General features: G+C 59.0%; 65 protein-coding genes, 2 tRNA genes and 2 pseudogenes (1 of these 69 only partly in view). 39 read left to right on the top strand and 30 right to left on the bottom strand.

Annotation, left to right across the window (positions count from 1 at the left end):
* On the bottom strand, positions 1–1,196 hold the 5' portion of the coding sequence (locus tag AACY02_RS20790) for a terminase large subunit domain-containing protein (protein WP_339433574.1). 859 nt of this gene lie to the left of the window's left edge; the window shows 1,196 of its 2,055 coding nt (coding positions 1–1,196); the start codon lies at positions 1,194–1,196; its stop codon lies off the left edge, out of view.
* Positions 1,197–1,359: 163 nt separating this feature from the next.
* Here AACY02_RS20790 and AACY02_RS20785 point away from each other — a divergent pair, with 163 nt between their 5' ends.
* The 24 genes from AACY02_RS20785 (at position 1,360) to AACY02_RS20670 (ending at position 18,590) form a co-directional block, all read left to right on the top strand.
* Complete coding sequence (locus tag AACY02_RS20785) at positions 1,360–2,274, top strand: GPO family capsid scaffolding protein (protein WP_339433573.1); 915 nt, start codon at positions 1,360–1,362, stop codon at positions 2,272–2,274.
* Position 2,275: 1 nt separating this feature from the next.
* Positions 2,276–3,295 (top strand): phage major capsid protein, P2 family, encoded by a 1,020-nt coding sequence (locus AACY02_RS20780; RefSeq protein WP_339433572.1) that lies wholly within the window; start codon positions 2,276–2,278, stop codon positions 3,293–3,295.
* Complete coding sequence (gene gpM / locus AACY02_RS20775; RefSeq protein ID WP_339433571.1) at positions 3,292–4,014, top strand: phage terminase small subunit; 723 nt, start codon at positions 3,292–3,294, stop codon at positions 4,012–4,014. The genes AACY02_RS20780 and gpM overlap by 4 nt, the downstream gene beginning before the upstream one ends.
* Positions 4,015–4,112: 98 nt before the next feature.
* Positions 4,113–4,574 (top strand): head completion/stabilization protein, encoded by a 462-nt coding sequence (locus AACY02_RS20770; RefSeq protein WP_339433587.1) that lies wholly within the window; start codon positions 4,113–4,115, stop codon positions 4,572–4,574.
* On the top strand, positions 4,571–5,017 hold the full coding sequence (locus AACY02_RS20765; RefSeq protein ID WP_339433570.1) for a phage tail protein: 447 nt from the start codon (positions 4,571–4,573) through the stop codon (positions 5,015–5,017). The genes AACY02_RS20770 and AACY02_RS20765 overlap by 4 nt, the downstream gene beginning before the upstream one ends.
* The gene (locus AACY02_RS20760) at positions 5,004–5,687 is read left to right on the top strand and encodes a phage virion morphogenesis protein (RefSeq protein ID WP_339433569.1); all 684 of its coding nucleotides are present in this window, start codon (positions 5,004–5,006) and stop codon (positions 5,685–5,687) included. The genes AACY02_RS20765 and AACY02_RS20760 overlap by 14 nt, the downstream gene beginning before the upstream one ends.
* 11 nt (positions 5,688–5,698) lie before the next feature.
* Positions 5,699–6,814: a DUF2586 domain-containing protein gene (locus AACY02_RS20755; protein WP_339433568.1), complete on the top strand. Its 1,116-nt coding sequence runs from the start codon at positions 5,699–5,701 to the stop codon at positions 6,812–6,814.
* Positions 6,815–6,819: 5 nt separating this feature from the next.
* A complete protein-coding gene (locus tag AACY02_RS20750; protein ID WP_064381012.1) occupies positions 6,820–7,269 on the top strand; it encodes a phage protein in 450 nt (149 codons plus the stop codon).
* Positions 7,269–7,481 (top strand): TraR/DksA family transcriptional regulator, encoded by a 213-nt coding sequence (locus tag AACY02_RS20745; RefSeq protein WP_339433567.1) that lies wholly within the window; start codon positions 7,269–7,271, stop codon positions 7,479–7,481. Before AACY02_RS20750 ends, AACY02_RS20745 begins: the two co-directional genes overlap by 1 nt.
* Positions 7,478–7,684 (top strand): hypothetical protein, encoded by a 207-nt coding sequence (locus AACY02_RS20740; RefSeq protein ID WP_122594882.1) that lies wholly within the window; start codon positions 7,478–7,480, stop codon positions 7,682–7,684. Before AACY02_RS20745 ends, AACY02_RS20740 begins: the two co-directional genes overlap by 4 nt.
* Entirely contained in the window at positions 7,681–8,214 is a 534-nt protein-coding gene (locus AACY02_RS20735; RefSeq protein WP_339433566.1) for a lysozyme, read from the top strand. The genes AACY02_RS20740 and AACY02_RS20735 overlap by 4 nt, the downstream gene beginning before the upstream one ends.
* The gene (locus AACY02_RS20730) at positions 8,214–8,669 is read left to right on the top strand and encodes a lysis protein (RefSeq protein ID WP_339433565.1); all 456 of its coding nucleotides are present in this window, start codon (positions 8,214–8,216) and stop codon (positions 8,667–8,669) included. Before AACY02_RS20735 ends, AACY02_RS20730 begins: the two co-directional genes overlap by 1 nt.
* 43 nt (positions 8,670–8,712) lie before the next feature.
* Positions 8,713–9,006, top strand: coding sequence for a putative phage tail assembly chaperone (locus AACY02_RS20725; protein WP_064392723.1), 294 nt, complete (start codon positions 8,713–8,715; stop codon positions 9,004–9,006).
* 23 nt (positions 9,007–9,029) lie between these two features.
* Positions 9,030–9,170 carry a DUF6890 family protein gene (locus tag AACY02_RS20720; protein ID WP_163005298.1) on the top strand — a complete coding sequence of 47 codons (141 nt, stop codon included), beginning with the start codon at positions 9,030–9,032 and terminating at the stop codon, positions 9,168–9,170.
* Positions 9,171–9,177: 7 nt separating this feature from the next.
* Positions 9,178–11,163 carry a phage tail tape measure protein gene (locus AACY02_RS20715; RefSeq protein ID WP_339433564.1) on the top strand — a complete coding sequence of 662 codons (1,986 nt, stop codon included), beginning with the start codon at positions 9,178–9,180 and terminating at the stop codon, positions 11,161–11,163.
* Complete coding sequence (locus tag AACY02_RS20710; RefSeq protein WP_123533180.1) at positions 11,160–11,477, top strand: DUF2590 family protein; 318 nt, start codon at positions 11,160–11,162, stop codon at positions 11,475–11,477. Before AACY02_RS20715 ends, AACY02_RS20710 begins: the two co-directional genes overlap by 4 nt.
* On the top strand, positions 11,474–12,649 hold the full coding sequence (locus tag AACY02_RS20705; protein WP_339433563.1) for a baseplate J/gp47 family protein: 1,176 nt from the start codon (positions 11,474–11,476) through the stop codon (positions 12,647–12,649). The genes AACY02_RS20710 and AACY02_RS20705 overlap by 4 nt, the downstream gene beginning before the upstream one ends.
* Positions 12,642–13,166 carry a phage tail protein gene (locus AACY02_RS20700; protein ID WP_123533176.1) on the top strand — a complete coding sequence of 175 codons (525 nt, stop codon included), beginning with the start codon at positions 12,642–12,644 and terminating at the stop codon, positions 13,164–13,166. The genes AACY02_RS20705 and AACY02_RS20700 overlap by 8 nt, the downstream gene beginning before the upstream one ends.
* Before the next feature lie 8 nt (positions 13,167–13,174).
* Entirely contained in the window at positions 13,175–14,764 is a 1,590-nt protein-coding gene (locus AACY02_RS20695) for a phage tail-collar fiber domain-containing protein (RefSeq protein ID WP_339433562.1), read from the top strand.
* 8 nt (positions 14,765–14,772) lie between these two features.
* Positions 14,773–15,480: a hypothetical protein gene (locus AACY02_RS20690; RefSeq protein WP_339433561.1), complete on the top strand. Its 708-nt coding sequence runs from the start codon at positions 14,773–14,775 to the stop codon at positions 15,478–15,480.
* Complete coding sequence (locus tag AACY02_RS20685) at positions 15,477–16,400, top strand: hypothetical protein (RefSeq protein WP_339433560.1); 924 nt, start codon at positions 15,477–15,479, stop codon at positions 16,398–16,400. The genes AACY02_RS20690 and AACY02_RS20685 overlap by 4 nt, the downstream gene beginning before the upstream one ends.
* Entirely contained in the window at positions 16,397–16,939 is a 543-nt protein-coding gene (locus AACY02_RS20680; protein WP_339433559.1) for a baseplate complex protein, read from the top strand. The genes AACY02_RS20685 and AACY02_RS20680 overlap by 4 nt, the downstream gene beginning before the upstream one ends.
* Positions 16,936–17,628, top strand: coding sequence for a hypothetical protein (locus tag AACY02_RS20675; protein WP_339433558.1), 693 nt, complete (start codon positions 16,936–16,938; stop codon positions 17,626–17,628). Before AACY02_RS20680 ends, AACY02_RS20675 begins: the two co-directional genes overlap by 4 nt.
* Positions 17,613–18,590 (top strand): hypothetical protein, encoded by a 978-nt coding sequence (locus AACY02_RS20670; protein ID WP_339433557.1) that lies wholly within the window; start codon positions 17,613–17,615, stop codon positions 18,588–18,590. Before AACY02_RS20675 ends, AACY02_RS20670 begins: the two co-directional genes overlap by 16 nt.
* Positions 18,591–19,605: 1,015 nt before the next feature.
* On the opposite strand, the gene AACY02_RS20665 is transcribed toward AACY02_RS20670, so the two are convergent.
* From AACY02_RS20665 to AACY02_RS20610, 13 genes and pseudogenes are all read right to left on the bottom strand, one after another.
* Entirely contained in the window at positions 19,606–19,854 is a 249-nt protein-coding gene (locus AACY02_RS20665) for a hypothetical protein (RefSeq protein ID WP_339433556.1), read from the bottom strand.
* Positions 19,855–20,151, bottom strand: a pseudogene (locus AACY02_RS26095) (DUF2335 domain-containing protein); the annotation flags it as partial.
* Positions 20,057–20,284 carry a hypothetical protein gene (locus tag AACY02_RS20660; protein WP_339433555.1) on the bottom strand — a complete coding sequence of 76 codons (228 nt, stop codon included), beginning with the start codon at positions 20,282–20,284 and terminating at the stop codon, positions 20,057–20,059. The gene AACY02_RS20660 and the pseudogene AACY02_RS26095, both read right to left, overlap by 95 nt.
* A 690-nt stretch (positions 20,285–20,974) precedes the next feature.
* A complete protein-coding gene (locus AACY02_RS20655) occupies positions 20,975–21,334 on the bottom strand; it encodes a hypothetical protein (RefSeq protein ID WP_339433554.1) in 360 nt (119 codons plus the stop codon).
* Between the two features lie 580 nt (positions 21,335–21,914).
* Positions 21,915–22,370 (bottom strand): hypothetical protein, encoded by a 456-nt coding sequence (locus AACY02_RS20650; RefSeq protein WP_339433553.1) that lies wholly within the window; start codon positions 22,368–22,370, stop codon positions 21,915–21,917.
* Positions 22,367–22,873: a hypothetical protein gene (locus AACY02_RS20645; RefSeq protein ID WP_339433552.1), complete on the bottom strand. Its 507-nt coding sequence runs from the start codon at positions 22,871–22,873 to the stop codon at positions 22,367–22,369. The genes AACY02_RS20650 and AACY02_RS20645 overlap by 4 nt, the downstream gene beginning before the upstream one ends.
* A gap of 136 nt (positions 22,874–23,009) precedes the next feature.
* Positions 23,010–23,085, bottom strand: a tRNA-Thr gene (locus tag AACY02_RS20640).
* Between the two features lie 75 nt (positions 23,086–23,160).
* Entirely contained in the window at positions 23,161–23,997 is an 837-nt protein-coding gene (locus AACY02_RS20635; protein ID WP_339433551.1) for an FkbM family methyltransferase, read from the bottom strand.
* A gap of 346 nt (positions 23,998–24,343) precedes the next feature.
* Positions 24,344–25,579 carry a methyltransferase gene (locus AACY02_RS20630; protein WP_339433550.1) on the bottom strand — a complete coding sequence of 412 codons (1,236 nt, stop codon included), beginning with the start codon at positions 25,577–25,579 and terminating at the stop codon, positions 24,344–24,346.
* On the bottom strand, positions 25,560–26,249 hold the full coding sequence (locus AACY02_RS20625) for an ABC transporter permease (RefSeq protein ID WP_339433549.1): 690 nt from the start codon (positions 26,247–26,249) through the stop codon (positions 25,560–25,562). Before AACY02_RS20625 ends, AACY02_RS20630 begins: the two co-directional genes overlap by 20 nt.
* Positions 26,246–26,941, bottom strand: a complete 696-nt coding sequence (locus AACY02_RS20620; RefSeq protein WP_221733169.1) for an ABC transporter permease — start codon at positions 26,939–26,941, stop codon at positions 26,246–26,248. The genes AACY02_RS20625 and AACY02_RS20620 overlap by 4 nt, the downstream gene beginning before the upstream one ends.
* Positions 26,942–27,019: 78 nt before the next feature.
* On the bottom strand, positions 27,020–27,766 hold the full coding sequence (locus tag AACY02_RS20615; RefSeq protein ID WP_339433548.1) for an ABC transporter substrate-binding protein: 747 nt from the start codon (positions 27,764–27,766) through the stop codon (positions 27,020–27,022).
* A 13-nt stretch (positions 27,767–27,779) separates the two neighbouring features.
* Complete coding sequence (locus AACY02_RS20610) at positions 27,780–28,553, bottom strand: ABC transporter ATP-binding protein (RefSeq protein WP_221733167.1); 774 nt, start codon at positions 28,551–28,553, stop codon at positions 27,780–27,782.
* 554 nt (positions 28,554–29,107) lie between these two features.
* On the opposite strand from AACY02_RS20610, the gene gabP reads away from it, so the two are divergent.
* Positions 29,108–30,499: a GABA permease gene (gene gabP, locus AACY02_RS20605; protein ID WP_339433547.1), complete on the top strand. Its 1,392-nt coding sequence runs from the start codon at positions 29,108–29,110 to the stop codon at positions 30,497–30,499.
* Between the two features lie 339 nt (positions 30,500–30,838).
* The gene (locus tag AACY02_RS20600) at positions 30,839–31,165 is read left to right on the top strand and encodes a hypothetical protein (protein ID WP_339433546.1); all 327 of its coding nucleotides are present in this window, start codon (positions 30,839–30,841) and stop codon (positions 31,163–31,165) included.
* A gap of 84 nt (positions 31,166–31,249) precedes the next feature.
* On the opposite strand, the gene AACY02_RS20595 is transcribed toward AACY02_RS20600, so the two are convergent.
* The 3 genes and pseudogenes from AACY02_RS20595 to AACY02_RS20585 all read right to left on the bottom strand — a co-directional run.
* Entirely contained in the window at positions 31,250–31,708 is a 459-nt protein-coding gene (locus AACY02_RS20595) for a hypothetical protein (protein WP_339433545.1), read from the bottom strand.
* A 6-nt stretch (positions 31,709–31,714) separates the two neighbouring features.
* On the bottom strand, positions 31,715–32,128 hold the full coding sequence (locus AACY02_RS20590) for a hypothetical protein (RefSeq protein ID WP_339433544.1): 414 nt from the start codon (positions 32,126–32,128) through the stop codon (positions 31,715–31,717).
* Between the two features lie 28 nt (positions 32,129–32,156).
* Positions 32,157–32,363: pseudogene (locus AACY02_RS20585) on the bottom strand (alpha/beta hydrolase); the annotation flags it as partial.
* Between the two features lie 92 nt (positions 32,364–32,455).
* Between AACY02_RS20585 and AACY02_RS20580 the strand changes: the two are divergent.
* Positions 32,456–32,737, top strand: a complete 282-nt coding sequence (locus AACY02_RS20580) for a YceK/YidQ family lipoprotein (protein ID WP_260456031.1) — start codon at positions 32,456–32,458, stop codon at positions 32,735–32,737.
* Between the two features lie 13 nt (positions 32,738–32,750).
* Here the strand turns inward: AACY02_RS20580 and AACY02_RS20575 are convergent, their stop codons facing one another.
* From AACY02_RS20575 to AACY02_RS20550, 6 genes are all read right to left on the bottom strand, one after another.
* Positions 32,751–33,095 carry a hypothetical protein gene (locus AACY02_RS20575; RefSeq protein WP_339433543.1) on the bottom strand — a complete coding sequence of 115 codons (345 nt, stop codon included), beginning with the start codon at positions 33,093–33,095 and terminating at the stop codon, positions 32,751–32,753.
* A 124-nt stretch (positions 33,096–33,219) separates the two neighbouring features.
* A tRNA-Phe gene (locus tag AACY02_RS20570) sits at positions 33,220–33,295 on the bottom strand.
* A 103-nt stretch (positions 33,296–33,398) separates the two neighbouring features.
* Entirely contained in the window at positions 33,399–33,671 is a 273-nt protein-coding gene (locus tag AACY02_RS20565) for an oxidative damage protection protein (RefSeq protein WP_339433542.1), read from the bottom strand.
* Entirely contained in the window at positions 33,668–34,735 is a 1,068-nt protein-coding gene (mutY, locus tag AACY02_RS20560) for an A/G-specific adenine glycosylase (RefSeq protein ID WP_339433541.1), read from the bottom strand. Before mutY ends, AACY02_RS20565 begins: the two co-directional genes overlap by 4 nt.
* Positions 34,732–36,957, bottom strand: a complete 2,226-nt coding sequence (locus AACY02_RS20555; protein WP_339433540.1) for an AsmA family protein — start codon at positions 36,955–36,957, stop codon at positions 34,732–34,734. Before AACY02_RS20555 ends, mutY begins: the two co-directional genes overlap by 4 nt.
* Before the next feature lie 78 nt (positions 36,958–37,035).
* Entirely contained in the window at positions 37,036–37,440 is a 405-nt protein-coding gene (locus tag AACY02_RS20550) for an acetyl-CoA sensor PanZ family protein (RefSeq protein WP_339433539.1), read from the bottom strand.
* Between the two features lie 233 nt (positions 37,441–37,673).
* Between AACY02_RS20550 and AACY02_RS20545 the strand changes: the two genes are divergently transcribed.
* The 7 genes from AACY02_RS20545 to AACY02_RS20515 all read left to right on the top strand — a co-directional run bounded on the left by AACY02_RS20545 (position 37,674) and on the right by AACY02_RS20515 (position 43,513).
* Positions 37,674–39,338 carry an OFA family MFS transporter gene (locus tag AACY02_RS20545; protein WP_339433538.1) on the top strand — a complete coding sequence of 555 codons (1,665 nt, stop codon included), beginning with the start codon at positions 37,674–37,676 and terminating at the stop codon, positions 39,336–39,338.
* A 284-nt stretch (positions 39,339–39,622) separates the two neighbouring features.
* The gene (hisB, locus tag AACY02_RS20540; protein ID WP_016772125.1) at positions 39,623–40,216 is read left to right on the top strand and encodes an imidazoleglycerol-phosphate dehydratase HisB; all 594 of its coding nucleotides are present in this window, start codon (positions 39,623–39,625) and stop codon (positions 40,214–40,216) included.
* Positions 40,216–40,854 carry an imidazole glycerol phosphate synthase subunit HisH gene (hisH, locus tag AACY02_RS20535; protein ID WP_025110934.1) on the top strand — a complete coding sequence of 213 codons (639 nt, stop codon included), beginning with the start codon at positions 40,216–40,218 and terminating at the stop codon, positions 40,852–40,854. The genes hisB and hisH overlap by 1 nt, the downstream gene beginning before the upstream one ends.
* Positions 40,855–41,115 (top strand): DUF2164 domain-containing protein, encoded by a 261-nt coding sequence (locus AACY02_RS20530; RefSeq protein ID WP_339433537.1) that lies wholly within the window; start codon positions 40,855–40,857, stop codon positions 41,113–41,115.
* Between the two features lie 42 nt (positions 41,116–41,157).
* Positions 41,158–41,895, top strand: a complete 738-nt coding sequence (gene hisA, locus AACY02_RS20525) for a 1-(5-phosphoribosyl)-5-[(5-phosphoribosylamino)methylideneamino]imidazole-4-carboxamide isomerase (protein ID WP_339433536.1) — start codon at positions 41,158–41,160, stop codon at positions 41,893–41,895.
* A 9-nt stretch (positions 41,896–41,904) separates the two neighbouring features.
* Positions 41,905–42,675 carry an imidazole glycerol phosphate synthase subunit HisF gene (gene hisF, locus AACY02_RS20520; RefSeq protein WP_095058287.1) on the top strand — a complete coding sequence of 257 codons (771 nt, stop codon included), beginning with the start codon at positions 41,905–41,907 and terminating at the stop codon, positions 42,673–42,675.
* A gap of 82 nt (positions 42,676–42,757) precedes the next feature.
* Entirely contained in the window at positions 42,758–43,513 is a 756-nt protein-coding gene (locus tag AACY02_RS20515; protein ID WP_339433535.1) for a substrate-binding periplasmic protein, read from the top strand.
* Here AACY02_RS20515 and AACY02_RS20510 read toward each other — a convergent pair.
* The 5 genes from AACY02_RS20510 to gpmI form a co-directional block, all read right to left on the bottom strand.
* Positions 43,494–44,867: a Vps62-related protein gene (locus tag AACY02_RS20510; RefSeq protein ID WP_339433534.1), complete on the bottom strand. Its 1,374-nt coding sequence runs from the start codon at positions 44,865–44,867 to the stop codon at positions 43,494–43,496. The genes AACY02_RS20515 and AACY02_RS20510 overlap by 20 nt on opposite strands.
* A gap of 118 nt (positions 44,868–44,985) precedes the next feature.
* Complete coding sequence (locus tag AACY02_RS20505) at positions 44,986–45,762, bottom strand: divergent polysaccharide deacetylase family protein (RefSeq protein WP_339433533.1); 777 nt, start codon at positions 45,760–45,762, stop codon at positions 44,986–44,988.
* A 2-nt stretch (positions 45,763–45,764) separates the two neighbouring features.
* Positions 45,765–47,084, bottom strand: coding sequence for a S41 family peptidase (locus AACY02_RS20500; RefSeq protein ID WP_339433532.1), 1,320 nt, complete (start codon positions 47,082–47,084; stop codon positions 45,765–45,767).
* A 34-nt stretch (positions 47,085–47,118) separates the two neighbouring features.
* Entirely contained in the window at positions 47,119–48,405 is a 1,287-nt protein-coding gene (locus AACY02_RS20495; protein ID WP_339433531.1) for a murein hydrolase activator EnvC family protein, read from the bottom strand.
* Positions 48,406–48,585: 180 nt separating this feature from the next.
* Positions 48,586–50,115: a 2,3-bisphosphoglycerate-independent phosphoglycerate mutase gene (gpmI, locus tag AACY02_RS20490; protein WP_339433530.1), complete on the bottom strand. Its 1,530-nt coding sequence runs from the start codon at positions 50,113–50,115 to the stop codon at positions 48,586–48,588.
* Positions 50,116–50,268: 153 nt separating this feature from the next.
* On the opposite strand from gpmI, the gene AACY02_RS20485 reads away from it, so the two are divergent.
* Genes AACY02_RS20485 through secB form a run of 3 tightly spaced genes read left to right on the top strand, consistent with a single transcriptional unit; the run spans position 50,269 to position 51,480 of the window.
* Complete coding sequence (locus AACY02_RS20485) at positions 50,269–50,682, top strand: rhodanese-like domain-containing protein (protein ID WP_339433529.1); 414 nt, start codon at positions 50,269–50,271, stop codon at positions 50,680–50,682.
* A 1-nt stretch (position 50,683) separates the two neighbouring features.
* Positions 50,684–50,938 (top strand): glutaredoxin 3, encoded by a 255-nt coding sequence (gene grxC / locus AACY02_RS20480; protein WP_339433528.1) that lies wholly within the window; start codon positions 50,684–50,686, stop codon positions 50,936–50,938.
* A 56-nt stretch (positions 50,939–50,994) separates the two neighbouring features.
* Positions 50,995–51,480, top strand: a complete 486-nt coding sequence (gene secB / locus AACY02_RS20475; protein ID WP_339433527.1) for a protein-export chaperone SecB — start codon at positions 50,995–50,997, stop codon at positions 51,478–51,480.
* A 122-nt stretch (positions 51,481–51,602) separates the two neighbouring features.
* Here secB and AACY02_RS20470 read toward each other — a convergent pair whose 3' ends face one another.
* A complete protein-coding gene (locus tag AACY02_RS20470) occupies positions 51,603–52,058 on the bottom strand; it encodes a tRNA (cytidine(34)-2'-O)-methyltransferase (protein WP_339433526.1) in 456 nt (151 codons plus the stop codon).
* On the opposite strand from AACY02_RS20470, the gene AACY02_RS20465 reads away from it, so the two are divergent.
* Both AACY02_RS20465 and AACY02_RS20460 read left to right on the top strand, forming a co-directional pair.
* A complete protein-coding gene (locus tag AACY02_RS20465; RefSeq protein WP_339433525.1) occupies positions 52,057–52,497 on the top strand; it encodes a hypothetical protein in 441 nt (146 codons plus the stop codon). The two genes, AACY02_RS20470 and AACY02_RS20465, sit on opposite strands and share 2 nt — an antisense overlap.
* A 403-nt stretch (positions 52,498–52,900) precedes the next feature.
* Entirely contained in the window at positions 52,901–53,461 is a 561-nt protein-coding gene (locus tag AACY02_RS20460; RefSeq protein WP_339433524.1) for a hypothetical protein, read from the top strand.
* Here the strand turns inward: AACY02_RS20460 and AACY02_RS20455 are convergent.
* The coding region (locus AACY02_RS20455) for a transposase domain-containing protein (RefSeq protein WP_221733679.1) at positions 53,443–53,538 on the bottom strand (96 nt) is incomplete at its 5' end. The genes AACY02_RS20460 and AACY02_RS20455 overlap by 19 nt on opposite strands.

The raw sequence follows: 53,538 nt of genomic DNA, 5'->3' as shown, positions 1-53,538 counted from the left end.
CGCTCCAGATCCTTGAGGCCGAACGCGCTCTGTGTGCTGTCGATGAACTTGCAGTAGAAGAGCTGCTGAAACTTGTCCTCGTCGTACTCCAGCTGCAGCTGCTCGAGGTCGAACAGATCGCAGCCGCCGTCGATCGCATCCTGAATAGTGATGGTCTTGCGCCATTGGCCGTCCGGACACAGCGCACCTTGGGTATACGCCGCCTCGATCGGCCAGGTGCCGCCGGCCTTTTTCCCGCGCTTGCTGTTGCGGAAGTCTTCGCCGGTCCAGAACGGGTAGGCCTGGTGCGACACCGCGCTGGGCGTCGAGAAATAGGTCTTGCGCCATTTTTTGTGGGTGCCCATGGCGCTGGCCACGGTGCTGAGCTTTTCGAAATCGCGGATCCAGAAATATTCGTCGACGTAGACGTGACCGTGGTAGCCCTGGGCGGTGCTGCTGTTGGTGCTGAGAAAGCGCAGTTCAGCGCCGTTGCTCAGCACGATCGGGTTGCCGGTCAGCTCGATGTCGAACCACTGTTTGGCGAACTGGATGATGTAGCTGCGAAAGATCTCGGACTGCGATCGGCTGGCCGACAGAAAGACCTGGTTGTCGCCACTCAACACCGCGTCCATGAACGCTTCGCCGGCGAAGTAGTAGGTCAGGCCGACCTGACGACTTTTTAGGATGTTGCGGATCCGGCAAGTCAGCGGGTTCTGTTTGGCCGCGAACAGCTCCTGCTGGTAGCGGTACATTTTGCTGATGAACTTATCCAGGAAATCGACTTCGGTCAGCCCGCTGATGTCGTTCTTGGCCTTTTTCTCTTTCTTCTTGCCGCCGCCTTCGCCACGCCCGGAACGTTCGCCACGGGGTCGCTGGCGAGGTTCCGGGGAATCGCCTGTCTCGTCTCCGATCAATGCCACCGGCGCCGGTTTCGCCGCTTGTTTGAGCAGCCGTTCGCGCACCACTGTCAGCCGGTCCAGCTCGTTCAAATCGTCCTTGGACAGACTGCCGACCCTGTCCAGTAGCAGCGTGATACGTCGGCCGACAGCGGTGAGCGGTTCTTCGTCCGACAGCATGTCTTCCCAGCTGCCCTGGCGGATCCAGTAATAGACGATCCGGATGTTGGGCAGGTTGAGTTGCGCCTGAATTTCCTTGGCCTTACAGCGGCGCAGAAACAGGCGTTTGGCGGCTTCTTTAACTTCGGTCGAGTAGTACATGCGCCGCAGTCTATGCGGCGAAAACGGTGAAAACGCGGGGTTAAATTCTGCGATCAACCTAGATCGTGAATCTAGGAGGAACGCGCAATTGAACCGTTTGTTAGGGGGCGTTTTGCTCCATATCTTGGCGGCTCAAACCACCGATTGAGCGCAGTTATCGCCCATGCCCCGTTCCCTTGTTTCGTTCTGGAAACGTGTCGCCACCAGCGGCACCACCGCCGATGGCCGCGAGATCCTTCCCCAGGAACTGCGCGATATCGCCGAGACCTACAAACCGTCCAAATACACGGCTGTGATCTGGTGCGACCACGAACGCTGGAGTGGTTCCCACGGCACCGTTTATGCGGTGCGCCTGGTGGAAGAGGGCGATGACCTGGAAGAGGGGCAAATTGCCCTGGAAGCCCAGCTCAAGCCCAACGATCGACTGCTGTACCTGAATGATCAGGGCCAGAAGCTATTTACCAGCATCGAGATCACCCCGAACTTCGCCGGCAGTGGCAAAGCCTACCTGTCCGGTCTGGCTGTCACTGACGAACCAGCCAGCCTGGGCACGCAGGAACTCTACTTTTCCAAGAAAACCAACCAGACCGCGTACTACGCCGCGTCAGTTGAATTGGGCTCCCTGCGTGACACCCAGCCACAAGGCGAACTGCAGAAGCTGATCACCGCGTTTACGGGGTTGTTCAAACGCTTCGGCATCGAAGAAATCCCCGCAAACCCGCAATCCCCCACAGAGAGCAAACCCCCAATGGATGAAGCTACAGCCAAGGCTATTCAGGCCCTGATTGAACAGCAGTTGATCGTGACTGCTGGTCTGCAGGCCCTGGTCGACGGTTTCGCTGAAGTAGTGCCAGAGATCGACGACGAGCCTGTCGACGACGTACAAAGCGCGGTCGACGTGATCATTGCCACCGCTGAGGAAGAAAAGAACCTCAGCCGTAATTCCGGCAACAAAGCTGTTCTTGCCGGTTTGGCGAAGCTGCAGAAGCAGTTCACCGCACTGCAGAACACCCCGAGCGGTCGCCAGTTGCCCCGCACCTCGGGTCCGGTAACTACCGCCAAAAAGCGGGTGCTCTGATATGGGCCAGCCACTGAGCGCCAATGGCGCCAAGCAATACGCAGAGCTGCAGGAGGCGATCGCCGAAAGTTACGGCATCGAGAGCGCCACCAAGACCTTCAGCGTCGAGCCGTCCATTGCTCAAGAGCTGAACGACTCGATCACCGCCAAGGCCGATTTCCTGGAGCGTATCAACGTCGTTCCGGTCAGCGAGATCAAGGGTGAAAAGGTGTTCATCGGTGTTAACGGTCCGGTCACTGGCCGCACCAACACCAAGACGACCGATCGGGAAGCCAAGGACGCTTCCGCGCTGGAAAACACCACCTACGAGCTGAGCGACACCCAGTCCGACGTGGGTTTGCCATACGCCAAGATCGACGCCTGGGCGAAGTTTCCGGACTTCAAAGATCGCTATTCCGCCGCTGTGCAGAAGCGCATTGCCCAGGATCGAATCGTCATCGGCTTCCACGGCACTCACGCGGCAACGCAAACCGATCTGGCTGCCAACCCCAAGCTGCAGGACGTGAACAAGGGCTGGTTGCAGCAACTGCGTGAGCAGGCCCCGCAGCAGGTTCTCAAAGAGGGCGCCACCGCTGACAAGGTCAAGCTGGGCGCCGGTGGCGACTATGCCAACCTCGATGCCCTGGTGCACGACACCAAGCAGATGGTTGACGAGATCCTGCGCGAAGACGGCGACCTTGTGGCGATCATCGGTTCCGACCTGTTGGCGGCTGACAAGGCCAAGCTGTACACCAAACAGGGCGACACCCCGACCGAGAAAGAGCGCATCGAAAACCTGCAGGTCATCGCGACCTATGGCGGTCTGCCTTCGTTCAGCGTGCCGAACTTCCCGGTCAACGCCGTGTTGGTCACCAGCTGGGACAACCTGTCGATCTACTTCCAGGATTCGAGCTGGCGTAAGCAGACGGTCGACAACCCTAAACGCTCCCGCGTCGAGGACTACAACAGCCGCAACGAAGGTTACGTGATCGAGCAACTGGAAAAGATCGCGCTGACCGAAAACGTGGAGCTGGTTGCGTGAGCCTCGCCCTTGCGCACAAGCGCCGCACCTTGGCCATGGGTGTAACTGCCGCTGCCGCTGCCCTCTCGGGTGCGGCCCTGGCGTACACCCCGGCTGATGCACTGAGCAGCCCCGCCAATGCGCGCAAGCATTTGATGCTGCAGGAAGCGGCGTTGGACCAGGATCTGGAGCGCATCAGCGCAATCAACGGCCTGGCCGGACGCCAGGCACTGAAGCGTGATGAGTTGCTGCCCAAGTACCAGGAATACGTGCAGCGCTACTGCGAATCGGGGCTGAATTTCCCTAACCGTGTTGCGGTGCAGGTCATGGTTTGGCTGTTCGACACCGTCCAGTTCGATGACGCCTTGGAACTGGCGGACTTCCTGATGGAGCAAGGCCAGCAGATGCCCGAGCGCTTCAAGCGCCGGGATATCCAGACCTTTGTTGCTGACGCCGTGTGTGAGTGGGCCTACGCCGAATACACCGCCCAGCGTAGCCCGGAGCCGTACCTGTCCAACCTGTTGCCTTTTGTCGACGGCAAATGGGAGCTGACGGAGCAGATCCCGAGCAAGTACCACAAGTTGATTGGGATGCTGGCCATGGAGGCCAAGCAGTGGGACGTCGCGCTCAAGCATCTGGAGCGTTCGACGGAGCTGTACGCACAGGCCGGCAATAACACACGCATCAAAGAGGTCCGCAGGGCCTTGGAAAAAGCGGCCGCTAACCCGGTCACCCAGTAACCGACTACCCCCCCCAGCGGGAACCTGTGGAAGTGAGCCGCCCATTTATGGACCGTCCCACTGAAAACAGGCTTCCCGCCCTATTCGAGTGGCCAGCAATGAGCTTTTCCGGGAAACCCACCACCTTTGTGGAACAAGCGATCGAGAACGACGGCTTCTGGCCGGACCTCTCCGTGACCGAGTTCCAGAAGGGCTACCGCCTGCCGGCGGAGCACCTGGTAGAGATGCTGGTCATCAACCTGGCTACGGCCATGACCGAGGTCAACCGTGACCTCGCCAAGTTAAAAGCGCGCTGGCAGGGCGCTGGAGTGTCACGCGTTGAATCTGCAGACACCACCGTCCTGCCGGAGCGCACCTATCAAGCCGAGACGTACAAGCGCGCCGTGTATTGCCGCGCTAAGGCCAGCTTGCTGCCGGAATTCGCCTCGATCATCCGCCGCGAAAGCGCGGAGAATCTGGGCAAGGAAGCCCCCGAGCGCAAAGAAACATTCCTTGAGTTCAGCCAGCAGGCCGTGCGATCGCTGCAGGGCCGTGGCCGCATCACGGCGGCACTCCTGTGATCAAGCTCCGCGCTTTGACCGCGTATCTGATCGAGCGCCGGCTGGTTCAGTCCGAGCAGCTCGACAGCTGGACCAACCAGGTGAATCTCGAACTGATCTGGAAGCCCGACGTCGGCGGCATGCGCATGGGTGACATGCGCTACAGCGCCACGATCGCCTTGGAACGTTTCGCCGATCACCCGGGGCGCCTGATGGCGTTGGTGGGCAGTTGGCTCGAGGGCAACGACCAGGAGCGCGACGAACTACCGGCGGCGAAGTTCGACATCACCATGCTCGACAGCGATTTGGCCGACGTCGACATCACCCTCGAATTCATCGAGCCGCAATACCTGGCCGAGGATCCGGATGGCGAAATCGAGGGTTTTGGTAAGACCTGGTCGTTCATCCCGTTTGACTTGTGGGTCGCTGAACACGGCGAGGTGTCGAGCCATGGCCGGTCGTAGCAACGTCGATCTCGACATCAGGGGCTATCTCGGGGCGCAGGAACAACTGGCCTTGCTCAGCCTGCCGCCAAAACTGCGCCGGCGTTTGCTGAACAACGTCTCCAAGCGTGTGCGATCGATGAGCCGCAAGCGCGTGCGCGACCAGCAGAACCTGGACGGCTCGCCGTTCGAGGCGCGCAAGGGGTCGAGCAAGGGCAAAAAGAAGATGGAAGCGGGTCTGGCCAAGCTGATGCAGGTCACCAGCGTCAATGCCGACGAAGCCGTGCTCGGTTGGAAAAATGCCCTGACCAGTTGGGTCGCGGCGCAGCAACACAATGGCGTCAGTGAGCGCCGTACGGCCGCTCAAATGAAGCGGTGGAATACCGTCCCCGCCGGCCTGGCTGCCACGGAAAAGCAAGCTAAGCGCCTGCGCAAGTTGGGTTTCAAGGTTCGCCAGGAGGGCAAGAAGTCTCTGACCAGACCGTCAGTGGCTTGGATTCAAGAACACGTCAACTACGCCAGGGCGGGACTACTGATCCGCATCCTGGACGACGAAAAAACCGAGAGCAGCGGCGCACAAAGCTGGGAGATCACCTTGCCCAAGCGCCAATTCATCGGCGTCGGCACCGAAGGCGATACCGCCTCGCTGCTGAACCAGGTGCTCCAACAAATCCTTAATTCACCCCGCTAGCGAGGCACTGCATGGCACTCGGCAAAGTCAGCGTTAACAACCTCAATCTCGGCCAGGGTGCCGTGACTGAGATCGAACGCTATTTCCTTTTCATCGGCACCGCCGCCAAAAACGTCGGCCAGTTGCTCGCCCTCAATACCGACAGCGACCTCGACGGTTCGCTGGGTATTCCGGCCAGTGACCTGAAAACTCAGATCACGGCCGCACGTCTCAACGGAGGCGATCGCTGGGCGTGCCTGGCTGCTCCGATCGCGGCCGATGGTAGCTGGTCCGAAGCACTGACCAACGCCCAGCAAAAAGGCTTTTCCGTCGAGGCGGTGGTGATTACTACCCCAGTGGATGCCGGCAATGAACTGTCAGTCATGCATGACGCGGCGATCGCGCTGAACAACACCTTTGGCCGTCGCACTTTTGTCATGGCGGCAAGTGCCGGCATCACTGTGCAGCAGACCTGGGCGGAATACCTGACCGAGCAGAAAGCGATCACCGCCGATCTGGCTGCGCCGCGTGTCCTGGTCGTGCCGCAGTTGCACGGCAATGACCTGGGCGTGCTGGCTGGCCGACTGGCCAACGCCGCCGTGAGCATTGCCGATAGTCCGATGCGCGTGGCGTCTGGTGCTCTGCTGGGCCTGGGCACCGTTCCCGTCGACAAGGAAGGCGTGCCGTTGCCGTCCGCCATTCGCGCCGAGCTGGACGCCGCACGTTTCTCCGTGTCGCAAACCTATGCCGATTACCCGGGCGTGTTCTGGGGCGACGGGAACATGCTCGATGCGCCGGCCAGTGACTTTCAGGTGGTCGAGTACCTGCGCCTGGCCGACAAGGCCGCTCGCCAAGTTCGCCCGCTGCTGATCCGCCGTGTCGGTGATCGTCGCTTGAACAACTCGCCCAACAGTATGGCTGCGGCTATCAGCGCATTCATGAAACCGCTGCGCCAGATGGCCAAGTCCACCACTTTCGCCGGTGAGGTGTTCCCGGGCGAGATCGAATCGCCGAAGGACGGCGACATCGTCCTGGTGTGGCACAGCAAAACCAAGGTTGAGATCTACATCAAGATCCGGCCGCTCAACTGCCCGAAAGACCTGACGGCCAACATTGCCCTCGACCTTTCCAGCGAAGATTCGGAGTAACCCTTATGTCCCGTATTGGCGGTAAAAACTTCGACATCAACCTGGGCGATCTGCAGATCCATGTCGAAAGCTGCACCCTGGATATCACTGACAACACCGCCGTGGCGCAAACCCGTGGCGTGCCCAACGGCACCGTTGACGGCGATGTGTCTGCCAGTGGCGAGTTCGAGTTCGACACCAACAACTTCAACCTGCTGATCGAGGCGGCACGCTCTGCCGGCAGCTTCCGCCAGTTGGAGCCTTTCGACTCGGTGTTCTTCGCCAAAGCAGGCGATGAAGAGCTGCGCATCGAGGCCTTCGGCTGCAAGTTGAAGGTGTCCAGCCTGCTCAGTGTCGACCCGAAAGGCGGCGAGAAAACCAAGCATAAGGTGCCGTTCGACGTTTCCAGTCCGGACTTCATCCGCATCAACGGCGTGCCGTACCTGGCTGCGGCCGAGATCGAGGGCCTGCGCTGATGGTCTGCCCGTTCGACCGCGCCCAGGCATTGGAGCAACGCCAGCGTGATCAGGCGATCGCCGCTCAGCTGGCCCGCACGCGGCCGATCGGGCCAAGCCTGACCCATTGCGAAGACTGTGATCAGCCGATCCCGGAAAAACGCCAGGCGCTGGGCGGTATGACCCGCTGCGTGCCGTGCCAAACCATTTTTGAGAAAGAGGTTCTGCGATGAGCGCGAATCAGGTCGCCCAGGACACCGCCGTTGCCTTGGCCAAGGCGTCGCCCGCAATTGGCGTGGCCGCTACAGGTGTAACGGGTACCGTCGATTGGTCGGCGGTCGCTTACATGCTGACCGCGCTCTACATGGTGCTGCAGATCCTTCTGCTGATTCCAAAGTATCGCCAGATGCTGCTCGATTGGAAGGGCAAGTCGTGAGCCTGCGCAACAAGATCGCCGCCGGCGCCATTGTGCTGGCCAGCGCGCCTTTGCTCGCGTTCCTGGGCAAGTGGGAAGGCAACGGCCAGAACGTGGTGTACGCCGATAAGTTGGCCCGTGGCCTGCCTACGGTGTGCAAGGGCATCACCCGTTACACCAGTCCGTATCCGCTGATCGTCGGTGACTACTGGTCGCCGGCACGCTGTGCCGAGATGGAGCAGCTGGTGATCGAGAAAGGCCAACTGGCTCTGGCTGACTGCCTGAACAATCAGGCGATCGGCCAGAAGACCTTCGACGCCCTGAGCAGCCACTCGCACAACTTCGGCGTGGCCAGTACCTGCGCCAGTCGGGCTGTCGGCCTGATCAATGCCGGTCGCATCGCCGAGGGCTGCAAGGCGTTGGCCTGGGCGCCCGATGGCAAAACACCGGTGTGGTCGTTTGTGACCGATGCCCAAGGCCGAAAACAATTTGTACCAGGGCTGCACGCTCGCCGGCGGGACGAAGCCACCGTTTGCGCTGAGGACTTGTGATGCTGCGCGAGCTTCTGTTTCCACTGCTGGCCTGCCTGGCGGCGTTCGTTGGGTTCGACATCCTGCAGGGACAGCGCGACACCGCGCGGGCCGAGCGTGATGCAGCCCAGTACGAAGCCAGCGGCTTGCGTGAAGCGGCCCGAATCAGCGGCGAGATGATCGCTGCCCGAGACGCGATCGACCGTAACCGTACCCAGGAACTGACCGATGCACGCACTGAAATTGATGCTTTGCGCCTTGACGTTGCCGATGGCCGTCAGCGGCTGCGCGTCAAAGCCACCTGCAGCAGCACCACGCCAGACACCACCGCCGCCGGCGGCGTGGCTGATGCAGGTACCGCCGAACTCGCAGCAGACGCTCGACCGGATTATTTCACCCTCAGAGATCAGCTTGCCCTCAGCAAGCAAATGATCCTGGGCCTTCAGGACTACGTCAGCCAGGTGTGCCTGCGCTGACCCGAATCACCCCTTTAACCCAACCACCAAAACGGACATGAACATGAGCCAGATCCAATCCCGCGAAATCACCCTGGAAATCGGCGAGAAAGAATTCGCCTTCAACCTGACGCCCCAGGACGTGACCAAGTACTTCAACGCCATGACCGCCAACAACAAGGTCGCGCCGTCCTTCAACTTGCTGAGCACCACTGTGCTGCCGGCGCAGAAGGCCGATCTGCGCGAGCTGATGGTTAACCCGGTTAACACCATGCAGATCGCCGGCGCACTGCTCGAGGAGTACGCCCCTGACATCGGGATCATCGTAAAAAAGCCCTTGAGCACGCTGACCGCCTGACCGAGGACGGGCTGGGCCAGCTGATGGCCCTGACCAACCGTTGGCTGCCTGGTGCCGAGCCCACCATTGAAAACATGGGCACGGCCAAGTGGCTGGAAGACGAACACTGGAAGCGCATGGAATTTGCCGTAGCCAACGGCATTGCCCATGCGCTGAACGGATAGGACACACATGGCCGACCGTAGCGCCCGCCTGGACTTCATCCTGGCCCTGACCGACAAGGTCACTGCACCGTTGGGCAAGGTGAAAACGGGTTTTTCCGACCTTGCTGAGCAAAGCGAAAAGAACATCAAAACGATGGGCATGGGCTTGGCCGGTGTGACGGGTGCTTTCGTCGGTATCAACGAATCGCTGCAGCCTGCGCTGGAAATGAACCGCGCCCTGGGCGAGGTCAAATCGTTGGGCGTGGCCGAGGACGCGCTGACGGCGCTGAATCAGAAATCCCTGGAGTTCTCGGTGAACTACGGCGAGAACGCCCGGGATTTTGTCGCGTCGGCGTACAGCATCGAAGGTGCGATTAAGGGCCTGACCGGCAGCCAGTTGGCCACCTTTACCAACACCAGCAACCTGCTGGCCAAGGCCACCAAATCCGACGCTGAAACCATGGGTGCCTACGTTGGCACCATGTACAACCTGTTCAAGGGCCAGGCCGACGCCATGGGCAAGGGCGAATGGGTTGAAAAACTCGGTGGCCAGACAGCTTTGGCGGTGCAGCTGTTTCGAACCGACGGCGCCCAACTCAAGGACGCCTTCAAGGAAGTGGGCTCGATCGCCTCTGCTGCCGGCGTGGATATTGCGGAGCAGTTCGCGGTGATCGGCTCGCTGAGCAGCACCATGGAAGGCGGCGATGCCGGCGGCCGCTACAAGGCGTTCTTCGAGAACCTGGGCGCCGCCTCCGAGAAGATGGGCATGACCTTCACCGACTCCAACGGCAAGGCGTTGCCCATGTTGCAGATCATGGAAAAGCTGCAGGGAAAACTGGGTGACCTGACGAGTGCTTCGGCCAACACCAAACTGACGGAGGCGTTTGGCGGGGAGGGTGCGCAGGTGATCACGTCCCTGGCCAAGGACACCGATCGGCTGCGCAACGGCATGGATAAGTTGGGCAAGGTGCGCGGCCTCGAGGACGCCGAGCACATGGCCAAAGCCATGGTGGACCCGTGGCAACAATTTGCAGCAGCGGTGGAAGCGCTGCGCATCGCCTTCGGCCAGGCACTGATCCCGATCCTGACGCCGCTGATGGCCAAGCTTTCCGGCATTGCCGGCACCATGACGCGCTGGACTCAGATCTTCCCCAACATCACGCGGGTGATCGGCATCGTCTCGCTGACGATCCTGGCGCTCATTGCCGCCATGTCCCTGCTGACGTTTGCCGTCGGTGCCGGCCGTATGGCGTGGATGGCCATGGTGACGGTCTGGAAAGTGGTGCAGCTGCTCAATCTGCGGGCCGTGGCCGGGTTCATTCTACAGGTGGCGGTGATCGCGCTGTACGTCGCGGGCCTGACGATTTTGTACACCACGATGGGGATCATTCGCACAGCCATGCTGCTGTGGCAGGGCGCGATCTGGCTGGTCAACGTTGCTCTGACGGCCAACCCTATCGGCGTAATCGTGATGGGGATCGCCGCTCTGATCGCGCTGGTCGCCGTCGCCATTTACTACTGGGATGACTGGACGTCTGCGCTGATGAACACCGAGGCGTTCAAATGGGTCAGCGCGCAGCTCAAAGCACTTTCCGACTGGTTCACGTCCATGGGCGGCTGGAGTGGCATGGCGAAGGCGGCGTGGGACGGCATCGTCGCGATCTTTCACAAGTCGATCAACAACCTGATCGAGCTGCTGAACAAGATCCCCGGCGTCGACATCGAGACCAAGTTCGGCGCAATGCCCGAGGTGCCCGGTACCGACATCGGCGTCAACACCGCAGACAGCGCTGCAGCGGCGCAAAAGGCCCAGCAGACGATCAACGCGGCCATTCCAACCCTGTCGCCGGTGCGTCCCAACGCCGTGCCACCGGGTGGCCTGCTGACCAGCATTCAGAACAACAACAGCAGCCAGAACAAGGGCACCCATGTGGAAACACTGAACATCAATACCGCCAAACCCATGACCCCGCTGGAGCTTGAAAACATGATGAGCATGGCGGTCCCGGGATGAGCGAATACATCGACCTGCTGATCCACGACAACGACCTGGTGCTCGATCCGTCCCGCCAGCCCGAGCTGATCGATGACCGGGCCAGCATCGCCCAGGACATCGCCCACATGATCCGCGACAGCGGACTGCTGGTGACGTTGGTGGCCGAGCGCAACCGCCTGAAACAGCGCGACTGCATTCAGCAACTGGAGCTGCTGGTCGAGGCGGACGAACGCCTGGTACCGGGTACGGCACTGATTACCCAGCTTGAGCCTGGGCAGTTCCTGGTGACGGCCACAACCCTGAAATTCGGCAGTATCGAGGTGACGTTGTGAGTGACGTGGATTTCAAACAGGCCCTGTCCGATGCCGGCATTCCGACCACTGAGGCTGGCCTGCGCCAGGCGTGGGAAGCGGAAGTACTCGCCCAGGGCAGCAAATTGAGCAACACCAGCACCTGGTCGCCATTCTGGCGGGTGGTCACCGCGTTGGTGACCAAACCCGTGCTGTGGATTCTCGACTTGTTTGTCGCCACGGTACTGCCGAATTTCTTCGTCAAAACCGCCGTAGATGCTTGGCTCGACATGCTGGCCTGGGGTGTGAATGTCGAGCGCAAGGGGGCTACCAAAGCCAGCGGCATGTTGCTGTTCACCCGTGTGGCCCCGGGCGGGGCGCTTGAGGTCGCGAAAGGCACGGTGGTGGAGTCCGCCGCGATCAATGGCCACGTTTACCAGTTGGTGACTACGGCGGTCGGCACCTTTACCGATGGCCTGATGCAGTTGCTGGTACCGGTTGAAGCGGTGGATGTCGGCAGCGGCTACAACTTGGCGCCCGGCTATTACGCCGTCTTGCCAGTGCCGATACCAGGCATCGCCCAGGTCGTCAACGCAGACGGCTGGTTGACCACACCAGGCGCGGACAGGGAGCCCAACGACGAGCTGCGTCTGCGCGTGCGCAATCAGTTCTCGGCGGTCAACCAATGGCACACCGACGCGGTGTATCGGGCGATGATTTCGGCGTTCCCGGGCGTGCGTCCGGATGGCGTGTATTTCGAGCATGGCGCCCCACGTGGCCCGGGCAGTGCCAACGCCTTTGTGCTGTTCGATGCCGACGTGCCGGCAGCGACTTACCTGGAGCAAATCAATTCGCACATCCGGGACCAGGGCAACCATGGCCACGGTGACGATCTTCTGGTGATGGTCATGCCGGAAACCCTGCACGCGTTGCGGGTGACCCTCTGGCCGCGCTCCACCTTGAGTGATGCCCAGCGGCAAACCCTGCAGGATGAAACCGCGCTGTTCATCCGCGCGGCGTTTCGCGAAAGCACCACCAGCGACTACCAGCCGACGCTGACTTATCCACAGTCGCGCTTTTCATTCAGCCGCCTTGGTGAAGAGCTGCACCAGCAATTCCCGGGGATCGAGTCGTTGCACTTCGACAACGACGACATCCTGTCAGAGCTGAACATTCCCCGGATCCAGAGTCTGGAGGTGCTGACCAATGATTAAGCTCGAGCTGAAATTCTGGTTGGCCGGTACCGAGCTGACCAAGCTCAAGGATGCCGCGCAGTCATGGTGGGGCAAGGTCGAGGGCTGGTTGCGCTGGCCGCTGCTGCAGCTGGACGCTGACACCTGCCATTTGACCATGCTCGATTTGCTGGCCTGGCAACGCGACATCACCCGCTTCAAAGGCGAGCCCGAAAGCATGTACCGCTTGCGCGTGAAGTTCGCCTTCATCAACGCGGTCGACGCCGGCAGCACCGCCGGGATGAAACGCATCCTGCAGCGCCTGGGCGTCGGCTACATCGAGATCGAGGAGCGCATGCCCGATCGGGATTGGGACGTCGTGCTGCTGCGTTTCTCGGACACCCAGCTTTCACAGAACCCGGAACTGCTGCGGGTTTTGATTCAGCAATACGGCCGCACCTGCCGCCGTTATGACTTCGTGACCATCACGCCGGTGCCGTTTCGCATCGCGCTGGTCGACTTCAACGACGACCAGCAAACGCTGGTTGCCAGTCTTTAGGAGCCCCCATGGGAGCCAGTATTACCCTTGCGGGTGAAAGCCTGATCGCGCAGAAACACGCCGCCCAGCTGGGCCTCGATGTCACGCGCTTTATTTTTGCCAACGTGCCCGGGCTTGACCCGAGCGGGCCAGTCGATCGCGCCGCGCCGAAACCTGACGCCGCGCAGATCGTTCACGTTTACGACATTCCCAGGGAGAACGCCGGCTACGTGAACCCCAACCAGGTGGTCTACAGCTCGCAGATCGGCTCCGACGTCGGCGACTGGGACTTCAACTGGATCGGGCTCGAGACGGCCGAGGGCGTGCTGTTCGCCGTGGCCTATGTGCCGCTGCAGATCAAGCGTCGCAACATTCCGCCGCTACAGATCGGCAACAACCTGACGCGCAACTTTCTGGTGGCGTTCGACGGTGCCCAGTCGCTGACCGGCATCACGATTGATGCCAGCACCTGGCAACACGACTTCACCGTGCGCTTGGCCGGCATCGATGAGCGTGAGCGATTGAGCAACCGCGACGTCTTTGGTCGTGCGTGTTTCTTCGGCGCCTCGCTGCAGTTGGTGAAGATCGGCAGCGCTTACCAGCTGCAACCGGGTAGCGCCTACATCGAAGGCATTCGCCTGGTGCGCTCTGCCGCGCTTGCGGTGGTGCCGCCGGCATTCCCCACCACGGCGTGGCTGGACGTTTCCCTGCGGCGTGAACTCAGCGATGTCGTGGCCAGCTGGAACGTGGTGTTTGCCGCCGATCGCCCTGACTACACCGACAGCGCCGGGGTACGCCATTACTGCGTCGCACTGGCGGATTTGCCGAACGCCGGCACCGTCACCGATCGCCGAAGTGTCGAGCTGATCGACGGGCCGCTGGTGAAGCACTTCGCGGCGCGCACGGGTGATTACGAACACCTGCGCGCCCGGGCGACCACCAAAGAAGACGTTGACCTGGGCAATCTGCCGAACGCCAAGAGCGACGATCCCAGCACCAACAGTAGCGAGATTCTGGCTACGACGGCGGCACTCAATAGGCTCCAGCAACAGGTCGGTGAATCGTTAACGGGCATGGTGGCCTCGTTCGCGATGAGTACAGCGCCATCTGGCTGGCTCAAGTGCAACGGCGCCGTGGTGTCGCGCACGACCTTTGCCAGCCTCTTTGCGCGTATCGGTACGGTGTTTGGGGCCGGTGACGGCACCAGTACCTTCGGCGTACCTGATCTGCGTGGTCTGTTTCTTCGCGGCCTGGACGATGGACGCGGTATCGATGCCGCTCGGGTACTTGGTGCTTATCAGGAAATGATGCATCAGTCCCACACTCACACGGCTTCGGCCTCTGCAGATGGTAATCACGTCCACTCTGCATGGACCGATGTCCAAGGGGCGCATACCCACGCGACTGCAGGTGCGCCCGGTATTGGTCAAGGTGCGCCCGGCGTCAACTCGGTGCAACAGTCGAGCGGTGCGCATGAAACTGCATGGGCTGGAGCCCACTCGCACAACGTAGGTATGAACGGCAGCGGAAACCACTCTCACGCGGTCACCGTTAATGCTGCCGGCGCCGCCGAAACGCGGCCAAAGAACATCGCCCTTCTTTTCTGCATCAAGTATTGAGACCGAGCATGACTGACAAACTCGTTTATCAGACCGACCATCTGGGTATGTTTATTGGCACCGTTGAGGCAGACGAATCGCCTCTTGAACCAGGTGTGTACCTGATCCCCGGCGGTTGCGTGGAAACACCACCACCTGTTGCCCTCGAACATCAGGCCGCATGCTGGAACGGCGAGAATTGGCAACTGGTGGACTACTTGGGCGGCGTGGTGGTTTACAGCACGGTGTCCGGCGAGCCCCGCACCTTGGAAGGATTTGAGCGGATACCGTCCGGATACACCATGAAAAAGCCCGGGCCGAATCAGGTCTGGAAAAACGGCGCTTGGGTCGATGACATCGACGCAGTGTTGACTGCACTACAGGGTCAAAAACTGCTGATGATCGAAGCGGACTACACGGCTTTTATCGCCGGTGGATTCAACTCCAAGGCTTTGGGTGAGGTACACCGCTATAGCAGTGCCATCGATGACCAGGTGGATCTCAATGGCCAGGTGCTGCTGGGAATGGATGGCGTTTATCCGTGTTATGACGACCAACATGTAAAGGCGTTCCGACCGCACACCATCGCCCAGTTGCAGCGTGTCAGTCAGGACCTGGTGCGTTTCAAGCAGGGTGCCCAGCAGCACGCGGACAGCTTGCGTGAAACCTTGGACAAAGCTCGGCAAAGCAAAGACCTCAAGATGATGAAAGCCGTCACCTGGAAGCTTTCGGCATGACCTGGTCACCGGTGACCATGCGCTGGCCAGAACAAGCCACGCAATGGATGGAAGGACTGAGCGCGGCTCAGGATCTGGCCGGCGGCGAGCTGGCCAGCACTGCGTTACGTCTGGCAAGCCTCAACGGCATGACCAGCACGAACCCTGGTCCAGTCGGTGACGCGGCGAAAGACGCGATCGCCGCCGGCCGTGCAGCGATGGCGGGGCAGTTGGGTGAAGCGCCTGCTTGCCTGGTGGTGACACCGTTCCAGAGTGGCATTGGTCAGGGACGCGGCAATCAGCGTTTTCTGTCTGCGCCGAATCTGCTGCAGCAACTGGCAGGCAAATTGATCGACGCTACCGACACTGGTCGGCCGACCGGACCGCAGTACGCGCTGTCACTGATGTTCCTCGGCACCAACTACGCCCAGTTGGCCGCCACGCTGTCGCGCTTCAATGCGCTGCTTCCGATCCCGGACCTGGTGCGCACCGAGCGTCGGGCCGGACATCTATCGACGCTGGAGACAGACAAGTGGGTTATCCCCGGTTCTGGCCCGCTGCCGCGTTGGCAATCGCTGCCGCTTGAGCGCTGCACGTTGGTCAAAGCCGCGAAGCAATCGATGTCCGGCCAACTGGCGGTGCTTGAGAGCTACGCGGCGGACAGTTCGCCGATGGCCGATCTGGCAGCGCTGGCCACACGCAAAGCGGCGCAGCAGCAGGGCCGGGATCAACAGCTGAATGACCTCAAGGCGCTGTTGGCCGGAGGTTCGGCCGACACCAGCATGCGCGCGCGGCTGATCGGCCCGGGCGATGTCAATGAACTGCGTCGCTCGCTGCTCGAGGGCGAAGCACCAGGTCATGAGTGGGTGCTGTCCGCCGGCGTGCTGCTGGTGGGGTCGCTGGAAGGCTTGAGCTTCGTGCGGGAGCTGGTCGGCCTATGACGCTATTACTCGACGGCGAGCAGGTCCTGGGCAAACGGATGAAGATCACCGCCAACCTGCGCATCGAAGCCGATGACATGTCTGGCCAAACCAGCAACACCGAGACTGCCCACAAGGGCTTCAAGCCTAAAACCCTAGCGGTGTCGCTGATGATCCCCTTCGTTGATGCGGTGCAGATGCGCACGATCATGCGTCTGGCCGAGGCCACTGCCGGCGGTGGCCAGCTCAAGATGTACCGGATCGTCAACGATACCGCCGCCGCGTTCGGCATTCGTGAGGTGCAGTTTTCGGACGGCGTCAGCGCCCGGGAAGACGACACGCTGGCCGCTTGGCTGGTCCAGTTCACACTTTCGGAAAAAGCTTCGAACCCTGAGAAGGTAGAACAGCGACGGGCAGCAAACGGCGTCAGCGCGCAATCAGCACCCGGCCAGGCGGTTGGTGGAACGAACGCCGAAGGCAAGTCTGGGGAAGGTCAGGAATTGAGCGGCTTTGAGAAAACCCTCAAGAAGCTGGATGACTACCTGGCGCCCAAAACATGAAGCTGCATAAGGTTTTGACGATCGCCGGCCAGGTCTACCCGCTGATCAAGGACGAAGTGCGCCTGGACATCAAGAGCCCTGGCCGTGCGACGTTCACGGTGCAGGCCGGTGAATCGTTGAAAGGTCTGGTGACGTTGGATATCGGCTACAACGAGCGCACGCTGCAGCGTCACTTCCTTGGCTACGTCGAGCGGTCGACCGCCGCCAACAGCACCCAGCAGCTGGTGGCTTGCCGCGAGTTGTCCTCGATCCTGGCTAACCCGTTGCCGCTGAATCTGCGTCACGTCGACCTGCAGGCGGTGCTGGCCGAGATCAGCGATAAAACCGGGCTGGGCTTTCGGGTTCCGGACAAGGCTTATGCCAAGGTCAAAGCGCCGTATTTCTACAGCCTGGCGGCGGGTTATTTGGCGATGGACAGTCTGGCCAACGTCTTCAACATCCCCGACTTCATCTGGCAGCAGCAGGGCGACGGCGAAGTGTTCGTGGGCAGTTGGACCGACAGCTTCTTCGGTACCCGCACCGCGCTGCAACTGCCGATGGAACTGTTCGACGGCTACCAGGGCAATCAAAGCGCGGTGATCGCGCCCCTTCCTGGGCTTCGACCAGGTGCAACCATCAACCAAGGCGAACGAATCACCAGTGTGACCCTCGCCGGCAATCAAATGGCGATCAAATGGACGACGCAATAAAGCGCAGCGTAGCGCGCCAATTTCCTGAATTAAGCGGCGGATACCACCTGCCGCGCTTTGGCCGCGTGGTCGCGGTACCGGATGCGCCGGCGGCGCCCGGGCTGTGTGACGACTTCCGGCCGCGCTTTGGCGTCGACGTCGAAGTGCTGCTGGCCGATGGCGAGCCTGATCCGGATCTGCCGATTCTCGAAGGCCTGCCATTGCCGGCGCCGATGGGCGGGCAAGAAGCGGGGATGTTTGGCTTTCCGGAGGAGGGCACAACGGTCGTGATCTGTTTCGCCTATGGCCTGCCGCACAAGCCGTTCATCACGCAGATCCTGCCGCACGGTCTGAGCCTGCCCCGGGTGCCGAAGGGCGACCAGGTGTGGCAGCACAGCGAGGCATGCCAGCAGCGCGTCGACGCCGATGGCAATTGGCTGCGCCAGACTGACGGCAAGATCCGGGACAAGGCGATCGAGCGCGAGGTCGAAGCCTTGGACAACACCGAGGCCTTCCAAAATCACACCAGGACGGTTGACGACCATTCGACCGAGACCGTGGGTGGCATCAAGAAGATTGAGGCGCTGGGCGCACTCAAGTTGCTGTCTGGTGGATCTGCAAGTCTGGCGGCGGTCGATGATTTGAACCAGGCTACTGGGCGAGATCTGAACCTAGTCGTGGGTCAGAAGCACAACGCCACGGTGGGTGGCGACATGCAGGAGCGGATCGAGGGGCTTCGTAAAAGCGTGGCTGGCGTCAGTCAGCGTTTGCAGGCGCCGAAAAACTGGATCGGATCTGAAAGCGTGAACTTGTTTCAGGTGGTATGCGACATCCTTGATCTGCTGCAGCAGATGAACACTCAATTGGCTGGGCATACGCATGTCCCCGGACCAACGCCCAGTCCGACCGATGCGGCGGCTTTCACAACGAAGGCCGCTCAAGCTTTGGCGCTAGCGGCCAAGCTGAAGCCTATTACGTTGTAGAACGGGTTGGTTAGGTTAGCGAACACAATGGTTACAATAGCGAAACTGTGTGTGAAAGTTGCCCTGTGATTCCTCTAGGACTTTCATGGCCAATAAAACTTACATGTTTTTATATTGAAAGCTGCACCGGGCGATGCAAGCGCTCAGAGGTGTGTGACCGTTCGTCGGAGAGTCGGTTTTTTTTCTAGCCTAACTTAGTCCACTATTAACGGTATACCGTAGATACACCCTAATCGAAAAACCCTTTAAATTACTGGCGAATTCGCGTGAGCGACTGATCGCCGGATGACAAAAACGCCGAAGGCCCACGCGGGGGTGGGCCTTCGGGAGAGAATTTAGGGTGGATTCGTTTCCGAAATGCTGTGATAGGATTCTCCTACCTGCTCACAACCTACACCCTTGCGTCGTCAGAAGCTCAAAGGTTATGGCTTAGTGATCCAATCGTCAACAACGTACTGTTAGCTAATTCGCTAACTTGTTCGTAAGTTTATTCGCTAATAGAAATGTTAGTGCAAAAAACGTTGGGGATTAGATTCGCTGAAGTGAGCAGGGAATTGTTCGCTGTCAATTTCGATGGCGAAAATCCCGCAACCTTTGGAGTAATCAATCATGAGTGGTTTTGTTCGAAAACTTTTTCCTGAGGAACTGATTCGTGCATTACAGGCTATTTATTGGGCGCTGTATTTGTATCGATATTTTCATCAGATTTGATTGTTGTGAAAACAGGGGCCATTGGCCCCTGTTTTTTTGTGTTCGGTTTTTCGGCCACTCAAATACAGGCCAATTTATTCCCGCGACACCACTAAGACTGTGCATAAGCACAGCCATCAATAAATTCAATTCTACTCAATACAAATCCAGTCACGGCCATCCCTGCCAGCGTTGCATCAAACAAAGGCGATAGCAGATCCGGATCCAGCGGCCTTCCCACATCAGCTCGAGCAAAATTGGCAGCCCTACCTAGCTCACTGCAACAGGACAAAAAAAAGCCCGCTATCTGCGGGCTATTGGAAGGTTATTTCTTTTTTGCCGATGGTTTGGTTTCTTCATCTTCAGTGGGCGTGCGCTTTCGGCGTCCCGTGATGAATGCAGCGATAATGCCGCCGAAACCAACGGTTCCGAGTGCGCTTGCAGCTATCTCGTGGCCATTCAGTGCCAGATAGACAACGGCGAAGATTACTGACAAAGCGATGATGAGGGCAAAGAACTGTCCCATCAGAATCTCGACGACGTACCAGGTCGACATTTTTTCATCGATCGCCATGGCCCTACTCTCGATTCCTTGTCTATGACCGGTTTGGCTAGTCGTCCAATGGACGATCTCCTTAGCCAAACCGGGCACCACGGAATCATATTCACTGAGTAGGGATGGTGGAGGCAGAGGCCCCTGAAACGCGGTTGTTACTACGCTACTGCGCTTCTGCTGCTCGCGTTCGACAGTACCTGACCTAGGCTCATCTCGAGGGTCAAGCTTGTTGGGCGCAACGTTCTTTGGCTTCTGCGACACGCTGGCTACCTTGCTCGGCTGCTTTATAGAAGTCACGACCAATTGCCTGCACATCGCTTTGCAGCGCTTCGAAGTCGGTACGGGCTAACTCGGATCCATAACCACGGTAGTGGCTATAACCTTGTGCTGGGCATAGCACCAAAACGGATCCGATGCCAGAGAGTATGTTCTTGAGCATACGATTCACATTCTTAGTCCAATGTCGTAAAAAGGCGCGCGTATTCTACAGGTTTGCCTGCAATCGCGCAATAAATAAGACGGCTTTGCATCATTGTGGTTCCTTCCGTAACAACCTGAGTTGACAAGCGCGTCAACCCAAGAATGGCATGTGGGTGTACAGCTGTATAGTGTGGTTATACACATACTGTATAGATAAACAGTATTCCACCAAAAATCAAGTCCGCCATGTGTTCCTGATCTTCCCAAGCCATCCTCTCGGGGCCTCTGCAGTGAAAAGTAGCAGAGGTTGTAGATAAAGACCCTGCAGAAGAAAAAACGTGCCGAAAAAGCACTTATCCCCCTCCCGCCAACGGGCCTTGTGTCCTTTTTTTGTGCAAATGCGAATGTAGTGCAAACGACGCTGCAGCCTAGGCGGGCCGCGGGGCTCTGCAGGCGATCGGCAATCTCACAAAGTGCAAAGTTTTGAAAGGAAATGCAGTGCGGTTGCACAGCTACGGAAAGACTGGGCACGGAAGGCATAACGCTGGAGTGCCCGGTTTCATTGGGCGAAAAATTTTAAAACGTCGGTTTGAGTTTGTTTTGCACAACGCGCACGTTCTTTTTCTGGCGGGGATTGGTTGTGTACGGGGGGAGGCTGAATTTCCTACAAGCCAAGCGCGGCAGGGCTTGTAGGCAGAACGCAGAATTTCTGAGGCTTTCACGCCTCGTTAGCGTCAACCATTCGAAGGTGAGGTGGGTTGTTCATGTTCTGAAGGCGCGTGAATTCCTTGGTCACGATCGGGATCAGCACGCGGTTCAAAGCATCGCGCAGCCTCGTAGCCTGGTCTTCGTTCAGCTTCTTCACTGTCCCGGTCTGTCCGCTGGCACAGCACACATTGTCGGGATGAATGCCCAGGTCATCCATCGTGCCGTCAATGTAGCCGCGTAGATATTCACCGCGTTGAAACAGGATCGAGCTTTCGGGTGCTTCCTGATAGTCCCAATGCACCTCCCAAGCTGCGCCCCGCTTGATTATTTCGATGACGGGTAATGCTGCGTGGGATGCTGTCTTAATCATGTTCATTTTTCTCGATCAGTGCGCGCAGGGGAGCATTTTGGAGGATAGCTTGGAGATGCCTGATTAAAGTTTATTTAGGTTGACCCTTAAAACCCTGTCAGATCATGGATAACTGTCAGCCATACCTCTGGAGGCCCCGTATCTACTGGGTTTTAGCTCTGACACTGGGCATGGATGTTTCTGTCAGTTCTTCCATCTGAAATATAAAGTCCTTATAAATCAATGGTTTGGGAATATAGAATCTGACACTGCTGTTCTGTCAGGTTTTGACAGGTCGCTGACATAGTTCTGACACTGATCAAATGCGTTGAGAGACTTCAATTACAAGGGTTAGACAGTAGTTAGAATAGTAATCTGACAAAACTGACAGGCTTTTGAGGGGTCAACCCTAATTTTTTATCCGGTTCGCATTTGGGGGGCGTTGTCACATGCGTATATACCGTAGCGGCTCTAAAAATTCGGCCTATCCCACCGCGATGGTGCCCCTAATCACGAGTTCGGGACTCACCCCATACCTACCAAAACGCGCAGCGATAAGAATTTCTGCGGAGCATTGCTGATATCGCGGAGTTAGCACGTCCTAAAAAAGCCGTTGTTGAGTAACACTACTTAAACCTAGCAATCCCCCCTGATAGGCCGGTTCCGGTGGAGGCAATACTCCTGTGCCACCGATCTCTATGAGCATTGGGCTGAGGGCTCGATTCTGAAAAATAGTGTGATTTTTTCCCCAATGAATATTGATGAAGCGACGGGGCGCTACTTCTGGAGGCTGCGGAGCAGGGTTCGGTGTGATGGTTGTGGAGCCAACGGCCGTGTATACGAAAATCCAATCACCTGGTTGAACCCAGCCTTGCCCAAACCACAGCATGTGATCCTTCACTGGGACTGTGCCGCCTTCTGGCGTTGGTAACGTCAGAATTAAGCAGTACTCCGCGAGATTGCAGGGCTTGTGGACGTAGATAGCTATGCGCTCATTGTTGGGGATTCCATGATTCTGAACATCCACTATCTGAAGAGTATCGATATGTTTGGTCATGAGTTGTTCCCCTTGCTCGGCCAGAAGTTAACCGCGAGAAGCGCTAGGCCAAACACTGCCAATGGTAGCCACAAAATTGAGCTGGCTTTGTAGAGGTCCAGTGCGAAGGAAAAGGCGATAGGGCTGCAGAAGATCAAGAACTTTTCGAACCGAGAACGAACCGATGAGGCGCGCACCCTTTCTTCCAGCGTCACATTCCTCAACTTTTGCTCAACTAAATCTGCGTTGGCTTTGTCCAGTTGAGTTTGGATAGCTGCAACCTGTTTCCGAGCTTGCTCTTTGTCGTGCTGGGCATCACTGATGATGGCGGCAATAACTGGGCCTAGTTGGTCTCCACCGTAATGATGGGGACTACCTTCGATTAATCGAATGACCGTGCGTGGAAGAAGTTCGCCTTCCAAGGGAGGGGGGGTGGGAAGGATATCGTCCGGCGCACCAGGTTGCTGGTCCCCTGCTACACCGGTGTCATTTTGTCCAGGATCAGGTACGGTCGATAAATCCATCATCGTTCCCCTCGAGAGGTACCCAGCTGTACCGCCAACATAAAGGCTGGCTTGACGTTTATACGTCTTGTTACGTGGCTTGTTACGTGTACCGCAAAAAACAAAGGCCTGCATCGCTGCAAGCCTTTGATTTATATGGTGCCGGCACCAGGAGTCGAACCCGGGACCTACTGATTACAAGTCAGTTGCTCTACCAACTGAGCTATACCGGCGTGTGGGCGACGATTATAGCGACTGGGAAGATCCTGTAAACCCCTGAATTCAGACTATTTTTGCATTCGCTCGAATCAAGCCCTGCGCAGCACATTTCGCAGCGTTTGCACCGCCTTCACTGTGCGGCTGTTTTGCAGGGCCGACAGTTGTGCTTCGGCCTGTTCGGCGCGTTGCAGAGCGTTGGCCAGTTGTTGGGCGGTGTCGAGTTCGCTGGCGCTGATCGGGTGTGCGAAGGCGTGGCCTTTGCACAGTTGGAAGTTGTCGAGGTTGCACGGCGGGATGTCGAAGGCGGGTTTGAGCTTGAGGTATTCGTCGGCGAGGAACCAGGTGTTGAGGCCGTCGAACAGGATCGCTTGATAACCGGCGTCGGTGACCAGCGGTTCCCAGGTGTGGTCGCGTTGCCATGGGGTTTCGATGACGATGATCCAAGGTCGCAAGCGCGTGAAGTCCATGCCGCGCAGGACGCTCTCTTCGTGGCCTTCGACGTCGATTTTCAGAAAGTGGATTGGCCGGTCGGCGGCATATTGCTCGCAGATCGATGTGAGGGTGCGCGACTTTACGGTGAGGTTGCGCACGTCCATGCCCTGATCTTTGTATTGCTGGGCGATCGCCGGGTCGGCGGTGGACAGGCCGGTGTCGGGGATGGCGTAGAAGGTCATTTCGCCGGGCTGATCGCTGGCGATGCATTGCACATTGAGGTCGCGCGGACGCTGCTGGCAGAGGGCGTCGTAGTAGTTCTGCATCGGTTCGACGTTCACGCCTTGCCAGCCGTGATCGTAGAAGGCTTTGGTGACCGAGTCGTGATTCGGGTCGTTGGCACCGACATCGATATAGAAGCCCTGTTCGACTTGCTTGAGAGCACGCCACAAGCGGACGTCTTCGAAATTCTGTGCATAAGAAATGAACGTCACGGTCGCTTCCTGTCGGTTTGATTTGTGCTTGTCGGGACGCGTGCTGGCGGCACGTTGTGGCCTTGTATAGCAAGGCTGACAGGACGCCGCAATGATTCGCGGCTAACGGGGGAATTTCGGCGGTTATGTCGTTTTGATTGGCGGCTTATGCACAACTGGCTGGCCTGAAACCGTGCTTAGGCGGATTTTTGTGGACGCGTTCTCATTTTGTTCGCAAATCCCTGTTTTATCGGTTTTTTATTAATGTGAACAAAAAATGACCAGGGTGGTTAATGCCCCGAAACAGCCGTAATTATTGGATCCGAACGAAATTCATCAACAGAGTTATCCACAGGGCGGCGATGAATTATTCGCGTTCGGCCAATAGCAGCAGGTTCCGAGGGGTGAGGGGTGTTTCGCAGAAACTGCCAAGGCGTACGGCGTAGCCCTGTTCGACGAGGAAGAGTGCCCGATCCAGAGTCAGCCATAGCTCCAGCGGTCGTCGGAATAATCCGCGCAACAACTCCAGGTTGCGAACTTCGGCCAACCGCTGCCAACCGGCAGCTTCCAGTGCCGACCAATCTGGCGTACCGACTGTGGATAACTGTTTGAGAGCGGCTAGATCGCGACAGTAATCGGCGAACGGTTTATCCAGCCAGGCACTGGGTAGCGAAGGTGTCGGCCAATATTCGTCGAGGCCGCGCAATTGCCGTTGCAGCAGGTCGAACGCCAGTCGTCGGGCCATGGAGGTGTCGCGCTGACGTCGCACTCGCGCGCCGGCCGTGACGGTTTCGCTCATTGGCAGGGCCAGATCTTCCTGCGACAGCTGTAGAGCGGATTTCAAACCGGCGCAGGACAATGCCTGATAGGTGGCGCGATTGATCCGGTTGTAACAGCACGGGGCGATGGCCAGTTGTTTGCAGCCGCTGGCGGAGGCGAGTTGCATCAGGCGCACATGCAGATCGCCGCAGGCGTGTAAGGCGACCGGTGTGTGTTGGGCGTTCAACACAGTCGCTGCATCTGCCGCCAACACATCCTGCTCGACATGCAAGGCATGCAGACGATGGCGCTGGCTCAGCGCCTGACCGCTGGCAACCAACGCCGGATCGTACTCAACACACGTCAGTTGTTGCCCTTCACACAACAGGCGTCGACCCAAGTGCCCCTTGCCGGAACACCAGTCGAGCCAATGCGTCGGTTGCGAGGCAAAAGACAGACGACTGGCAAACGCTTCAATCTGCAGCCACTTGCGCCCCGGCACATCGACATTCAAGCGATGCACGGCAGTCGCCAGCCTATGGGTCGGTAACTCGCCGACCGTGCTCAGGTCTGCCGATAACGCCGCCAGTGAGGCAAAAGGCTCTGGCGCATCGAGCAGATCAGCAGGGGCGTGATGGGCGTTTTCTGCTTCTTCCAGAGACCTTGCCCGTAGCCATAAAGCCATCTGCGGGTAGGACGCTTCCCAGGCCAGCGAAAGATGCGTGAAAGGTCGAGGTTTCCACAGCGCTTGATGCGTTGTGAGAAACGTATCCAGCGCCGTGAAGCGGGCGAGCAGGTCCTCGCCCGTCAGCACGTGGGAAGTGTCAGCGCCCTTGGCAGGCATCGACGCGCAGCCAGCGCTCCAGCAGCTTGAAGCCGCGCACCAGCACGTAGGACATCAGCAAATAGAACACGCCCGCGGCGAAGAAGATCTCCACCGGCAGGTAGGTACGGGCAATGATCGTGCGGGCCATACCGGTCAATTCCAGCAGGGTCACGGTGCTGGCCAGGGCGCTGGCCTTGAGCATCAGAATCACTTCGTTGCTGTAGGCCGGCAGGCCAATGCGCGCTGCGCGGGGGAGGATGATGTAGAACATCGCCTTGGGTTTGGACATGCCCAAGGCCCGCGCCGCTTCGATTTCGCCCGGTGGAATCGCCTGAATCGCGCCGCGCAGGATCTCGGCGATGTACGCGGCGGTGTGCAGGGTCATGGTGGCGGTGGCGCACCAGAACGGATCGCGCAGGTACGGCCACATCGGGCTGTTACGGACGGCGTCGAACTGCGCCAGCCCGTAGTAGACCAGGAACAACTGAACCAGCAACGGTGTGCCACGGAAAAAGAAAATGTAGGCGTAGGGCAACGCGCGCACGTACCACCGCTTCGAAGAGCGGGCGATGCCCAGCGGAATGGCCAGCAGCAGACCGGCGATCACGGCGATGGCCACCAGTTCCAGGGTCAGGGTCGCGCCCTGCGCCAGTTTCGGCAGCCATTTGATGATGACTTCCCAGTTCATTGGGTGCTCCTCGCGAAGCCGCGAGCGGCGCGTTTTTCCAGCAAGTGCATGCCGGTCATTGCCAGCACGGTCAGGCCCAGATACATGAGCGCGGCGACCATATAGAAGGTGAAGGGCTGTTTGGATACGGTCACACCGATCTGCGCGTGACGCATGATTTCTTCCAGGCCGATCACTGACACCAAAGCGGTGTCTTTCATCAGGATCATGAACAGGTTGCCCAGGCCCGGCAGGGCGATGCGCCACATCTGCGGCATGATCAGCCGGGTGAAGATCCGCCATTTCGACAGGCCCAGGGCCACGCCGGCCTCACGGTGACCTTTGGGAATGGCGAGGATCGCGCCACGAAACACTTCCGTGGCGTAGGCGCCGAAACACAGGCCCAGCGCAATCACACCGGCGGCGAAGGCACTGAGTTCCAGGTCGGGATTGCCGAAGAACTCACCGAGGGCGCGCATCAGGTTGACCGTACCGAAGTAGATCAATAGCACCCAGAGCAATTCCGGGACACCACGCACCAGCGTTGAATAAAAGCCGCCAAGCCATTGCAGCGGCTTGTACGGGGAAGTCTTGGCCAAGGCGCCGAGCAGACCGAGCACCAGCCCGAGGCACAGGGCCGAGAGTGCCAGTTTGACGGTCATCAGCGCGCCAGCGGCGAGCGCCGGGCCGAATCCGTAGAGGTCGATAATCATGGATTTCTGTTCAAATCGCGGCAGGCAGGGCCGGGAGCCGACGCCGTCGGATCACGGCGTCAGTCCGGCAGGTCAGGATCAGTAGATGCTGAACGGGAAGTACTTGTCGTTGATCTTCTTGTAGGTACCGTCAGCGACGATTTCCTTCAACGCAGCGTTCAGCTTCTCGCGGATCGGGTCGCCTTTACGCACAGCGATACCGATCTTGTCGCTTTCTTCCACCGGGTCGCCTTTGAATTCGTAGGCTTTGCCGGCTTCGCTTTTCAGCCATTCGTAGTTGACGTATTTGTCAGCGAGGATGCCGTCCAGACGACCGGACGTCAGGTCCAGGTAGGCGTTTTCCTGGGTGTCGTAAAGTTTCAGTTCGACGTCCGGCATGTTGTCTTCCATGAAGGTGCCGGCCAGGGTCGCGCGTTGGGCGCCGATCACTTTGCCTTTCAGAGAGTCTTTGTCGGTCTTGAACTCTTTGTCTTTCGGCGCGATGAATTGCAGTTTGTTGGAGTAGTACGGGTCGGTGAAGTCCACCGCGCCTTTGCGCTCGTCGGTGATCGACATCGAGGAGATCAGGAAGTCGAACTTCTTGGCGTTCAGGGCCGGGATGATGCCGTCCCAGTCGGACGTGACCACGGTGCACTCGACTTTCATCTTCGCGCACAGGGCGTCGCCGATGTCTTTGTCGAAGCCGACCACGTTGCCGCTGGCGTCTTTGTTGTTGAACGGCGGGTAAGCCGCTTCGATGCCCATCTTCAGGGTTTCAGCCATGGCACCGGCGCTGAATGCGAGGGTGACGGCCGCAGCCAGGAAGACCTTTTTATAGTTCTGCATGCATGTTGCTCCGTTAGCGGTTGCTGGACATGAATTGTTTGCAGCGCGCCGAAAGCGGGTTTTCGAACACCTGCTGTGGCGATCCTTGCTCTTCCACCAGGCCCTGGTGAAGGAACACCACTTCGCTGGAGACCTGACGGGCGAAGCCCATTTCGTGGGTCACGAGCAGCATGGTGCGGCCTTCTTCGGCCAATGCGCGGATGACACTAAGTACTTCCTGAACCATTTCCGGGTCAAGGGCGGAGGTGGGCTCGTCGAACAGGATCACCTTGGGCTGCATCGCCAGCGTGCGGGCGATGGCCGCGCGTTGTTGCTGACCGCCGGACAATTGCGCCGGGTAGGCGTGGCGCTTGTCGGCGATGCCGACCTTGGCCAGCAGCGCTTCGGCGACTTCGATTGCCTCGGCTTTGCTCTGGCCGAGTACGCGGCGCGGGGCTTCGATGATGTTGTCGAGCACGCTCATGTGCGGCCACAGATTAAAGTTTTGAAACACAAAACCAATCTCTGAGCGCAGGCGGTTGATCTGCTTGCCGTCAGCGGCAACCAGTTCGCCATTCTTGGCGGCCTTGAGCTTGAGTTCTTCTCCGGCCACCAGAATCTGGCCCTGATGCGGGTTTTCCAGAAGATTGATGCAACGCAGGAACGTGGACTTGCCGGAACCGGAGGAACCGAGGATCGAGATCACATCGCCGTCGCGGGCGGTCAGCGAGATGCCTTTAAGCACCTCAAGCTTTCCGTAGCGTTTGTGCAAGTTACGGATTTCAAGCGCGGGCGTGGCCTCAGCCATGTGCGTTCCTCATATATGTTGCGCTCCTGCTGTTGGTTGGCCTTCCTGGCGAGGCGGCCAAGCTAGCATAGCGTTTCAATGGCAGCCAACAGCGCTACGAGCGGTAAACGGATGGCGTGTGGCAGGTTGTCGCATTGGCGCAGCAGACTGTCGCCCCATCAACAACCGAACGGGTGTTTAAACGTGGATTCCCGTGGGTGTCGCGTAAAAAAAGGCGCGATGTTGCCAGCTTTGGCGGGGTGTTGGAAGCGCTATCCGGCCGAACGTTCCTGATTCGCCCTTTTATTGTGCATCCCACACTTTTTAAGTGTGTTTTTGGTGCGCTGATTCGTCTTGAAAGTGAGTCGCAGGGTAACGTTCTGGCGAATTGCCATTGTTCTCAATGACTTGCGATGACCGTCCGGTCGCGCGCAAAGCCGCGGCAGCAAAGAGGTTGAAACATTTTGGCGCAAATATTGCGTGCAGAATAAGGAACGCCCTGTTGGATTCTTTTTACGAGAAAGAACAAACCAGACAGGCCGGACGCAATCGCTTTCCTCGCAAAGGTAGTTTCAATGAGCAGTACCCCAAGCTCCAACGGCCTCGAACAGGGGCTCAAACCGCGTCATGTGACCATGTTGTCGATCGCCGGTGTGATCGGCGCCGGTCTGTTCGTTGGCTCCGGCCACGCTATCGCCGCCGCCGGCCCCGCTGTGCTCTTGGCCTATGCCGCCGCCGGCACCCTTGTGGTGCTGGTGATGCGTATGCTCGGTGAAATGGCGGTTGCATCGCCGGACACCGGCTCGTTCTCGACGTACGCCGACCGTGCCATCGGGCACTGGGCCGGTTTCACCATCGGCTGGTTGTACTGGTGGTTCTGGGTGCTGGTGATTCCTCTGGAAGCCAACGCCGCCGCGACCATCCTGCACGCGTGGTTCCCAAGTGTGGGGATCTGGGCATTTGCACTGGTCATCACGCTGCTGTTGACCGTCACCAATCTGTTCAGCGTGAAGAATTACGGCGAGTTCGAATTCTGGTTCGCCCTGATCAAAGTGCTGGCGATCATCGGCTTCATCGCCCTCGGTCTCGCGGCGATCTTTGGCTACCTGCCAAACAGCCAGGTCAGTGGCGTTTCGCACCTGTTCGACAGCGGTGGCTTCCTGCCTAACGGCATGGGCGCGGTGCTGGGCGCGATCCTGACCACCATGTTCTCGTTCATGGGTACCGAAATCGTGACCATCGCGGCCGCGGAATCGAAGAACCCGGGCAAACAAATCTCCAAGGCCACCAACTCGGTGATCTGGCGGATCGGCCTGTTCTACCTCGTATCGATCTTCATCGTTGTGGCTTTGGTGCCATGGAACGATCCGACCCTGGCCAACCTCGGTTCCTACCAGACTGTGCTTGAGCGCATGGGCATCCCGAACGCGAAAATGATCGTCGACATCGTGGTGCTGGTCGCTGTCACCAGTTGCCTGAACTCGGCCCTCTACACGTCGTCGCGCATGTTGTTCTCACTGGGCAAACGCGGTGATGCGCCCGCCATGTCGACTCGGGTCAACAAAAGCGGTACGCCTTACTGGGCGGTGATGCTGTCGACCGGTGCGGCGTTCCTGTGCACCTTCGCCAACTATGTGGCGCCGGCGGCCGTGTTCGAGTTCCTGCTGGCCAGCTCCGGCGCGATCGCACTGCTGGTGTACCTGGTGATCGCGTTCTCGCAACTGCGTATGCGCAAGCAGCGCATGGCTCGCGGCGAGAAAATCGTCTTCAGCATGTGGCTCTTCCCGGGCCTGACCTACGCGGTGATCATCTTCATCGTCGCGGCTTTGACCATCATGCTGTTCCAGGAAGCCCACCGCGTGGAAATCCTTGCGACCGGCCTGCTGAGCCTGCTGGTGGTGGCTACCGGTTTGCTGGTGGCGCGTCGGCGTCGTCACGAGAAGTTGAGCGCAGCCGTGGCTCGCTGAGTGTTCTGACTCCACGCCAAACGTTGCTCGCCCACAGAGACGACCGCCATCAGAGATGATCGCGGTCGTTTTTACTTGGCAATTTGATGGACACAGTGGTGGCTAAATAGTAGCCTGCGCGACGAATATGTATCTCGCTGTTGCGGGATGCGATGGAGTTTCAGGACATGGATTGTTCGACGCCCTCAGCCTTTCTGGCTAAAGCTTTCGATTCTTCCTTGTCTGCTCCCTCATCTGACGCTACGTACAGATGCGATTTTGCGTGCTTGCCGTTAAAAAGAGCTGCATGGAGTTAGCCCGGCCGTTCAGCCAACTCATTGGGGCTTCAAGGAGATAAGCATGGCGTTTACATCGGTTGTGTTCAAAAACCCTAACACCGGTGCCATGAAAGAAGCGCCAATCGGCTTCTCGTGGACCGTGTTTTTCTTTGGTTTTTTTCCGCCATTGTTCCGTGGTGATATCAAGTGGGCTGCGATCATGTTTCTCGCGGCGAGCTTCACTCTGGGCTTGAGCAATATCGTGTTCATGTTCATCTACAACAAGCTGTACGTGCAGGACTTGATCGCTGCAGGCTACAAGGCTCAATCCATCGCCAAGGGTGAACTGGATTACGCCGCAGCCAAGCTGGGCATTGAAATCCCGCGCCTGAGCGTTGCCGCAGCCTAAGGTTCAACGCTTCGATCAGGCAAAAAAACGGGCGCAATCATGACTGATTGCGCCCGTTTTTTTTTTGCCTGAGATTTCAGCGTTTCAGACTGACTCGTCTTTGGCTTCGGCGGTATCGAGCGACTTGCCGTAAGTGTCCAGCGCAATCCCGAAGTCCGTGATGAACTGCGGTTCGGTCAGCCAGGCCTGGGCTGTCTCGATGTCCATGCCATCGGCCCACATGCGGTAGTCGATCAACATGTCGGCGGCCAGATGGGTGGCGGCCATGCCTTCGTTTTCGGCGTTCTCCATGTCCAGCAGGTCGGGGTGGTCGACGATGATGAACGCCAGTTCTCTGAGCAGCGTCAGCAGCATCTCGTTACGGCTGACCGCTTCGGCGTCGCGCATTTTGCTGAACATCGCCAGGGTGTATTCCGGGATCGGCTCGGCGAGGTGGCCGAGGTCGTCGTCCTGCTCCAGCGGCTTGCGGCCAACCATACGGATTTGCTTGGCTTTGGCCTTGGCGCGTTTGGCGCGTTTTTGTTGCTTGTTCAGGGATGCCATGGGAACTCAGTTCTTCTGTTGGGTTTGTGCGGCGATTGCGTCGGACGCCGCCACATAGTCGGCCTGGAAGGCCGGCGATTCAATCCACGCCAGCGCGCCGGCTTCGTCGGTGTCCTGCGACCACTGGCGATACTCGATCAGCGCGGCGAGGATGAAGTCCATCGCGCCTTCTTCGCCTTCCTGCTCGTAGACCAGTTCCAGCAGCGGGTCTTCGAGGAACGCGGCGCACAGGGCTTGCTGGCTGATCTTCTCGGCGTCGATCATTTTCTTGAACAGCTCGGTCAGGTCCACTGATTCGAAATCAATGCGGTCATCGTTCGGATCCAGTTCGACCGGCGCCTCGGCGCGTTTGGTGCGGTTCTGCTTGGCCTTGGTCTTGGCCCGGGCGGCGCGTTTTTGCTGCTTGTTGGCGGAGGCCATGATGTGTTCCATCGTGCGTTGGAGGGGCTCAGCTGCGCGGCAGGTGCCGTCCGGGTGTGTCGGGGGCCAGTTCGCCGGTATGCAGCCAGGTCAGAGCGATGGGCCATAGTGTGGCTTGGTATGCGCTGCGAAAAAAGGCGAAATGTCCGACTTGTTGTTCGCCGATGTCCTGCGGCTCGATGCGCAAGTGTGTTTTTGGCGCGTTGCTGAAGTAGTCGAGCAGACGTTCGATGGCACGCAACCGTGCCGTAGCGATAATCCATTCGCATGGAATGGACGCAGGTACAATCCCGCGCCTCATGTTTTGTGACGTAAGGGAGCGCTGGTTTGAAAGGGATTTTGCGTATTGGCTCAGTAGCCAGTCTGGTTTTGATGTTGGCCGGTTGTGGAACGATGATCGGGCGATTGAACGGTGACTCTGCAGAGCCTTACTACAAAGGCGTCGATGGCAACTTGCACTTGCTTGGCGTGAGAGGAGGGGACGGCATGCCACATGCTGTCATCTGCTACTTCATGATCGTCTGCCCGCTGATTACAGTCGTATCTCTGCCGGTAGACGCTGCTTTGGACACGGTCTTGCTGCCGGTCGATTACGTCAACACTCTTTGAATGCGACCTGTGCTTAGCGTTGGCGCTTGCCTTTGGGTTTTTCCACAGGCTCCTGCACTTTGCGATAAACCCACAGCCCGAACACCCCGATAACCAGCAGAAATACAGTACCGATGCTTTGCCAAACGAACTCGAACCAAAACCGCCGAGGTTGCAGGGCCAGGGTGTAGGTGCTGCGCGGGCCGCGATTGTTGGTGGTGATGGAGCCAGTGACCCAGCTGTCGATCAGCATGTAGATCGATGCGCCGATGGCGAAAGCAATCATCACGGCAACGAACACTGTCAGCCAGTAAGTTGCGCGGCTTGGGCGATACGGCGGCGGATGTGGCAGGGGTATGCGGGTTCGTTTCTGGTTCATCGACGGGGCGACCCTCTTCCGTAAGGGGGGGCAAGTTATCGCGAATCCAGAGGTCGATAACAGTCCTCATCAAATCGCAGGCATAAAAAAACCCTGAATCTTGCGATTCAGGGTTTTCGGTATTTGGTGCCCAGAGACGGAATCGAACCGCCGACACGGGGATTTTCAATCCCCTGCTCTACCGACTGAGCTATCTGGGCAACGGGGCGCATTAAAAGGGTTTTTCGGATTCTCGTCAACGACTTTTTTAAAATTTCTTAAATTAATTCCGTTGCTTACGACCCGCCCCCCGATTTTGCGGGGTTACTCGGCTGGCGGAACGTAGCCTTCGGCTTGGGCGTATTCCTCGCCGGAGAAGTACTTGTCCATTTCGCCCTGAAGATATTTGCGGTCTTCGGCGTTCATCATGTTCAGGCGTTTTTCGTTGATCAGCAGGGTTTGGTGTTTTTGCCAGTCGTCCCAGGCCTTGGCCGAGACGTGGTCAAAAATATCCTGACCTTTGGCGCCCGGGAACGGAGGGCGCTCCTGAGCGGGTAATTCTTTTTTGTACTTGCGGCACATTACGGTGCGGGTCATGGCGACTCTCCTGTATTCAATACGGCGGCCGCGCGTTCGAGCAAGGTTTTGACCGGGGCGGCGAGGCCCAGGCGCGGCGGGGTGGCGAGGTTATACCAGAGCCAGTCGGCCTCGGCCACGTGATGGCTGGCCTCCTGCACCTGAACCAGCCAGGGTTCGATGGATAACTGGAAGTGGCTGAACGTGTGGACAAGATCGGGCAATGCTTGTTGCTCGCCCAGCGCCAGTGAGTGTTGATCGGCCAGATGTTGCAGGTCGTCGAGGTTATCGAGTTCCGGCAGGCTCCACAAACCGCCCCACAAGCCTGTGGACGGGCGGCGATAAAGCAGAATCGCACCGTCGCCATTGGCGAGCATCGGCATCAGCGTGCGTTTCTGCGGGATGGATTTGCGTGGCTTGGGAATCGGGTAGCGAGTTTCCAGACCCAGCATGTGCGCCTCGCAGCCACGTTCCAGCGGGCACAGCAGGCAACTCGGCTTGCTGCGCGTGCATAGCGTCGCACCGAGATCCATCATCGCCTGAGTGTAGGCGTTGACCCGATCGTGCGGCGTAAAGCGCTCTGCGTTGGCCCACAGCTGTTTGGCGACCTTCGGCTCGCCCGGATAACCCTCTTGCGCGGTAAAACGCGCCAGCACGCGTTTGACGTTGCCGTCGAGGATCGGCGCGCGCAGGCCCATGCTGATGCTGGCGATGGCGCCAGCCGTGGACAGACCGATGCCCGGCAAATCCGTGAGCTTTTCGACATCACGCGGAAACTCGCCACCGTACTGGCTGACGACGATTTTTGCGGTCTTCTGCAAATTGCGCGCGCGGGTGTAGTAACCCAGGCCCGTCCACAGGTGCAGCACTTCGTCTTCCGGCGCTTCGGCCAGGGCTTCGACGGTCGGCAGCGCGGCCATGAAACGGTCGAAGTAATTGAGCACGGTGCTGACCTGCGTCTGCTGCAGCATGATCTCCGACACCCACACCCGATACGGGTTGATGTCTTGCTGCCAGGGCAGATCGTGGCGGCCGTGGCGGTCGAACCAATCCAGCACCGCCGTGGAAAACTGCTCCGCTTTCATCGCTTGAACAGCCCCTTCAATGCGTTTTTCAATTCCGGACTGACCTTGTCGCCCAGTTTCTCTTCGATTTTTTCGCTGAGCTTGTCGCCGGCCAGTTTGGTCGCGACCTGGCCGAGTCGTTCGTTGTCGATGCGACAAGCCTTGGCGCCCAGTTCCAGAGGGCCACGGCAGCGCAGCGGCCACTCGATACCGACGAATTTGTCACCCACCTGACAGGCCGGGTCGGGCATAGCGCTGGTGTCGCCCTCGACGATGATGCCAACGCGATAATCCATGCCCAGCACGCGCAGGTCGATGTCGCCGTCGCCGTTGACGGTCAAGCCGGGGATGCGCACTTTCAGGTCGGGGTTGCTGGCGATGCCGTTGCGCAACGTCAGGTTGCCTTTGAGTTCCTGGAACGGTGTGTCCTTGCCCCTTGGCTCGCCGCTGAGGGTTTTGCGGTTGAGGGTGGCGATGCCTTTGCACAGTTGCTGTTCAAGGTTGGCGTTGAGCAGCACGCCGTTGTTGATCACGAAACTGGCGTTGCCGTTGAGTGAGTCAATCAGTGCCTGCTGGCTGTTGCCGCTGCCAGTGACGTTGCTGTTGAGGGTTACCAGACCTTTGACCGGCGGGTTCTTGCCTTGGCTCTCAAGGATTTTTTCCACCGGCACACGGTTGATTTTGGTCTGCATGTTCAGCACGGGTGCGCTCGGACGGACGTCGAGTGTGCCTTTGGCTTCGAAAGTGCCGTTGTACAGTTCGCCGCTCAGATTGGTCAGGGTCAGCAGGCCACCCTGGCCGTTGGCCTTGAGCGAAGCGTTCTGGATGGGCAGTTTGTCGAGCGTCAGTTGGCCGAAGGTCAGGTCGGCATCCACGTCGAGCTTGGCCAGACGTTCCACCGGCAGCAGGCGCTCGGTGCTCCAGGCGCTTTTGCTCGGTTTGTCCGGCAGTGGCGTCGTGCCGGCGCCGGCCACGGCATTGGCTTCGGTACTGGCGACTTCAGCCTGACGCACTTGCGTGGCGCTTGTGGCCTGAGCCGATTTCGGCGGCAGGTAGCGGTCAACGTTGAAGGTGTCAGCCTTGAGCGTCGCCCGCAGCGATTGCTTGGCAAAGTCGTCGACGGCGATTCGGCCGCTGAAGCTGCTGTCGTCGAGTTTCAGGTTGATGTTGTCGAACGCGACGCTGGTTGGCGTAGCGGACACGCGGCTGACCAGTTCGACCTTGCTCAGGCTGCCTTCAGCCATGGCTGGCAGGATCTGGCCGATGCTGTCGACGAATTTTGCTAGATCGAACTGGGCGATCGAGAGGCCGCCAGTGATCTGTGGGGTCTTGTCGAGGTTGTTGGCTTTCAGTTCGCCCAAGGCGCGCAACTGGTTGGCGGAGATTTTGATCCCGGTCCATTCGGCGACGTTTGCTGCTTTATCGAGCAACATCTGGCCCTGAGCGGAGAAGGTCATGGCTTTGCCTTGCAGCGGATCGCCGGTCAGTTCACCGGAGAGCTTCAAGTCTTCGAACTTGTAGCGTTGCAGCGCGCGCTCAATGCGCAGTTCACCATTGAGTTCGGTGCGTACCCGCAGCATTGGCTGATTGGTGCTGAGAAATGCGGTGGCCTTCAGCGGAATATTGGTCGAATCGTGCACCGCGCCGGTGCTCAACTGGATGCTTTCGGCGCTGAACTGCTTGCCGGTCTGCTCGTCGTTGTACTCAACGCGGGCGTTGTTGACGGTCAGACTGTCGATGTCGAGCCGGATCGGCTGCGGTGGTTTTTCCGCTTTGGCGGTTGTCTCGGCAGCGGGTTCGCTGGCAGGCGGCGGGCTGCCCGCCGGTGCGGCGGCTGTCGGCAGCTTGCCGATGTCTTCCCAGTTGCCGTGGCCGTTCTTGTCGCGGTTCAAGCGCAGGTTGAGGCCTTCGACGCGCACGTCGCTCATCTGCACTTCGCGGCGCAGCAGCGGCAGCACGCGCACGGACAGGCCGAGCATCTGCAGGTCAGCAAACGGTTCGGCAGGCTTGATCAGGGTCGCAACGCTGGCGTCGTGCAATTCCAGCCCGAGCCACGGGAACAGGCTCCAGCCGATATCGCCATTGAGCGTCAACTCGATGTGGGCCTTGTCGCGGGCTATCTGGCGGATCTCGTCTTTGTAGTCATTGGGATCAAAGAGGTGGGTCAGGGCAAAACCTGCCGCCACAATGATCAGCAACAGCCCGAGAAGTACCAGACCCAGGATTTTGCCGAACGCTTTCATGGGCGAGTCCTTGTAGTTAGTCGAATTCGTAATTTAGCCGGGGAGTATAGCGCCGCATCTGCCCGGTTCGGTGTGAAGCTATGTTGCCAGCACCTCCAGCGGCACAGGCAACGTGGCGGCGGTGGCCTGAGTTTGAAGATGTCCGGCGGGTGCCGGCAGGCGCAGTCCGGCCTCCGCTTGCGACGCCATTTTCTGCGCTTGGTTCACCCATCGTTCAGCGACGCCACGGCGTGGGGTAACTTTTCGCACGCACAAATGGAACAGATACCAGACGCTGCCGTGCCTTTGCAGGCGTCCCGTGCCGAGTAAGCGGTGATTGAAACGTCCGGCAATAAATGAACCCCCAGCCAAGGCGCTTTCGATCAGATGAACTCCTCCGGAAAACGGCGCAAACAGCGATTCGGGAACATCGCGGCAGGTTTTCTGCAAGTCCTGCTGATCCTGATAACGGACGTTTTCAAGGGTTTGAAGGATGACCGGCATGGCGTTATCGGCAAGAAATGCTTTGTGCAAGAGATCAGACAACTGAAAAAAGGTGATATCAGTTTGGTTTTTCTGTCATCTGCAAATGGTAACCTTCGCGCGTTCGTCCGTCCTTCTGCGACTTAACGTCGCGCCTTCAGGGAGCTTCACCTTAAAAAACGGTCGTGCCTGCGTGCATAAGGCCGAGGGTGAGCAGTGGCTGGCGAACCATTCTAATAATTGGGGGATACACAATGAGCACGAGCATAACGGCGGACGGCTTCAAAGCCGACCAGCCCGCGTTCCTGTCCAAGGAGCGCATCATCGCCAAGCCCGGTTTCAACCGCTGGCTGGTGCCACCGGCCGCCTTGGCCATCCACCTGTGCATCGGCATGGCCTACGGCTTTTCGGTGTTCTGGTTGCCGCTGTCCAAGGCGCTGGGCATTACCGCTCCGGTGGCTTGCGCGCCGGACATGAGCTTCATCGCACAAGTTTTTTCCTCGCAATGCGACTGGCCGATCTCGATGCTCGGCTGGATCTACACCCTGTTCTTCATCTTCCTCGGCTGCTCGGCAGCGATCTGGGGTGGCTGGCTTGAACACGCCGGGCCGCGCAAGGCGGGTGTTGTATCGGCGTTGTGCTGGTGCGGCGGTCTGCTGATTTCGGCGCTGGGTATCTATACCCACCAGATCTGGCTGATGTGGATCGGCTCCGGTGTGATCGGTGGTATCGGCCTGGGTCTGGGCTATATCTCGCCAGTGTCGACCCTGATCAAGTGGTTCCCGGACAAGCGCGGCATGGCGACTGGCATGGCGATCATGGGTTTCGGTGGTGGCGCGATGGTGGGTGCACCGTTGGCAACGGCACTGATGAGTCACTTCGCCTCGCCTGAAAGTGTCGGTGTGTGGCAAAGCTTTGCGGTCATGGCAGCGATCTACTTCGTGTTCATGATCGGTGGCGCCCTGGCCTACCGCGTACCGCCAACCGGCTGGAAGCCTGAAGGCTGGACCGCTCCGGCGAAAAAAGCCTCCAACTCGATGATCACCCACCGTCACGTACATGTGAATGTGGCGTGGAAAACCCCGCAATTCCGTTTGGTGTGGCTGGTGCTGTGCCTGAACGTGTCGGCCGGTATCGGCATTCTCGGCATGGCTTCGCCACTGCTGCAGGAAGTGTTCGGCGGCAAGTTGCTGGGTGTTGACGTGCCGTTTGGTCAACTGGACGCCGGGCAACTGGCTTCGATTGCCGCCATTGCTGCCGGTTTCACCGGTCTGCTGAGCCTGTTCAACATCGGCGGACGGTTCTTCTGGGCTTCGTTCTCGGACTACCTGGGTCGCAAGAACACTTACTTCGTGTTCTTCGCCCTCGGTTTTGCGCTGTACGCGCTGATCCCCAACCTCGGCCACCTGGGCAACGTTGCGCTGTTCGTGGCGGCGTTCTGCATCATTCTGTCGATGTACGGCGGTGGTTTCGCGACCGTCCCCGCGTATCTGGCCGACCTGTTCGGCACGCAAATGGTCGGTGCGATCCACGGTCGTCTGCTGACTGCCTGGGCTGCGGCCGGTGTACTCGGCCCGGTGCTGGTGAACTACCTGCGTGAGTATCAGTTGAGCATCGGCGTTGAACGCGCGGCCGCTTACGACATTACCCTGTACATCCTCGCAGGCCTGTTGGTCTTGGGCTTCCTGTGCAATCTGATGGTGCGCCCGGTGGCCGACAAGTACTTCATGTCCGACGCCGAACTGGCTGCCGAACAGGCGCTGGGTCACGACAAAGGTGCTGATGGGACCACCGTTCTGGAGTGGAAGGCCGCCCCGGGCAGCAAGCCGCTGGCGATTGCTGCGTGGCTGGCGGTAGGTATTCCGTTGGCGTGGGGTGTGTGGGTGACCCTGCAGAAGACAGCGGTACTGTTTCACTGAGTCAATGGCCTGAGATCTCTCAGGCCAGCACTTACTTCTGTGGGAGCGGGTTTGCTCGCGAAGGCGTTCTGTCCGTCGACATCAATGTCGGCTGATCCAGCGCTTTCGCGAGCAAGCCCGCTCCCACAGTTGTTTTGGGGTGCCTGTAATGGCTTGTATGGACATGTCTACCCGCGACAGCCGGGGGTTCTATCCGTCAGCCATATTGCGTCTCGTGTTTCTGTTTCGGCCCCGCGCCCCTATAATGGCTGCCTTTTTCGCCCAATGATTTTGCGGAGCTGGTGATGGCCGAACGTAAGGCGTCTGTCGAGCGCGACACTCTGGAAACCCAGATCAAAGCCTCGATCAACCTTGATGGCACCGGAAAGGCCCGATTTGATATCGGTGTTCCTTTTCTTGAGCACATGCTGGATCAGATCGCCCGTCACGGGTTGATCGACCTGGATATCGAATGCAAGGGCGATCTGCATATCGACGACCACCATACGGTGGAAGACGTCGGTATCACCCTCGGCCAGGCCTTCGCCAAAGCCATCGGCGACAAAAAAGGCATCCGTCGTTACGGCCATGCCTACGTGCCGCTCGATGAAGCGCTGTCGCGTGTGGTGATCGACTTCTCCGGCCGTCCAGGCTTGCAGATGCATGTGCCATACACCCGCGCCACCGTCGGCGGCTTCGACGTTGACCTGTTTCAGGAGTTCTTCCAGGGTTTCGTCAATCACGCATTGGTCAGTGTGCACATCGACAACCTGCGTGGCACCAACACTCACCACCAGATCGAAACCGTGTTCAAGGCTTTCGGCCGCGCGCTGCGCATGGCCGTCGAGCTGGATGAACGCATGGCCGGGCAGATGCCATCGACCAAAGGCGTTCTGTAATGCAGACGGTTGCAGTGATCGATTACGGCATGGGTAACCTGCACTCGGTGGCCAAGGCCCTTGAGCACGTCGGTGCCGGCAAAGTGCTGATCACCAGCGATGCGGATGTGATCCGCGAAGCCGACCGCGTGGTGTTCCCCGGCGTCGGCGCGATTCGCGATTGCATGGCGGAGATCCGTCGTCTGGGGTTCGACTCGCTGGTGCGTGAAGTCAGTCAGGATCGTCCGTTCCTCGGTATCTGTGTCGGCATGCAAGCCTTGCTCGACACCAGCGAAGAGAACGACGGCGTCGACTGCATCGGCCTGTTTCCGGGGGCGGTGAAGTTCTTCGGCAAAGACCTGCACGAAGACGGCGAACACCTGAAAGTCCCGCACATGGGCTGGAACGAAGTGAAGCAGAAGGTCAGCCACCCGCTGTGGCATGACATTCCGGACATGGCGCGTTTCTACTTCGTGCACAGCTACTACATCGCCGCCGCCAATGCGCGGCAGGTGGTCGGTGGCGGTCATTACGGCGTTGATTTCGCTGCGGCGCTGGCCGATGGCTCGCGTTTCGCTGTGCAGTTCCACCCGGAGAAGAGCCATACCCATGGCCTGCAATTGCTGCAGAACTTCGCCGCGTGGGATGGTCGCTGGTAAATGGCCGTCAAGAAATCCAGGCCGCCGATCCTGACCCTCACTCCCGAGCAGGAGAGCGAGGCCAGTCACAAGATCAAGCGGTTCATGGAGGATCGTTTCGAACTTGACCTCGGGTCATTCGAAGCGGCGGAGATTCTTGAGCTGTTTACCCGCGAAATCGCTCCGCATTATTACAACAGGGCGATTTTCGATGTGCAGACCCACCTCAAAGAGCGGTTTGAAAGCATCGAAAGCGACCTGTGGGCGCTCGAGAAAAACTGATTTCCGAGCCAAGCTGAACATTCAAATTTGAAGGTTTGCCAGATGCTGATTATTCCCGCTATCGATCTTAAAGACGGTGCCTGCGTACGTCTGCGCCAGGGCCGCATGGAAGATTCCACAGTGTTCTCCGATGACCCGGTGAGCATGGCTGCCAAGTGGGTGGAGGGCGGTTGCCGTCGTCTGCATCTGGTCGATCTCAATGGCGCGTTCGAAGGCCAGCCAGTCAATGGCGAAGTGGTCACCGCCATCGCCAAGCGCTACCCGAACCTGCCGATCCAGATCGGTGGCGGCATCCGTTCGCTGGAAACCATCGAACACTACGTCAAGGCGGGCGTGAGCTACGTGATCATCGGCACCAAAGCCGTTAAAGATCCGGCGTTCGTCGCTCAAGCCTGCCGAGCGTTCCCGGGCAAGATCATCGTTGGTCTGGACGCCAAAGACGGTTTTGTTGCCACCGATGGCTGGGCTGAAATCAGCACCGTCCAGGTCATCGATCTGGCCAAGCAGTTTGAAGCCGACGGCGTGTCCTCGATCGTTTATACCGACATCGCCAAAGACGGCATGATGCAGGGCTGCAACGTACCGTTTACCGCTGCGCTGGCTGCCGCTACCAAGATCCCGGTGATCGCGTCCGGCGGCATTCACAATCTGGGTGACATCAAGTCGCTGCTCGACGCCAAGGCGCCAGGCATCATCGGCGCCATCACTGGCCGGGCGATCTACGAAGGCACCCTCGACGTCGCCCAAGCGCAAGCTTTCTGCGATTCGTACCAAGGCTGAGGACTGACCATGGCGCTGGCCAAACGCATCATCCCTTGCCTGGACGTGGACAACGGCCGGGTCGTCAAAGGTGTGAAGTTCGAAAACATCCGCGATGCCGGTGACCCGGTGGAAATTGCCCGTCGCTATGACGAGCAGGGTGCCGACGAGATTACCTTTCTCGACATCACCGCCAGCGTCGATGGTCGCGACACCACGCTGCATACCGTCGAACGCATGGCCAGCCAGGTGTTCATCCCGCTGACCGTCGGCGGTGGCGTGCGTACCGTGCAGGACATCCGCAACCTGCTCAACGCCGGTGCCGACAAGGTGTCGATCAATACCGCGGCGGTGTTCAACCCGGAGTTCGTCGGCGAAGCCGCGCAGCATTTCGGCTCGCAGTGCATCGTCGTCGCCATTGACGCCAAGAAGGTTTCTGGCCCGGGTGAAACCCCGCGCTGGGAGATCTTCACCCACGGCGGTCGCAAGCCGACCGGTCTCGACGCGGTCGAGTGGGCGAAGAAAATGGAAGGCCTGGGTGCCGGCGAGATCCTGCTGACCAGCATGGATCAGGACGGCATGAAAAACGGCTTTGACCTCGGCGTGACCCGTGCCATCAGCGATGCACTGGGTATTCCGGTGATCGCTTCCGGCGGCGTCGGCAACCTGCAGCATCTGGCCGACGGCATTATTGAAGGCCACGCCAGCGCGGTGCTGGCGGCGAGTATTTTCCACTTCGGCGAATACACCGTGCAGGAAGCCAAGGCGTATATGGCTCATCGCGCCATCGTGATGCGCTAAGCGCCAAAATCGGTACAGGCCAGTGGACACCATGGCGTACCCAAGGCACTCTTGGGCACGCCATGGATTCCGGTAGCCCGACATGATCAAACGCCTGCTTCTTGTTCTCGCCAGTGCCTCTGTGTTGTTGCTCAGCCCGGCCCGGGCCGAAACCAGTCCTGATACCGATCTGGTGCTTCTCACCGAAAACTTCCCGCCGTACAACATGGCGAAGAACGGCAAGAACTTCGCCCAGGGCGAGAACATCAACGGTATCGCTACCGATATCGTGCGCGAGATGTTCCAGCGTGCCGGCATTACTTACAGCCTGACCCTGCGCTTCCCTTGGGAGCGAGTGTACAAGCTGGCGCTGGAAAATCCCGGTTACGGTGCCTTCGTGATGGCGCGACTGCCGGATCGCGAGAGGCTCTTTAAGTGGGTCGGCCCGATCGGCCCTGACGACTGGATCCTGTTGGCCAAGGCTGACAGCAAGATCACCCTCGAAACGCTCAATGACGCACGCAAGTACAAGATCGGCGCCTATAAGGGCGATGCGATTGCCGAGACGCTGACCAAACAAGGCTTGAAGCCGGTGGTCGTACTGCGCGATCAGGACAACGCCAAGAAACTGGTCAGCGGCCAGATCGACCTGTGGGCAACGGGTGATCCTGCCGGGCGTTATCTGGCGCGGCAGGATGGTGTGAGCGGACTCAAGACCGTGCTGCGCTTCAACAGTGCGCAGTTGTATCTGGCATTGAACAAAGATGTCTCGGACGAAGTCGTTGCCAGGCTTCAGGCCGCACTGGACCAACTGCGCAAAGAAGGCGTGGTGGACGACATCATGGCGCGGTATCTGTAGCCGTCGGCAATTCTGGCTCGGGTAACAGGGCGGCGGGTTCGTCGTTTGTTGCCTGAGTGTCCAGGGGCATTTGCGCTTCTGGTTCCTGCTCGGGAACGACAATGACTTCAGGCTTTTCAGGTACGTACTGGCTGATGTGCAAGCTGTTGCCATCGGTGTAACTGAAACCACTGGTCACCGGTGTGCCATCGGTACGCAGCAGTCTGTAATCGCTCTGAATCAGGTAAATCGCCACGGACTTTTGTTTGTCCACAACCGCTACAACGTCAATGGCGGCTGCGTTGAGCCATTCGTTCGAGTGTATTTCGCACTGGGTGAAATCATGGTTCAGCCTTGCCGAAAACAGGAACGGGTTGGGCAAGTTGGTTTGCCATTGAGCACCAAATTCGACAGAGGTGTTGTAGGTGAATGACCGCAGGCTTCCCGCTCGCTGCGCACGAGGCGCTACCCACCTGAACGTTCTGCTCTCGTTTTCGGCGTTGTGGGCATGGCCGACGAGCAAATACTGATCCGTGCGCTCCAGAAGATACAAAGGCGATCTGCTTAGCTGCTCGAGTGGCGACAGCAATGGGTCTTTTATCGTGAACCACGGAAGTTCGGCGATGTATGTAGGCTGATCCGGTGCCTCCGGCAGGGTCGGTACTTCCCCGCAAAGCAGCGGCGCCACAGGCTTCGGATTGACCTTGATCGGGATCTGCATGCGTAGCGAGTAGACGAGGAAATTCTCGGGTTTTGAGTAACCGGAAAATCCCACAAAGGTGCCGGGGGCCAGGTGGATTTCACCTGTTGCGGCGGTTGGCGGAACGGCATGCCAGGCGCTGATGCTTTGTCGTGCACCGCTCCCCTTGTCGTTCCATGCCAGTTCGCTGGTCGCTGACGCGATCACCAGGTCGGCGCGGACACAACGAACAGCGTTGAACGAAGGTTTTTCGTGGTCGTTTGAACAGACCGAACCCAGCGCCACGTAGCCTTCGGGGGGGATCGGTCGCCAAATCGAGAGGTCTTTCTTCGATCTTGAACCTGCATCTTTCCAGATCAACTCGAAATCGTCGGGGCGGCGCAGTGCCTTGCCTTTGGTGGGGTCAGCGCTGGGTGTGTCAGCTTCGCGAGCCACAACCACCACTCTTTTTCCGTTGATGTTGCCATGGCCGGCAGCGGCGACATCGCCCAAGGGGAAATAGCCTGGCAGTAGATCGGGTGCCGGAGTGGGGTGCCAGAACGCGGCCGGTTTTGTACGCAAACCGGCGGTATCCCAGACACGGAGAAACTCCGTCGTGAAGTTGATCAGAAGGTTATCGATCTTTATGGAGTCAACCTGCCCTGCGGGCGAGGGGATTGGTTCGTGGGTCGTCATAGTCAATCCTGAAAGTAGAAAGGCGACTCAGCGGAGTCGCGACCTGTTGCAGGTCTCACTATCGGGAATTGGGTCAAGTGTCTGGCGGTAACTATGTATTGAGCAACGTATCAGGGTGTTACCGATAAATGCCGTCTTTGCCATGGCCGACCATGGCGCGGTTACTGCGCACACTGATCATCTGCTTGATGTCGATCCACTCGATGCCCTGAGCTGCGAGTTTGGGCAGCTCGCGCTCCAGCACAGCGAGGGTCTGTGGATAAGGGTGGCCGATCATGACGGCCGAGCCCTGCTTGCGGGCCAGGGTGATCGCAGTCTGCAACTGCGTGAAGATCGCCGCTTCAGTGCGTTCGTCATCGAGGAATACATCCCGCGAAACACTCGCCAGATCAATCTTCTGTGCTTGTTGTGCGGCCACTGTCTGCGCGCTGGTGCGACTGTCGACGAAGAATTTGTGCCGGCGCTGCAACTCGCCCATCAACCACGCCATCGCCGCCGGTTGGGACGTCATGCGGCTACCCATGTGGTTATTGATGCCGACCGCGTAAGGGACCTTTTTGAAGGCGGCGTTCAGGCGCTTCTCAAGCGCTTCGATAGGCAGTTCCGGAAGCCAGGCGTAGGGGCCGGTCGCCGGATCCATGGGCATGTGCAGGATAACGATCTTGCCGGCGCGATGGGCTTCGCGGGCAAACTCGGTGGCATGCGGCGTGTCGGGCATGATCGCCGTGGTCACCGGGCCGGGTAGCGCAAGCACACGGCGATCCCGAGGCAGGTTTTGCCCCAGATCGTCGATGATCAGTGTCAGGTAGGCTTTGTGAGGCGTGGGGCTGGCGGGTTCTGCTTGCACAGCACCCGCCAGACAGCACAACAGGACGAAGACGAAACGCAAAGACATCCTCAACGGCCGGACGTAATGCTCAGGCCTTTGAGCAGGCTCAGGGCCTGGGCCAACTGGTAATCGTCATCCTGCGGCATGGCCTTGGCCTTGGTGCCGGATTTGGTCGGTTTGTCGGCGCCGCCATTACCGTTGCTCAAGTGGCCTTGCAGATCGGCTTCCTTGAAGTAATCGCCATCCGCCTCATTGGTGATCTTCGCCTTGCGCACTTCGATGTCCGGGACGATGCCCTGAGCCTGGATCGAGCGGCCGTTCGGCGTGTAGTACAGGGCGGTGGTGATCTTCAGCGCGCGATCGTTGTTCAGCGGCAGCACGGTCTGTACCGAGCCTTTGCCGAAACTGGTGGTGCCCATGATCACGGCGCGTTTCTGATCCTGCAGGGCGCCGGCGACGATTTCCGAGGCCGAGGCGCTGCCACCGTTGATCAAAACGACCATCGGCACCGCTTCGCTTTCGTCCTTGCCAGTGGCGGAGAAGCGCAGTTCGGAGTTGGCGATCCGGCCTTTGGTGTAGACGATCAGGCCTTTGGTGATGAAGTGGTCGACCACTTCCACCGCCGCCTGCAGCACGCCACCGGGGTTGTTACGCAGGTCAAGAACGATGCCGCTGAGCTTCTTGCCATTGTCCTTGCGCATCTTGATCAGGGCCTTGGAAACCTCTTCGCCGGTCTTGACCTGGAATTGGGTGATGCGAATGTAGCCGTAGCCCGATTCCAGCAACTGTGCCTTGACGCTCTTCACTTGAATCACCGCGCGCGCCAGGGTCACGTCGAACGGCGTCCCGCCGTCGCGCACCAGGGTCAGGGTGATTTTCTGGCCGATCTTGCCGCGCATCTTGTCCACGGCTTCGGTCATGGTCTGGCCGCGAGTCGGCTGGCCGTTGATCTTGACGATGAAGTCACCGGCCTTGATACCGGCCTTCGAGGCGGGCGTGTCGTCGATAGGCGAGACGACTTTGATGAAACCGTCTTCGGAACCGACTTCGATACCCAGACCGCCGAACTCGCCGCTGGTGCTTTCCTGCAATTCCGTAAAGTCTTCAGGACCCAGATAGGCGGAGTGCGGATCAAGATTGCTGAGCATGCCCTTGATGGCGTTTTCCAGCAGCGTCTTGTCGTCCACCGGCTCGACATAAGCAGCTTTGATCCGGTCCATGACCTCGGCAAAGGTGCGCAACTCTTCCAGCGGCAGCGGTGCCTTGGAGGTCGCGGCAGTGCCTGCCGGAGCGACGACCGGGGCCGGCTGAGCGGCGAACGCCAGAGGCGCGCCGATCACCAGGGCGATCGTCAGGGCCAGCGAGGTAAGACGGGACAAATGCAGCATGTCGAACGAACTCCTAAAGTTGGTGACTCAACGCCTATCCTTGCGCGCGGCACCATTGCGCCGGATCACTCGGGTGACCCTGCTGACGAATTGCGAAATACAGTGCGGGTGTGTCCTGGCCGCCACTGTTACCCACAGTGGAGATGGACTCACCGGCTTTTACCACGTCGCCGGCCGACTTGAGCAGCGTCTGGTTGTGACCGTAAAGACTCAGATACCCGTTGCCATGATCGAGGATCACCAGCAGCCCGGCACCGCGCAACCAGTCGGCGAACACCACGCGCCCGCCATGTACGGCATGCACCTGGCTGCCGGCGGAGGCGCTGATCATCACGCCGTCCCATTTGGTGCGGGCATCATCGCCACGGCTTTCACCGAAGCGCGCCAGTAGTCGACCATCAACCGGCCAAGGAAGTTTTCCCCGGGTTGCAGCAAAAGGGCCACCAAAGGTCTCGCCGCGGCTGGACACCAAAGGGCCGGAGGATGATCTGGCGGGTTTGCGTGGGGCATCGCTGTTTTCAGCTTGCGCCTCACGCAAACGCTTTTTTTCCGCTTCCTGCTGGGCGATCAGCGCTTTTTGTCGCGCCTCTTCTGCCTCACGGGCCTGGCGGGCCAAGGTTTCTTCAATGGTTTTAAGGACTTTAGACAGGTCTGCCTGATCTTGCTCGCGAGCGGCGAGTTTCTGATCGCGTGCTTTCACGTCGTCGTTGAGTTTGGCGAGGACTTGCTGGCGCTCCTTGCGGACTTTTTCCAGCGCTTCGCGCTGGGTGTCCAGGCTGCTTTTCTGTACCAGCAACTGCGCTTGTTGCATGGCGATGTCTTTTTCGACACTGGCCAGTTGGCGCAGGGTTTCGTTGAAGTTCTTCAACTGCTCCAGGCGGGCCTGGCTCAGATAATCGTAATAGGTGAGGGTACGGGCGAATTTCTCGGGATTCTGCTGGTTGAGCAGCAGTTTGAGGTATTCCTGGCGACCGTTCTGGTAGGCCGCTCGGGCCTGGATCGCGATCAGTCGCTGCTGTTCAGTGCGCGCGCTCTGGAGTTTTTTTTTCTCCTCATCGAGCCGCTGCAGCTCGGATTCGCTCTTGCGCAGTTCCTTTTGCAGGGCATCGACCTGCTTCTGCAGCTTGCCCATCTCGGTTTCGGTGCCCTTGAGCTCTTTCTGAACGCCGGATTTTTCTTCCTGGAGCTTGCCCAGCAGCTTTTTCAGCTCGGCAATGTCCTGGCGCGTGGCGTCCAGTTGCTGTTGGGTTTGCGCGCGCTCGTCAGCGAAGGCCGTTTGGAGCAGGCATGTCAGAGCAAGGGCGATCAGGACGCGAAGCATAGGGGCGGGCGGTACCAGGGTAAGGGACGGCCTAGTATGCCCGCCCGACGCTGCAAAAAAAACGCCCAATTGGGGCTGTGTGATAACTGGAGCCGATTCGCTATTGAAAATAGCGCAAAACCAATGTGGGAGCGGGCTTGCCCGCTCCCACAGGGGTTTGCGGTGTTTTGTTGTTGAGGGTCAGACCAGAATCGAAGTACCGGTCATTTCAGCCGGTTTTTCCAGGCCCAGCAGTTTCAGCATGGTCGGCGCTACGTCCGCCAGCACGCCGCCTTCACGGACCTTGAGGTCGCGCTTGCCGACATAAATGAACGGCACCGGCTCGGTGGTGTGCGCGGTGTGTGCCTGGTGGGTTTCTTCGTCGGACATTTTTTCGCAGTTGCCGTGGTCGGCAGTGATCAATGCTTCGCCGCCGACCTTTTCCAGCGCTTCGACGATGCGCCCGACGCAGGTGTCCAGGCATTCAACTGCCTTCACCGCCGCGTCGAACACGCCGCTGTGGCCGACCATGTCGCCGTTGGCGTAGTTGACCACGATCACGTCGTAACGCTGGTTTTCGATGGCGTCGACGATGCGATCGGTGACTTGCGGCGCACTCATTTCCGGCTGCAGGTCATATGTGGCGACTTTCGGCGACGGAATCAGGATGCGCTCTTCGCCGGGAAACGGTTCTTCGCGACCGCCGGAGAAGAAGAAGGTCACGTGCGCGTATTTTTCGGTTTCAGCGATGCGCAGTTGGGTTTTACCGTTTTTCGCCAGGTAGTCGCCCAGCACGTTTTCCAGGCTGCCGGGAGCAAAAGCCGACGGTGCCGGGATGCTCGCGGCGTACTGGGTCAGCATCACGAAACCGGCCAGTTCGGGTTGGCGGGCGCGTTCGAATTCCTTGAAATCGTCTTCCACGAACACGCGGGTCAGCTCGCGGGCGCGGTCGGCACGGAAGTTCATGAATACCATCGCGTCGCCGTCTTCGACCTTCACCGGCTCGCCAATGGTGGTGGCTTTGACGAATTCGTCGCTCTCGCCGCGCGCATAAGCCGCTTCCAGGCCTTGTTGAGCGGTCGCGGCGTTGAATTCGCTGTGGCCGTCGACGATCAGGTTGTAGGCCTGGGATACACGATCCCAGCGGTTGTCACGGTCCATGGCGAAGTAGCGGCCGACGATGCTGGCGATGCGTCCCTTGCCGAGCGCTTTGAACGTCGCATCGAGCAGTTCGATCGACGAAGCGGCGCTTTTTGGCGGGGTGTCGCGGCCGTCGAGGAAGGCGTGCAGGTAGATTTTTTCGGCGCCGCGCTTGAAGGCCAGTTCGGCCATGGCGATCAGGTGATCCTGATGGCTGTGTACGCCGCCATCGGACAGCAGGCCCATGAAATGCACGGCTTTGCCGGCGGCCACGGCTTTATCCACAGCGGCGCAGAGGGTCGGGTTCTCGAAGAACTCGCCGTCGCGGATCGATTTGGTCACTCGGGTGAAGTCCTGATACACCACGCGACCGGCGCCGAGGTTCATGTGGCCGACTTCGGAGTTGCCCATCTGGCCGTCCGGCAGGCCGACGTCCATGCCGCTGCCCGAGATCAAACCGTTTGGCACGGTGGCCCACAGGTGATCGAGTACAGGCTTTTTCGCCGCATAAACGGCATTGGATTCGTGGCTGTCACTGTGACCGAAGCCGTCGAGAATCATCAGAACCAAAGGTTTAGGCGTGGTAGTCATGGAATCCACTCGTGGCTAATAAAGAAGGGGGAGATGGAAAAGGGAGTTGGAGTTTAAAGCGAAGTTCCGACGGCGTCACCGCCGGACGGGGTTTGGCCCACCATAGTGGCTGTGTATACTGGCCGACATTTTAACGCCCTGGAACCTCCTTCGATGGTTGCTCACCTGATTGAATTTGCCACTAACCACTACATTCTTGTCGGTATCTTCGTCGTACTGCTGGCTCTGCTGCTGGTGCACACGATGCAGGGCGGCGGTAAAAGCCTGAGCACCGGCGAGCTGACCGCGCTGGTCAATAAAGATGCAGGCGTGGTGGTGGACATCCGTCCGGCGAAAGATTACGCCGCTGGCCATATCGTTGGCGCGATCAACATTCCCCAGGACAAGCTGGTTGCTCGCATCGGCGAGCTGGAAAAACACAAGGCCAAAACCATCATTCTGGTCGACGCACTGGGCCAGACCGCTGGCACCCACGCTCGCGAGCTGATGAAATCCGGCTTCACTGCCGCGAAGCTGTCCGGCGGGATCTCCAGCTGGAAAGGCGACAACCTGCCGCTGGTGAAGTGATATGAGTGAAGTCATCGTCTACTCCAGCGATTACTGCCCTTACTGCTCGCGAGCCAAGTATCTGCTGGCGAACAAAGGTGTGGACTTCAAAGAGATCAAGGTCGATGGCAAGCCGCAGGTGCGCGCCGAAATGACCCAGAAGGCCGGGCGCACGTCCGTGCCGCAGATCTGGATCGGCAGCAAGCACATTGGCGGTTGTGACGATTTGTATGCCCTGGAACGCGCGGGCAAGCTCGACGCGCTGCTCAAGGCCTGAACGGCTGCACCCACGTACAGCACTCCCTAAAGACCCAAGATCGATAAGGATCTGAGATGACTGACCAACAGAACACTGCAGCCAGCGAAGAAGAAACCGCACCGCAATTTTCCTTGCAGCGCATCTACGTACGCGACCTGTCATTCGAAGCCCCGAAAAGCCCGGCGATCTTCCGCCAGCAGTGGGATCCGAGCGTCGGTCTGGATCTGAACACTCGCCAGAAAGAGCTGGAAGGCGATTTTTTTGAAGTCGTGCTGACCCTGTCGGTGACCGTGAAAAACGGCGACGAAGTGGCCTTCATCGCTGAAGTGCAACAGGCCGGTATCTTCCTGATCAAGAACCTGGACCCGGCTTCGATGAGCCACACCCTGGGTGCGTTCTGCCCGAACATCCTGTTCCCGTACGCCCGTGAAACCCTGGACAGCCTGGTGACCCGTGGTTCGTTCCCGGCACTGATGCTGGCTCCGGTGAACTTCGACGCCCTGTACGCGCAAGAGCTGCAGCGCATGCAGGAAAGCGGCGAGGCCCCGACCGTTCAGTAAACGGTTAAGCAACACCCTTGTGGGAGCGGGCTTGCTCGCGAAAGCGGTGTGTCAGGCGACATTGATGTCAGCTGATACGGCCCCTTCGCGAGCAAGCCCGCTCCCACATTTGTTTTGCGGTGTTATTTGAAACCGTTCTGGCGCCAGGCTTCGTACACGGCCACTGCCACGGTGTTGGACAGGTTCAGGCTGCGGCAGCCTTCGCGCATAGGCAGGCGCAGGCGTTGTTCGGTGGGCAGGGCGTCGAGTACCTCTGGCGGCAGGCCACGGCTTTCCGGGCCGAAGATGAACGCATCGCCCGGGACGAACGCGGCATCATGGAATGGCCGCGAACCCTTGGTGGTGAACGCGAACAAGCGTGGATTGCCCAGGCTCTCCAGGCAACTGGCAAGGTCGGCGTGACGTTGCAGCGTGGCATATTCGTGGTAGTCGAGACCGGCCCGGCGCAAGCGCTTGTCGTCCATCTCGAAGCCCAGCGGTTCGATCAAATGCAGGTGGCAGCCGCTGTTGGCGCACAGCCTGATAACGTTGCCGGTATTCGGCGGAATTTCTGGTTGAAAAAGGATGACGTGAAACATGCACGGCTCCGAAGGTAAAGATGACGCGCATTCTACGCCGCAAGCGGACCCGCGTTCGAAACTATTCCCGCGGGTGATCGGTTCGCTGGCGATTGTCGGTTTGATGATCGGTTTGATGATCGGTCGCCTGACCACGCCGGATCCGAGCGTGCTGCAGCAGGTTGACGTCACCGACGATGGCCTGGTGGTGTGGTTCAACAACGAGCCCAAGTTGCACGGCGAGATCGTCGATGGTGCGGTGGCGTTGTTGTTTCAGGCCGAAGGCCGCGCGCAGAAAGGTCAGCTCAAGCTCAATGGCAAAGATGTGAATTGGCGTACGCGAGCAAGTGACGGTGGGCTGCTGCTGACAGTACTGGCGGCGCGGCCGCTGCAAGCAGAATGGGCCGGCAGCAAGTTCGATGACCGCTGGCGGCTGGAGATTCGACTGCACGCGAACTAAGCCGAGGCTTACCGTCCTGCTGGTTCACTCCCACGCTGATTGATGCCGTTTCCTACCACACAAGTCTGCCTTTCCGCTCTTCTTCATCGCTAGTGCGCGCTATCGTGCGCTTCTCTTTCAAACCGGCAGGATGCCGGAACCTTCGTCCCTTGAGCGAATGCCAAGGGCGAGTTCTTCAAGGATGAAAAACATGCCAGTAAAACCACCTCGCGGTGGCAGTACCCACGTGGATGTTCCAGGTAGCTCGAGCCGATCGGTTCAGGCGGACACTTTGCTCCCCGGCCCATCGGGCCGCCGAGGCGCCAATTCGGGTATTTCTCTCGATAATCCTCATCCGCGAGCCGGCTCTTCCGGGGATGCAAGCGTTGATGCCATCCGCCCGGCGCCGGCCGTCGTTGTACACATGGCTCCCGATGACATCCGTCCTCCGGCAGCCGCGCCGCTGCTGGAGAATTACGTGATCAACGCAGGCGTAATGCTTCCGGGTGCCGACAGTAGAGGCATCAGGGTTTTTAACAAGCAAACTTACGTCGATCTGTCAGAGGGCGGCACTGTTCTTGTCGCAATGGATCTGGTCGAGGCAACGGTTCGTGCCCGGTTATCCCGTGAACGGTATGCCTCGGGACCGGAGTTGGTGCGCGACAATGACAGCGGCCTCTGGCATGCGCGCGAGGTGGTTGACTCGACCCTTCGAGCGCAAGTCAAACAATACCTTGCGCAACTGTCTGATCGACAGGCGGATGACTTTGTATCCCGGTTTGGTGACAAGGAGACGGTAGAGGCGGAACTCAAGCGTATTCAATCGGGTTTGCCGCAACTGGAGCGTGAATTAAGCGTCTGGACGGATGCGCTCAAGGATTCTCCCGGCGCTGAGCGCGCTAGTCGACTGTTAATGAGTAGCAAGCTGATTCAACGTAAGCGTCTGCCCAACTCACGTTGCGTAAGTCAGACAGATACCCACTGATGCGGCAGCAGTTGGTCGATCTCACTCGCCCGTTGCGTCGGCAACCGCGTCAGCACATCTTTGAGATAGGCATACGG

The organism is Pseudomonas sp. EA_65y_Pfl2_P78, assembly GCF_963970495.1.
Classification (GTDB): domain Bacteria; phylum Pseudomonadota; class Gammaproteobacteria; order Pseudomonadales; family Pseudomonadaceae; genus Aquipseudomonas; species Aquipseudomonas baetica_A.
This window is presented reverse-complemented; position numbering and strand designations above follow the sequence as displayed.

Coding starts and splice junctions, on each gene's coding strand:
- AACY02_RS20785 (WP_339433573.1), top strand. CDS start 1,360: ATGCCCCGTTCCCTTGTTTCGTTCTGGAAACGTGTCGCCACCAGCGGC.
- AACY02_RS20780 (WP_339433572.1), top strand. CDS start 2,276: ATGGGCCAGCCACTGAGCGCCAATGGCGCCAAGCAATACGCAGAGCTG.
- AACY02_RS20770 (WP_339433587.1), top strand. CDS start 4,113: ATGAGCTTTTCCGGGAAACCCACCACCTTTGTGGAACAAGCGATCGAG.
- AACY02_RS20760 (WP_339433569.1), top strand. CDS start 5,004: ATGGCCGGTCGTAGCAACGTCGATCTCGACATCAGGGGCTATCTCGGG.
- AACY02_RS20755 (WP_339433568.1), top strand. CDS start 5,699: ATGGCACTCGGCAAAGTCAGCGTTAACAACCTCAATCTCGGCCAGGGT.
- AACY02_RS20750 (WP_064381012.1), top strand. CDS start 6,820: ATGTCCCGTATTGGCGGTAAAAACTTCGACATCAACCTGGGCGATCTG.
- AACY02_RS20745 (WP_339433567.1), top strand. CDS start 7,269: ATGGTCTGCCCGTTCGACCGCGCCCAGGCATTGGAGCAACGCCAGCGT.
- AACY02_RS20740 (WP_122594882.1), top strand. CDS start 7,478: ATGAGCGCGAATCAGGTCGCCCAGGACACCGCCGTTGCCTTGGCCAAG.
- AACY02_RS20730 (WP_339433565.1), top strand. CDS start 8,214: ATGCTGCGCGAGCTTCTGTTTCCACTGCTGGCCTGCCTGGCGGCGTTC.
- AACY02_RS20725 (WP_064392723.1), top strand. CDS start 8,713: ATGAGCCAGATCCAATCCCGCGAAATCACCCTGGAAATCGGCGAGAAA.
- AACY02_RS20720 (WP_163005298.1), top strand. CDS start 9,030: ATGGCCCTGACCAACCGTTGGCTGCCTGGTGCCGAGCCCACCATTGAA.
- AACY02_RS20715 (WP_339433564.1), top strand. CDS start 9,178: ATGGCCGACCGTAGCGCCCGCCTGGACTTCATCCTGGCCCTGACCGAC.
- AACY02_RS20710 (WP_123533180.1), top strand. CDS start 11,160: ATGAGCGAATACATCGACCTGCTGATCCACGACAACGACCTGGTGCTC.
- AACY02_RS20700 (WP_123533176.1), top strand. CDS start 12,642: ATGATTAAGCTCGAGCTGAAATTCTGGTTGGCCGGTACCGAGCTGACC.
- AACY02_RS20695 (WP_339433562.1), top strand. CDS start 13,175: ATGGGAGCCAGTATTACCCTTGCGGGTGAAAGCCTGATCGCGCAGAAA.
- AACY02_RS20690 (WP_339433561.1), top strand. CDS start 14,773: ATGACTGACAAACTCGTTTATCAGACCGACCATCTGGGTATGTTTATT.
- AACY02_RS20685 (WP_339433560.1), top strand. CDS start 15,477: ATGACCTGGTCACCGGTGACCATGCGCTGGCCAGAACAAGCCACGCAA.
- AACY02_RS20680 (WP_339433559.1), top strand. CDS start 16,397: ATGACGCTATTACTCGACGGCGAGCAGGTCCTGGGCAAACGGATGAAG.
- AACY02_RS20675 (WP_339433558.1), top strand. CDS start 16,936: ATGAAGCTGCATAAGGTTTTGACGATCGCCGGCCAGGTCTACCCGCTG.
- AACY02_RS20670 (WP_339433557.1), top strand. CDS start 17,613: ATGGACGACGCAATAAAGCGCAGCGTAGCGCGCCAATTTCCTGAATTA.
- AACY02_RS20665 (WP_339433556.1), bottom strand. CDS start 19,854: ATGGCGATCGATGAAAAAATGTCGACCTGGTACGTCGTCGAGATTCTG.
- AACY02_RS20655 (WP_339433554.1), bottom strand. CDS start 21,334: ATGATTAAGACAGCATCCCACGCAGCATTACCCGTCATCGAAATAATC.
- AACY02_RS20650 (WP_339433553.1), bottom strand. CDS start 22,370: ATGACCAAACATATCGATACTCTTCAGATAGTGGATGTTCAGAATCAT.
- AACY02_RS20645 (WP_339433552.1), bottom strand. CDS start 22,873: ATGGATTTATCGACCGTACCTGATCCTGGACAAAATGACACCGGTGTA.
- AACY02_RS20630 (WP_339433550.1), bottom strand. CDS start 25,579: ATGCCTGCCAAGGGCGCTGACACTTCCCACGTGCTGACGGGCGAGGAC.
- AACY02_RS20625 (WP_339433549.1), bottom strand. CDS start 26,249: ATGAACTGGGAAGTCATCATCAAATGGCTGCCGAAACTGGCGCAGGGC.
- AACY02_RS20620 (WP_221733169.1), bottom strand. CDS start 26,941: ATGATTATCGACCTCTACGGATTCGGCCCGGCGCTCGCCGCTGGCGCG.
- AACY02_RS20615 (WP_339433548.1), bottom strand. CDS start 27,766: ATGCAGAACTATAAAAAGGTCTTCCTGGCTGCGGCCGTCACCCTCGCA.
- AACY02_RS20610 (WP_221733167.1), bottom strand. CDS start 28,553: ATGGCTGAGGCCACGCCCGCGCTTGAAATCCGTAACTTGCACAAACGC.
- gabP (WP_339433547.1), top strand. CDS start 29,108: ATGAGCAGTACCCCAAGCTCCAACGGCCTCGAACAGGGGCTCAAACCG.
- AACY02_RS20600 (WP_339433546.1), top strand. CDS start 30,839: ATGGCGTTTACATCGGTTGTGTTCAAAAACCCTAACACCGGTGCCATG.
- AACY02_RS20595 (WP_339433545.1), bottom strand. CDS start 31,708: ATGGCATCCCTGAACAAGCAACAAAAACGCGCCAAACGCGCCAAGGCC.
- AACY02_RS20590 (WP_339433544.1), bottom strand. CDS start 32,128: ATGGCCTCCGCCAACAAGCAGCAAAAACGCGCCGCCCGGGCCAAGACC.
- AACY02_RS20575 (WP_339433543.1), bottom strand. CDS start 33,095: ATGAACCAGAAACGAACCCGCATACCCCTGCCACATCCGCCGCCGTAT.
- AACY02_RS20565 (WP_339433542.1), bottom strand. CDS start 33,671: ATGACCCGCACCGTAATGTGCCGCAAGTACAAAAAAGAATTACCCGCT.
- mutY (WP_339433541.1), bottom strand. CDS start 34,735: ATGAAAGCGGAGCAGTTTTCCACGGCGGTGCTGGATTGGTTCGACCGC.
- AACY02_RS20555 (WP_339433540.1), bottom strand. CDS start 36,957: ATGAAAGCGTTCGGCAAAATCCTGGGTCTGGTACTTCTCGGGCTGTTG.
- AACY02_RS20550 (WP_339433539.1), bottom strand. CDS start 37,440: ATGCCGGTCATCCTTCAAACCCTTGAAAACGTCCGTTATCAGGATCAG.
- AACY02_RS20545 (WP_339433538.1), top strand. CDS start 37,674: ATGAGCACGAGCATAACGGCGGACGGCTTCAAAGCCGACCAGCCCGCG.
- hisB (WP_016772125.1), top strand. CDS start 39,623: ATGGCCGAACGTAAGGCGTCTGTCGAGCGCGACACTCTGGAAACCCAG.
- hisH (WP_025110934.1), top strand. CDS start 40,216: ATGCAGACGGTTGCAGTGATCGATTACGGCATGGGTAACCTGCACTCG.
- AACY02_RS20530 (WP_339433537.1), top strand. CDS start 40,855: ATGGCCGTCAAGAAATCCAGGCCGCCGATCCTGACCCTCACTCCCGAG.
- hisA (WP_339433536.1), top strand. CDS start 41,158: ATGCTGATTATTCCCGCTATCGATCTTAAAGACGGTGCCTGCGTACGT.
- hisF (WP_095058287.1), top strand. CDS start 41,905: ATGGCGCTGGCCAAACGCATCATCCCTTGCCTGGACGTGGACAACGGC.
- AACY02_RS20515 (WP_339433535.1), top strand. CDS start 42,758: ATGATCAAACGCCTGCTTCTTGTTCTCGCCAGTGCCTCTGTGTTGTTG.
- AACY02_RS20510 (WP_339433534.1), bottom strand. CDS start 44,867: ATGACGACCCACGAACCAATCCCCTCGCCCGCAGGGCAGGTTGACTCC.
- AACY02_RS20505 (WP_339433533.1), bottom strand. CDS start 45,762: ATGTCTTTGCGTTTCGTCTTCGTCCTGTTGTGCTGTCTGGCGGGTGCT.
- AACY02_RS20500 (WP_339433532.1), bottom strand. CDS start 47,084: ATGCTGCATTTGTCCCGTCTTACCTCGCTGGCCCTGACGATCGCCCTG.
- AACY02_RS20495 (WP_339433531.1), bottom strand. CDS start 48,405: ATGCTTCGCGTCCTGATCGCCCTTGCTCTGACATGCCTGCTCCAAACG.
- gpmI (WP_339433530.1), bottom strand. CDS start 50,115: ATGACTACCACGCCTAAACCTTTGGTTCTGATGATTCTCGACGGCTTC.
- AACY02_RS20485 (WP_339433529.1), top strand. CDS start 50,269: ATGGTTGCTCACCTGATTGAATTTGCCACTAACCACTACATTCTTGTC.
- grxC (WP_339433528.1), top strand. CDS start 50,684: ATGAGTGAAGTCATCGTCTACTCCAGCGATTACTGCCCTTACTGCTCG.
- secB (WP_339433527.1), top strand. CDS start 50,995: ATGACTGACCAACAGAACACTGCAGCCAGCGAAGAAGAAACCGCACCG.
- AACY02_RS20465 (WP_339433525.1), top strand. CDS start 52,057: ATGCACGGCTCCGAAGGTAAAGATGACGCGCATTCTACGCCGCAAGCG.
- AACY02_RS20470 (WP_339433526.1), bottom strand. CDS start 52,058: ATGTTTCACGTCATCCTTTTTCAACCAGAAATTCCGCCGAATACCGGC.
- AACY02_RS20460 (WP_339433524.1), top strand. CDS start 52,901: ATGGCTCCCGATGACATCCGTCCTCCGGCAGCCGCGCCGCTGCTGGAG.